Genomic DNA, 57,671 nt, shown 5'->3' with positions numbered 1-57,671 from the left:
TCTAACACATCTGGGTCTTGTTCTAACTTGACATTTTCACCAAATTGTGATTTTGCTTTTTCCCAAGCTTCCGCTTCGGATTTTGCCACCACAAACGGCGTGTTATCAGTAATTTGTCCGTCTGTTTCACTGACGGCGTACCAAGCAGGAATTTGGTGTCCCCACCACAATTGGCGAGAGATGCACCAATCTTTGAGTTTGACTAGCCAATCACGGTAAACCTTAGTCCAGCGTTGGGGGACAAACTGCGGCGAGTTTTGCTGGTCGAGGAATTCTAAAGTTTTGTCAGCCAGGGGGCGAATTTTGACAAACCACTGAGTTGAAAGTAGGGGTTCAATGGGTACTTTACCGCGATCGCTGTAGGGAACGGTATGTTTATAATCCTCAATTTTCACCAAAAAGCCATCTTTTTCTAGGCGAGAAACCACATTTTTTCTGGCAACAAAGCGGTCTTGTCCTTGGAACTCCCCAGCATTGGCATTAAGGGTGCCGTCTTTATTCATAATGTTGATTAACGGCAAATTGTGACGCTTACCCATGTCAAAATCGTTGAGGTCATGGGCGGGAGTCACCTTCACACAGCCTGTGCCGAAAGTGGGGTCAACAAATTCATCGCCAATGATGGGAATTTCTCGTTGTAGAATGGGCAGAGTTACAGTTTTGCCAATGAGATGTTTGTAGCGATCGTCATTGGGATTAACTGCCACTGCTGTATCGCCGAGCATTGTTTCTGGTCGAGTCGTCGCCACTTCCACAAAACCAGAACCATCGGTCAGCGGATAGCGGAAATGCCAGAGATTGCCATTAACCTCTTGATTTTCCACCTCCACATCAGACACAGCGGACTGGGAAGCCGGACACCAGTTAACTAAATATTCACCACGGTAAATTAAACCTTCCTCGTAAAGGCGAGTAAATGCCTCAACAACAGCCTTAGATAAACCTTCATCTAGGGTAAACCTTTCCCGCGACCAGTCAGCCGAAACACCCAAGCGTCGCAATTGATTAACAATGGTTCCTTCAGACTCCGCCTTCCATTGCCAAGCGCGTTCTAAAAATTGGTCGCGCCCCAACTCGTAGCGAGTCTTACCCTCAGTCTTGAGTTGCTTTTCCAGCATAGTATGGACAGCAATGCTGGCGTGGTCGGTTCCGGGTAACCACAGGGTATTACGTCCCTGCATCCGGTGGTAGCGGACGAGGGTATCAATCAAGGCACTTTCAAAGGCGTGACCCATGTGCAAACTGCCGGTGACATTGGGCGGGGGAATGACGATGCAGTAGGGTTTACCGTTTTTGTTGGGGTCGGCTTTGTAAACTTGGTTGTCTTCCCAGAATTTTTGCCACTTGGCTTCAGTGGAAAAGGGTTCGTAGAGACTGGGGAGATTGAGAATGGTTGCGGTCATGCGGGGAAAACTAAGGAAGGACTCTAATAAATTTTGCCACAGGGTTGGAGAGGGATTGATGGAAACGAACCGCAGAGGCGCAGAGAACGCAGAGAAAAGAGAGTTGGGGGAGGAGATGAATCAGCTTACGGGAAAGGTGATTGGGGCTGCAATTGAGGTACATCAGGTGTTGGGGCCAGGGTTTTTAGAGGAGGTGTATAAGGAGGCGTTGATTATAGAATTTTTCAGGCGCGGAATACCTCATGAGTTTGAGAAGTCGGTAACAGTAAATTACAAAGGACATGAAGTAGGCAAGGGTAGATTAGATTTTCTAGTTGCTAATTGTCTAATTTTGGAACTAAAAGCTGTCCAAAATTTAGCCCCAATCCACGAAGCTCAAGTCCTCTCATACCTTAAAATGACTAATCACCCCCTAGCTCTCCTCATTAACTTTAACGTCCCCCTCCTCAAAGACGGCATCAAACGTATTATCCTCTCTTAATCTTCTCTCTGTGCCCTCTGCGCCTCTGCGGTTCGTCATGAAACACCAACCAACCTCCCCCTGGAAATTCATCCCCACCCTATATTTCACCTCTGGCATCCCTTATGTCATCATCAACACAGTTTCCGTCATCTTTTACAAAAAACTCGGAATCGATAACGCTGAAATTGCCCTATGGACAAGCTTTCTCTATCTACCTTGGGTCATCAAAATGTTTTGGGGCCCAATTGTCGATATTTACTTTACCAAACGCCAATGGATTATTTACACTCAATTAACCATGTTCGCCTGTTTAGGTTTGGTAGCCTTTTGTTTACAACTACCCAACTTCTTTTTTATCTCCCTGGCAGCATTAACAATAGGAGCCTTTATTTCTGCAACTTATGACATTGCCACAGATGGTTTTTATTTACTAGCTTTATCTCCCGAACAACAAGCCTTTTTTGTTGGCATTCGCTCGCTATTTTATAGACTTGCTGTGATTTTTGGCTCTGGAATATTAGTATTTATAGCAGGTCAGTTGGAAGTATCTCTAGACAACATTCCTTTAGCTTGGACTTTAGCTCTGAGTTTCTGTGCTTTAATTTTAGCAATTATATTTATTTTTCATCGCTTAGTTTTACCAGAACCTGAATCGGAGAGCCAACGACAGCTAGAAGCTACAAAAAAAATAGATTTTTGGACAATTATTAGTTCGTATTTTGCTCAAGATAAAATTATTAATATTATAGCCTTTATTTTACTCTACAGACTTGGCGAAGCAATGCTGGTGAAGATGGCTTCTTTATTTTTGTTAGACAAACGAGAATTAGGAGGCTTGGGTTTATCAACATCAGATGTGGGGTTAGTTTACGGAACATTTGGTGTTATATCCCTAATTTTTGGAGGCATCTTAGGGGGCTTGGTAATTGCCAAATATGGATTAAAAAAATGTCTTTTGCCTATGGCTTTAGCCTTAAATTTGCCTGATATATTTTATGTTTATATGGCTTACAGCAAACCTACATTAATATTAGTATATCCTTTGGTTTCCTTGGAACAATTTGGATATGGTTTTGGGTTTACAGCTTTTAGTGTTTACTTAATGTACATTTGCCAAGGAGAATACAAAACTTCCCACTTTGCGATTTCAACTGGCATCATGGCTTTAGGGATGATGCTTCCAGGATTAATTAGCGGTTATCTGCAAAAAACACTTGGTTATCCACTATTTTTTATCTTGGTTTGTTTGCTGACGATTCCTGGGATGATTGCTTTATTTTTTATACCTTTAAAGGAAGAATCAAAACTGGCAAATAATTAATTAACTATTTGAAATATTATGCCTTATGTTTTGGGAATAGATGGCGGCGGTAGTAAGACAGTTTGTGTGTTGATGGATGATTCTGGTCAAGTGTTAGGACGTGGTGAAGCTGGTGGTTCTAACTATCAAAGTATAGGTATTGAAGCTACTTTTAAATCAATTGAATTGGCAATTGAAGCTGCCGCTAATGAAGCCAGAAAAATTATCAAGACTATTACTATTGAAGCAATATGCCTGGGTTTGGCAGGTGTGGGGCGTGCATCAGATATTGAAGTAGTAAAAAGTTTAGTGGTTAAGTTGCAAAATAGCAAAAATTTACCTGTAAATTGGGCATTACAGCCAGAAAATATTGTGATTTGCAATGACGCTTTCATTGCTTTAGTTGGCGGAATTGGCCATGATGTGGGAATTGTGGTTGCTGTAGGTACTGGTTCCATAGTTTTTGGACGAAATCAGCAGGGAAACACCAAGCGAGTCGGCGGCTGGGGCTATATTTTAGGAGATGAAGGTAGTGCTTATAAAATTGCCGTTGCGGCGATGAATGCTGCATTAAAATCCTATGATGGACGAGAGATAGCAACTACTTTAGTGGATGCTTTTAAGGAGCATCTTAATTTGGAAAATATAGAAGATTTAATAGAAGTAATATATCGGCGACAATGGGGAGTTAAACAAATAGCAGCTTTAGCACCAATTGTGGATTTAGCCGCAGCATCAGGTGATGAAGTCGCTAATAATATCATTGATGATGCTGTTAAAGAATTGGTAAAAGCTACATCTGTAGTAATTGATGCAATTTTTAGTCCAGACTCAATTTATGAAGTAGTGACAACGGGAAGTGTATGGCTAAGTAGAGCTAAAATATATGAAAGATTTTCAGCATCGATAATTAATAAGTTTCCTTTTATTCAAGTGATTTATCCAAGATTTGAGCCTGCTTATGGTGCTGCTTTGTTAGCATTCCAGAGGTTAGGGAGGGGAGGAGAATGACAAAGCGATCGCATTTTGTTGAAGAAGAATTCAGAAATCAGAATTCAGAAATCAGAATGGGCTAAACGCCCCGCTACCGCTAACAGGAGTCAGAATAAAGACGCGACGTTCGAGTACTCGCTACCGCTTCTCTACGAGACGCTAAAGCCAACGCTATTCACCAGTCATACAGAATACACAACTGAATTCTGACGACTGACGTATGTATTCTGTTTGATAAATTTCTTACTCACCACAAAGTTGCACCAGACACAGCAACACTCTGTGAAGGTATAAAAATTACTGTCTAATTAGTCTTTCTTACAGCAATATTCATTAGGAAAGGGGATAGATGACATTCGCTTTTCGCAAAGCACCAATCCCCGAATAGCTGCCCAGATCGTGAAACCTGGAATCCTATAGTCCGGTATCTAATAATCACAGTATCGGCCGAGATACGTTGATTGTCACCCGGATAGATACTGATTTAAAAGATATCTATCGTGGGGTATAGGGAATTGAGAGTGTTGACTGTTGACTGTTGACTGTTGACTGGGAAATTATTATTCTCCCCTACCCCATCTCCCTTGTCTCCCCATCGCCCCATCCCCTCATCCCCCCATCTCCCATCCCCTCATCTCCCACACTCCTCACATTTGCCACACTCGTCACACTCCCTCGTCCCCGTTTCTCTACCTACTTTTCCCATAGCTAACAATGCTGTACCGTAAGCTGCTTCTGTATATTTTGATGGCATGACGGGTACTTTTAAATACCGCTCACGAATGGCAGTCCAAGTGTCATTTGCTGCGCCACCGCCGGCAGTATAAACGCGAGTCAATTTGCCTGCACCCATTTTTTGTAATAATTCATACCCTTTTGTTTCGATGCGGGCAATACTTTCTAACAATCCATGTAGAAATTCCACTGGATTTTCTGGACGTGGTTCCAATCTTGGGGGTAAATGGGGATCGTTAATGGGAAAGCGATCGCCTGCTTTCAACAATGGATAATAATCTAGTCCGCTGGTTTGTGATGCATCAATTTTATGGCTGAGGCTGACTAGTTCGGAGTTGCTAAAAAATTGCTGTAGCACTGCACCCCCAGTATTAGAAGCACCGCCAGTCAACCACAATTTACCCAAACGATGGCTGTAAATTCCATATCGCGCATCCTCTATACGGGTACGACTCAATAATTTCACTACTAAGGTGGAACCTAAGGAAGTCACGGCTTCACCAGGTAATTTTGCCCCACTGGCAAGAAAAGCGGCAATACTATCAGTTGTACCAGTACATACCAAACAATCACGCCGAAAACCAAAGTTATCTGCAATTTCACAACGTAATTCTGCAACGGGAGTACCAGGTGGCAAAATTCTGGGTAATTGAATGGGTATTTGCAACTTTTCCATCCATTGTGGATATTTCAATTCTTCCACGTCATAACCGAGTTTTAAGGCGTTATGGTAGTCGCTAATGCCTAAATAACCATGCAGCAGAAACCCCAGCCAATCTGCTTGATGTAGGAAATATCTAGCTTGACTAAAAGAAGGTAATTGCTGCATCCAAATGAGTTTGCTCAGGCTAGAGGTGGCGCTTAACACGGTATGATTGGGGGGCGCTACGCTCTTTAAATCATTTAGCACAGACGATCCCCGTGCATCGTTGTACAATAGCGGTGCATCTATTGGTTTGCCAGCAGCATCCACCAGCAAGACAGTGGAAGAAGTACCATTAATGGCGATCGCTTTAATTTCTCGCCGCAATCCCTGGGGTATTTGTTCCAGCAGCGCCAACAAAGCTTGCTGCCAATAATTCGGCATCATAGCCAATGGTAAATCCTCGAAAGGATATCGTACCTCAGCCTGGATGCTAGCTTTCTCATCAATCGCCACAGCACGTGCGCCAGATGTTCCGAAGTCGATACCCAAATACAAATCCATAGATTAATGAATTTTTTTAAAGGATAATAACTAATGACTACTGACTCTTAACTGCTTTTGTTGCATCTTGTAACAAGATCTTCCACGAACCTGGCAAAACAAGGAAAAGTAGTAAACGAACAGTTCAAAATCTATTCAGGTTAGGAGAATTTCAGCCATGCCTATCTTAGATACTCTGTACCTCGCTCAAGTGTCTTCCCTCTCAGATACCCAAGTGTACATCGCTCTAGTTGTGGCACTGATTCCAGGAGTTCTCGCTTGGCGTTTAGCCACAGAACTTTACAAATAAGGTACGATGTGACACAGTTAAAAAGCTAATAATCCTGGCATTACGGGGGTGCAATTTCCAAACGCTTCAGGCTTTACGCCTAAAGTCTTTATGGATTTATGCACTTACGTAAGCCAGGTTATTTTTTAACTTGTACGGCACTTGTAGCTATTTTCCAAAAATGAAGTAAGATGACAGCTAAATCAAGCTTCACAAGTGCTGAGTCAAGTTAAAAGACGTGAATGAGAAGATTCATCAGTACTACTTCTTACTCATTACTTCTTCCTGAACGCTCAACATAGGTAAACGCTTCCCAAAGGAAGCGTCTTGTAGAGAAGAAAGCTAACAGCGCTCTTGATGGTGCTTCACTTCACTCACAGAGGTTATTTTTTAGGATCATGAACGCGATTCAACCCTCCAGACCCCCTTCACAACCGATACAAAAACGCCGCATCATTCCTCGACCAAAGCGGCATCTTCGTCAACGTTCTTACCAAGTGATGGCATTGGAAAGTACTGCCAAAATAGCTGTTAATCTTTTCATTACAGCGGCCGCCGCATCTGCCTTGACACAACTTTTGCCTTATCACTGGTCACAGCAAGAAAAGTTGCGAGAAATCAGTACTGAGGTCAAGCTCATAGAAACACATGTCAACAATTTACAGGCAGAATTTAGCCGTAACTTCGATCCCCAACAAGCTAAAAGTATTATGCAACAACAAGGGTACAGATTCGATCCCCGCCAGCGTCGAGTCGTGCTGATGAATCAAGATGGCAGAGTCATCGAACAAACAGATTTATTACCCTAACATAAATATCGAATTTGGGATTATTCTGTTTCTTGTGATTTTAGCTAAGTATAAACTGGGCGAAAATTTATATTATTGGTAATAACTAATAGCGTCGCAATACTCCAATTTAAAATTCAAAATGAAGAATTTATTTTGAGAGTTTTATAATTTACCAGAATGGTTCATCTACCAATTAGGACGCCCAGGAGATAGCAAATCGTGAAGCCAATTTTCAATCTGTAAACGCAAGCGATAACCAGTAACATCTTTACGGTTGTTTACAGGAGGTAGTTGAGTAAGGGCGCGACGATAATCAGCGATCGCACAATTCCAGTCACCCCAAAGATGGTAAGTTCTGCCACGTTCAGCCCAAATATGACCTTCTAATTGACCGAAAAGCAGTGCTACCTCAAAATTTTCAATCGCCTCTTCGTATTGGCCCAAGTCACGCAAGGTAATGCCTCTGTTAATCCATGCCCGGACGTAACGAGGATTTAAATTAATCGCTTCATCATAGTCAGCAAGTGCTAGTGCTAATTCTCCACAAGCAGCATAATAATTTGCTCGATTGTTATAAGCGCTGGCTAAATAAGGATTCAGTTCCAGGGCAGTATTATAATCACGCAAAGCTTTTTGCATTTCACTACTTTGGAAATAAATTAGCCCCCGGTTGTTGTAATTAATTGCATTGTAGGGATAGCGAAAAATTAGTTGGTTTAAAAGTGCGATCGCCTCAGTATAATTTCCTTCTTGAGCCAACTCCAAAGCATAAGACCGTAAGTCGCTGTCTGCTAATTCACTGCAATGATTTGTTGGCTGATTTTGATGATTATTTATTTTATTGACGATCAGTTTTTTATATTGATTGCTTTGATGGTCGCCGGAAGCTAAAAATGAGTTAGTATTCATCTTTTTAGGCCTAAAATACGTACTATATGGAATAAAATTCTAGTTTTATTTGTGACTAACTTTCCCACTATGTTGATTTTGAGAGTATTTAATATCACCTGAAAGCCATCTCAAGAGAGAACTTAAACTACTCACACAAGTGGAAATTGACGCTTAAATAGACAATTGCTCCTCAAACCTAATCATGGATACTCGATCCCTAAGATGAATTCCAGAAATAGCCAAGAAAAATTTTTCCTGGAGTGAAAAATGGTTGGGGACTGGGGATTGAAAAAATTGTTGTTAGTTCCCACCCAAATCAGGCAAGACCAGTCAAAAATTAAAAATCCTGTATTTCTAAGCTTTTGAAACATTTGCAATGCTATTCTTATTCCCGTCCCTATGTAGAACGTAGTGACAGCGACAAGTTGGTAAAATGCCAACAAGTTGTTTATTCCTTTATTACTAGTCCCCAGTCCCCAATCCCTAAATTTTGAGAAATTTTCTGATGACAACTGCAATTTCTTATCCCAATGCTCCCGATTTAGCAGCCGATGATTACATTGTCATCGGTTTGGCCACCTGCTTTATCAAGGAAGATGGAGAAGTTCATCAAATCGAAGTGATAGAACCAATTCCCTCTGCGGCTTTGGAAGCTTTGTTAAAGGGCATTCCTACCTCTTATAAGCTCGCTTGTGCAACAACTTTGGGATCTGTACTCGATGGCGATTCACAACTCGTACCAGATGGCTTCCCAGACTCAGCCCAGTTCGGTGAAGAATTTATCCCACGTTTGTTTGCCGCAGCTCGTACTTACAAGCGTCGTGAATCTGCAAAATCTTTAATTCCTTTAGGTACGACCTACACGGAATTTAAGTATTCCGTTGACCGCAAGCGGGTATTAAATGCCAATAGAGTTGTGACTAAAGAAGATAACGTTAAGCAGCATTCTCACACTCACAAAGTTCTTTAGGTAATTATGCTAAAACTTTATGGAGGCGCTCGTAGTCGAGCATCGATTGTTCATTGGTATCTAGAGGAATTAGAAATTCCCTATGAATTTGTCAAACTTGATATGCAAGCGGGCGAACACCTACAGCCTGAGTATTTGAAAATTAATGCTTTTGCAAGAGTTCCAGCAATTGTTGATGGAGATTTTCAGCTTTGGGAATCTGGCGCAATTTTGCTTTATTTGGCAGAGAAGTATGAAAAAGTTCCAGTTTCACTAGAAGAACGTGCTGTAATTTACCAGTGGGTGTTATTTGCCAATTCCACCCTCAGTACTGCAATTGTGGTAGAAACAAATCGCGATCGCCAATTATCTCGTTTGTTGAGTACGTTAAATGAAATTTTCAGCAAACAACCTTTTTTGCTGGGTAATGAATTCACAGTTGCCGATGTGGCAGTGGGGTCTATTCTGAACTACATTCCCATGATTTTGAAACTAGACTTCAGCCCTTACCCAGCCGTCTCGAATTACATGAAACAATTAGCTGACCGTCCGGCATTTCAAAGAACAATTGGTGCGAGAACGTAAAAGGGAATGGGGAGATGGGGGAGACAAGGGAGCAAGGGAAGCAGGGGAAAAGGTTAAAGGTTAAAGGGAAAAGGGAAAAGGCAAGGTTTATTACCTTTGCCTTTACCCCATGCCCCATGCCCCATGCCCCATGCCCCATGCCCCATCCCTTTTACCGATAATTTGTAAATTGCAAAGCCACAGGATAGTCTTCTTGTTTTAGTCGCTGGATAACAACTTGCAAGTCATCTTTAGATTTGGCAGAAACCCGCACAGCGTCGCCTTGAATTGAGGCTTGTACTTTTTTGAATTCGTCGCGAATCAATTTAGAAATTTGTTTGGCAATTTCTTGATTAATGCCTTTTTTGAGTTTAATTTCTTGACGCACGCGATTACCGCTTGCTGATTCAATTTTGCCAAAATCAAAGATTTTCTGGGAAAGATTACGCTTAGCGGCTTTTTCCCGCAGGATATTGTGTACAGAATCTAAGGTAAACTCGCTGTCAGTATTAACATTAATGCTTTGATCGGCTAATTCAACAGTGGTTTGAGTATCTTTGAGGTCATAACGGCTTTTGATTTCTCGTACAACTTGATCGACAGCGTTAACCAATTCTTGTTGGTCAAAGTCGCTCACAATGTCAAAGGAAAAAGTAGAAGCCATAAAGTATTTTGGATTTGAGATTTTGAATTTTACATTGTAAATTAGGCAAACAGGGCATGGGAAAAGGGAAAGGGGGAAAGGGAAAAGGGGAAGGGGGAAAGGGAAAAGGGTATGGTTCGACAAGCTCACCAACCAGGGAAAAGGGGAAAGATTAAATTTATTCCTTTTCCCTTGAACCTTTAACCTTTTCCCCTGCTCCCCTGTTCCCATGCTCCCCTGCTCCCTTGTCTCCCTTGTCTTTTCCTCTCCCCCATCTCCCCGATGCCCCATGCCCCATGCCCTATTTGGCCAATTAACTTGCTTGGATGATGCTTAGGACGATCAGAATAGCAGAGCTAAGGGAGCCGATGCCAAACATCAGCGATCGCAAAACGGGTATATTCAAAATATAAAAAATTGAGTAAAGAAAACGTGCAGCCACAAAGGCGATGGCAGCTGTAGCTGCTGTAGAAGAATTTACACCAGTTACGTATGCCATGAATGCGGCTGCGGCAAATACCATAAACGCTTCAAAGGAATTCTGATGTGCCCAAGTGGCTCTTTGAGCATAGGGTGGCAATTTATCAAACATAGCGCGAGGGGCAGACAAATCGTAGCCAACACGCACGCGAGCATAAGCTACTACCAAAAAAGGCACGTAAATCAGAACGGCAGCAGCAGCGATGGAGTACAAAAAAATTATCATTGGTTATTAGTCACTAGTCATTAGTCATTAGTCATTAGTCATTGGTCATTGGTCATTAGTCAAATATATAGACGTGCTTTAAGCTAATGCGCCTATATATTGCACTATTTTCCGTATAAATCGTCATTAGTCATTTGTGTTTCTAAAAACAAAGAACTTTTGACAAAGGACAACTTTCACTAGTTAATGTGCAATTTTGTTTGCGTAACAGCTTAGTTTGATTACCACGAACTAGGACAAAGGACGAAGGACTTTTGACAAATGACTAATCAAAGTAAAAGAGTGTCACCACTTTTCTTTGTTCTTCTGCATCTTGACAAGTTTGCAACAAAGTGCGGCTGTCGTGAAATGCAAAGCAAATTAATTGCTGGCAACGAGAAACAATTTCCTTGTTGCACAAGTAACTAGCTTCAGCCAGAGACAGATTATCATTACTGGGATTTTCCACCAGATGCATTACCTGTTCTAGTTGCTGGCGGGATTCTAAGGGCTGGCGTTCCAAGCTTTGGGGTAGAATCACGGTTAACAAGTTTGGATCGGCCCTAGTTGCTCCCCGGATGGCAGCAGAATTTGTACCTATGGCACCAGAAGTGATGATCCGATTACCCGATAAAACCAGGGCATATGTCATCATTTCAATAAGATTCTGATGTGTAATCGGCACATGACGAGAACCCAGCAAGGCAATTCTTTTAGAACCCGTTTGCTGAATTGTCGCCAGTTCTTGCGCTAATGTATCGACGTTAATAAGGTCTGTTGACTGACTCAAAGATAGACATAATCATATTGAACGACCCAGCTATTCTACCAAAGAGCGTGTAGGTGCGAGGCAAACCCAGTTAGACATCACTACAATTTTTCACTTTTTTTGGTTCAACTTCCTTGGGTAAAGGAAACGGGGCACGAACTTTTGACTTTTTAATGCCCAATGCCCCATACTTCGACTACGCTCAGTACAAGTGCCCAATGCCCCATATCCACTTAATCCCCAAACCCTATTTCCTGTTCTCCGTTCCCTTTTAATAACTCAATGACGCCATCGCACCAAGCTAACCAATGTTTTTCGTAACTAATTCCATTCAAGAGAGTCAAATACTGAAATTGTTCTGGTTGTGACAGTTTTTGAGGATTCCGAAAGTAATGCTGTTTTAAATTCTCGTATGTAGACAATTTTTCTAGGTGGGCTTTTTGATGTTGCTCTATTTCTGCCAAAATCGTCTCTTTAGAAGCAACACGAGCAGCAAAAATCTTTACAAGTAAATCATCTTTTATTGGTGTGGGTTCACAAGGTTGAGCAATCCACTTTTTTAGCTGCTGTTCTCCCAAGTCTGTGACACTGTAAAGCTTTTTGTCTGGGCGTCCTGCTTGCAGAATTGTTTGGCAACTAATCCAACCTTGGTCTTCTAGCTTTGACAGCTCTCGATAAATCTGCTGGTGGCTGGCTGACCAAAAAAAGCCTACAGAGCCATCGAATCGCTTTGCTAAATCATACCCACTACAAGGGGCGTTAATTAGAGCAGCTAATATCGCGTGGGCTAATGCCATGATTTTTAATTCACTACTTGACTTATGCAATTAGTTGCATATAATTATTTTTATGCAACTAATTGCATAATAATCCAAAAGCATAAGGAACGTAACTCATGCCTCAAGTCATGCCAGGAAGATTTACCGCCGAGATTAATGAACCCTTTGTTGTGTTTCTGATTGGGATGAGGATTAACAAATTGTTTGCTTTTTCTAAATGGATTCCCACAGCTAGGGCAATGTCGCCGATGCTACGCAGCCTCCGGCAAAATCCCGAAAAGGGATTTTTAGGGGGAGAAGGTTTCATTTACTCACGGGGAGTAGGGCTGATTCAGTATTGGCGATCGTTTGAGGATTTAGAGGGTTTTGCCAGAAATCCCGCAGATATACATCTAGAAGCTTGGCAAAGGTTTAATCGCTCTGTTGGTGCTGATGGCAGTGTTGGTATTTGGCACGAAACTTATTTAATCGAGCCGGGAAAATATGAGGCAGTCTATGGAAATATGCCTGTATTTGGATTAGCTGCTGCAACTAAGCACGTTCCAGCTAAGGGAAGAAGGGAAACAGCGCGCCGTCGCTTGGGAGGTGACAATGAGCCTGCTGTGCCTTCGCCTGGGGGAGATGGGGAGATGGGGGGATGAGGGGCATAGGAATGGGGAAAGGGAAAGGGGTATGGTTCGACCCTTCGACAAAGCTCAGGACAGGCAAGCTCACCAACCGGGGGAAAGGGAAAGATTAAATTTATTCCTTTACCCTTTACCCTTTACCCTTTTCCCTACCCGAAGGGTTTTGCCCCATGCCCTAAGACAATGCCGTTGCGGGAGTTAAACCGAGTTTAGATAACAAGCGGTCAATGTCAAAATGCTCAACCATCAGTTGGCGAATATACTGAACCTTAATCGGTTCGTGGAGACGGACTTGACCGAAAGTGCGATCGACAATTTCGACTGTGGTAAGGGTGTCTAAGTCAACAGATAAAATGGGAATTTCTAGTTCTTCAGCACGACTGAGAATGAATGGTGGTGGTGGTAGTTGCCCAGTGAGAATTAAACATTGGGTGGAAGTTTCCAAAGCAGCCTGCTGAATTTCGACACGATCGCCTCCTGTTACCACTGCCATATTCCGGCGTTTGCGGAAATACTTCACAGCCGAGTTGACATTCATCGCGCCAATTGCCAGACTTTCTACTAACAAATCCAAGCGATCGTTGCGACACAGAACGTCTGCATTTAATTGCTTAACGAGTTCGCCAACACTCACACTCTTGAGTAAATCGCTGTTTGGTAGCGTTCCCAGCACTGGAATATCCCGCTGTTCTAAAAATGGGCGTAACAGAGTGTCAACCGCTTTTAGTTCTGCCACAGGGATATCATTGATGACCACGCCAATCAAGCGATCGCCCATACGCTGCTTAACAGCTAATAATGCCTCAATGGAAAGCAACGATTTATAACGGGCTACTAACAGGACGCCGGCATCCAATACCTCAGCCACTTGTAGTAAAGATAAGTCAAACAAGTTGCCTTCAGACAAATCACCAGGCCCTTCTAGCAATACCAAATCTCCTGGCGACATTTGCGAATATTGCTGTAATAGCAACTGCTGATAATTTGTTTTGTCCTCCCCACGCAAGCGTTTTTGCACATTTAGTTCATCCAAAGCCAGCATTATAGGTGCAACACGGTTTTCGGGCAGATTCAGGCTATGAGCGATGAACTGAACATCTTCTTCAATCACAGTTCCGCTAGACGAATTCAAACACGTACCGAGCGGTTTACCGTAAGCTATATTCAGCCCTTTTTGCTGTAGCTGATGAGACAAACCCAGAACAGTTGCAGATTTACCGCTGTAAGTCTCGGTTGATCCAATCAGCAAATATTTAGGGGATTTGGGCACACATGCACTCCTAATTTCAAAAGTCAGAAGAACCCACTAGGTGTTTCCTAATTCTAGTTCGTTCTGGCAAAAGCCTCTCGCTCCTAAAAAATAGGATTTTTCAGAATATAGCCCTTGGAGCTTGGATGCTATACACGAGGATACACAATAGAAAATTATGTGAAGGGAATTGGCAAAATGATTATTACAGCTATAGAACTTACGCAACGCCGATATTCTCATCGCGATCGAAACGGTGTGTAGGGAAGCAATCCCAGCGTCAGGGGCAATTAGTTTGCTATTACGCTTAAGAGGGAACTCTTAACGGGCAACAGTTTGATACCCCATAATTAAAATTAGCAGATTTGAATAGTGACGCATTGAAACATCGTGGCTTACGCCATCTTGTTTCACATATTTTTATCTTTTTTCATATATAAATTAAAGCCTCGGCTTCGCTCGGCTTTAACCCTGAGCGAAACCGAAGGCTTAAGGGGCTTTAAACTGTAGCAATCCTATTGAGTTTTGAAAAATATTCAGTAGTAGCTGTTGACTGTGAATAGTGAACAGTCAACACTCGGTGTTTGGCCTATGCCCGATCTAAAAAATTATTAGTCAAGCAATTGGCTGCGGTTAAATACGAGAGTAGCGGAAACGAAGCCTCAGCAGCCGTAGCCAGCGCAACCAAATTTGTGCAGGTTGTTCAAAGAAGGTAAAAATGTCGCCAAAACCCAAATTAGTTTTGTGATGATGTAACCAGTGTCTCTCTGGAGTAGTAATAAATAGAATTTGGCACAAAATATTTACAGGCTTTGGAGTTTGCCAACCCAAGACGCTTATGTGTCTCCACCATACATGAAATTGACCAAGCAGTAGTCCAATAATAACGCCAGTGGGGGAAAAAGGCCAGAGAACTACTGCTATGAGTATATAAGGCAAAGCTCCCAAGATCCCATCTAAAAGAACTTGCGGATTAAAAGTCAATATAGCGTAGTGACGAAAGTCCTTTTTCCAGGAGTGGTGCGTTTTTAAATGAAGGCTACCGAAAACATGCTCTGGTACGTGGTAAAAGAATGTAGATAGGAAATCGCCAAATAATAGTAATAACCAAGCAACACCGATAGCCTCAAGCATTTTTACTCCTCAGGTTTAGTAACGAAACTCCACAGAAAATATGCAAATTTCATGCTGTCTGCGTAGACGGGTGGTTTCCTACTATGCAATAAGCATTTATGTGTCTTATGAGTTTACGGCTCCAGTTAATTTGGTTAACTGAAAGTGTGTGAAATTCAGGATGTTGCAGTTTCATCAATCTACAATCCTGAACGCACTAAAAAATTCATGGTAAGAGCCTTGAATTTGGCTTTTACTTTTGTGTCAATAGATATAATACATCTGCAATCCGATGGGAATACCGTATTTTATCATAGTTACTACACAATCTTCTTACTAAGGCATACAGCTTGAGCAAAGATTGAGTTAAAATTAGTACAAATTTAGGTTAAGGCTTGTTTGGACATTTTTGATTGCAAATTAGTTGTAATTCAGCCTCAATTATGGAACTGACTACAACGATAAAACAGTCTTTGTCCAAGGAGAGTAAGGTTATTGAAATGAGTAAAGCGGATTGACAATCAAATTGTTAGACAACAAGATTGGGGATATGAATAATTAATTAGATACCGCAGCGAGCAGAGTATTTAATACTACTGAAATATTTTAATGATGTAGTAGACAATGGTATCTGGCTTTTGTGTCTGGATTTTTAGAACTAACGCCCCCAGGCTCTAAATCTAAATTCTCTTATCCCCTCTGAACAAGGAGCGTTGTTTTTTACCTAAAAAGCGCTAGTTTCCCAGTGTGTAAGGCAAAAACTTAGGTGATTAAAAATGCGATTGGATGATAAAGTACAACTGCAATACTAGAATATTTACAAATTATCGTAATTTTAGCGGTATCTTACCACTTCCGAGATTTAGGTTACTTCCTAGTCGGAAAGGTAAAATCAGGTTTTGAAGTTATCAATATACAATTTAACTGTTTGAGCATGAACAAAAAATGGGCCGTTAAGCGAATCACTGTGAACTTGGCATCCAATGAAGCCAAGAATCTTGAAAAATATTGCGAACAAACTGGTAGACCAGCAACGGATGTGATTCGAGAACTCATCCGAGCGTTGCCAGTAATGAAGTAGTTGGCAGTTTGTTAGTGATGATGTGAAGTGTAACAGCTTAGCAATGGCGTGCTGCGATCGCTTACACTTGGTGCAGTACGCCTTTATGAAGCTGCTTGTGCATGTGTAAAAAAAATGACATAAAGATCTTTCTGAGATTGCACAATTTAAAGTCAGAGAATACTTTTCAACTTTAACCTTGGCTATTGTTGGATTCTGAATCTTTGAAACTTAGTGTGAAAACTTCAGGTTATGGTAACGAGCGAATGAGTTCCTCAATCACATCCGTTACTGTTTTACCAGTTTGTTCGCAATACTTTTCAAGGTTCTCGGCTTCATCTAATGCCAAGTTTACGGTAATTCGTTTGGCCGTCCTTTTTTTTGTGGATGTTGCTAGACTAGAAAATTTCTCTACAGCAGTATTACTCATTGTATTGATAGACTAAATATTTACAAACTTTCTTTATCAAGATTGCCAATTCACAATGGTCTTTACCAGTGAAAATCGAGATTTTAAGATTGAACTTAAGCTTTGAGTCCAAATCCAATTACTGAAAAGTTCATGTATTAAGCAACTAACATCACACGTAATTAATTTGGCATTACCCAAATGCAAAAAGCTTTTAGTTAAACAGATGATGTCAGCAATACCCCAGACATGAGATTGTCTATAGAGGAATAGATATTGACTTATATAAATCATTGGATTGCCCAATGTAGCTTTGATCGCTGAACATTTTGGCGTTACACTTTTTTTAAATCCTCTACAATACGGGATTATTTATTGGTTATAAATATTACTTAATATCTACAGCAACCTCGTAGATAATTCTTTTTAGTCACAGGTGATTAAGTAAACGGTGAATTAATACATGACTTTACAGAATTGGAGACGCAAGCGTGGTGTTGCACTTACTATTAAAGGTTTGCAAAAAATAAAAGAAGCGAAGCATCAGTCAGAGGCAAAGGAAAATTTTGGAAACAGGTACACTCTAGAAGAAATGAGCGCACGGTCTGGATTATATTCAGGTACGATCTCGAAAGTATTGAATCGTGAAGGAGGGGTTGACAAACAGACTATTGAGAAGCTATTTTCGGCTTTTTCATTAAAAATAGATAAAAGCGATTATTCTAGCTCAAATAGTCGTCTAGATTGGGGAGAAGCTATCTTTACATCAGTTTTTTATGGACGTAGAGAAGAACTGAGTAGCTTAGAGCAATGGATTCTTGATGAAGATTGTCGATTAGTGACACTATTAGGAATAGGAGGTATTGGTAAAACAGCACTGTCCGTCAAGTTTGCTCAACAAATTCAAGAAAACTTTGAGTATGTGATTTGGCGATCGCTACGAGAAGCCCCACCTGTTAAAATTATTATCAGTAACTTAATTCAATTTCTCTCTGACGAACAAGAAACAGAAGCTAATTTACCAGAAAGCTTTAACGAACGGCTATCGCGCCTACTTGATTATTTACAAAATAATCGTTGTTTACTGATACTTGATAATGCAGAATCAATTCTCCGTAGTGGTAGCCGTGCTGGAGTTTATCGAGAAGGATATGAGGAATACGGTGAGCTTTTCAGGCGGGTAGGAGAAGCAACTCACCAAAGCTGTTTAATGCTCACTAGTCGAGAAAAACCTAAAGAAGTAGCATTACTGGAAGGAGAAGCGCTACCTGTTCGCTCTTTAGCATTAAGTGGTTTAAAAGTAGCAGAAGGGCAAGAAATCTTAAAACTCAAAGGACTATCTGCGGCAGAAGATCAATGGAAATTAATGATTGAACGCTATGCTGGTAATCCATTAGCCTTGAAAATAGTTGCCACCACAATTCAAGATATTTTTGATGGCAATGTAACTGAATTTTTACAACAAGACACGGCTGTTTTTGGCGACATTCGTGATGTTTTGGAGCAGCAATTTGAGCGCTTGTCAGATTTAGAAAAGGACATCATGTACTGGCTAGCGATTAATCAGGAGCCGATAACACTAAAAGAATTGCGGGATGATATTATATCACCCATACCACAAGCAAAATTACTAGAGGCTATAGAATCACTGGGGAGGCGATCGCTAATCGAGAAGGCTTCGCCTACGCTCATTGAGAGAGCTAAGCCTGTGGTCGAAAAAACTCGATCGCTGTTTACCCTCCAACCTGTAGTTATGGAGTATGTGACTACTAGCTTGATAGAAAAAGCTTGTGAAGAGATTGTCACTGAAAACATTGATTTATTCAGGCGTCATGCTCTAATGAAGGCCACGGGTAAAGATTATGTTAAGGATACTCAAATTCGCCTGATCGTCAAACCAGTTATAGACGGATTGCTCAAGACTTTAAGAAGTAAAAGAAAAATTGATAATGAATTAACTCGAATTCTAGTAAAACTCCAAGATACATCGCCCCTAGAGCCAGGTTATACAGCTGGCAATATCCTGAATCTACTTTCTTATTTGGAGATGGATTTAAGTGGTTATGATTTTTCTTATTTGACTGTTTGGCAAGCAGATTTGCGGAGTATGAATTTGCATAATGTAAATTTTAGTCATGCGGATCTTAATAAATGTGTTTTTGCTGAAACACTGGGTGGGATTCATTCAGTGGCGTTTAGCCCAGATGGCAAACTATTAGCTACTGGGGATAGTTATGGTGAGCTTTGCCTTTATCAAGTGGCAGATGGAAAGCAATTACTTGTTTGCAATGGACATAAAGATTGGCTCTGGGATGTTGCCTTCAGCCCAAATGGAAATATGCTTGCTAGCAGTAGTAAGGATCAAACGATCAAGTTGTGGGAGGTGAATACAGGGTATTGTCTAGCAACCTTACAGGGACATAGTGGTGGAATTTGGTCTGTTGCCTTCAACGGTGAAGGTAACATTCTTGCCAGTGCAAGTGAAGACCAAACAGTGAAGCTGTGGGATATCAGCACTGGTGAATGCCTCAAAACTTTGCATGGAAATAACACTCGAATTGCATCAATTACTGTTAGCCCAGATGGGCAAACTTTGGCCAGTGGCTGTCACGATCAAACAGTGAAATTGTGGGATATTAACACTGGTGAATGCCTGAAGATTTTACAAGGGCACAAAGGTGGAATTTGGGCAGTTAGCTTCAGCCCAGATGGTCTAACCCTGGCTAGTGGCAGCTACGACCGAACAGTTAAGCTGTGGGATATCAAAACTGGTCAATGTCTCAAAACTTTACAAGAACATACTGACTGTGTGTACTCAGTTTTTTTCAGCCCGGATGGAAATACACTAGCAAGCGGCAGCGATGACAAAACAGTGAAGCTTTGGGACATTACTACTGGCTTTTGTAGGGCAACGCTTTGGGGACATAGTAGCAGAGTATGGTCAGTTGTTTTTAATCCAAACAATTGTATGATTGCAAGCGGTAGTAGTGACCAAACAGTAAGATTATGGGATGCCAGAACTGGCCAATGCCTTAAGACTTTACAGGGTTACAGTAGTGGAATATGGTCAGTAACCTTTAGTGTTGATGGTCACACACTTGTGAGTGGCAGTGGCAATAAAATTGTCAAGCTGTGGGATGCTAATACTGGTCAGTGTGTTAAAACTTTACGCGGGCATAATCATAGAGTCACATCAGTTGCTCTCAGTTCAAATAATTCACTCCTTGCCAGTGGTAGTGAGGATCGAACGATAAAGCTGTGGAATGTCACCACTGGTCAATGTCTTACAACTTTGCGAGGGCATAGCAACTGGGTGACATCAGTTGCTTTCAGTCCAAACTGTCAAATCATTGCCAGTGGTAGTGATGACCATACAGTAAAACTGTGGGATGTCAACACTGGGCAATGCATTCAAACTTTGAAAGGACATCTTGATAAAGTGTGGTCTGTTGCTTTCAATCTCAACGGCCAAATCTTAGCAAGTGGTAGTATTGACCAAACAATAAAGCTGTGGGATGTCAACACTGGGCAATGCATTCAAACCTTGAAAGGACATGATGACTTAGTATGGTCAATAGCGTATAGTGCCGACAGTAGTATGTTAGCAAGTGCCAGTAGTGACCAAACAATAAAGCTGTGGGATGTTACTACCGGGCAATGCATTCAAACCTTGAAAGGACATGGCAGTTCTGTATATTCAGCTACTTTTAGCCCAGATAATTGCATTATTGCAAGTAGTAGTGAGGATCAAACAGTGAAGTTGTGGGATCTCAGCACTGGTAAATGTCTTAAAAGTTTAGAAGGGCATACACAACTAGTTTGGTCTGTTGTCTTCAGTCCGAACGGCCAAACTCTAGCTAGTGGTAGTCAGGATGATACTATAAAAATCTGGGATGTCAAAACTAGTGAATGCATAAAAACTTTGAAGAATCAAAGGCCCTACCAAGGTTTAAACATAACAGGTGTTACAGGCATAACTCAAGCTCAGAAAACTTCTTTGAGAAATTTAGGAGCGATGGTTTGTGACGAAAATTAACTTGACTTGGTAGAGTTTGTTTTTGTATCGCCAACTTTTAAATATTCTTGCTTTCAATCTCAGAGAAAATTTTAAAAAGAAAGGAGGCTGGTGTTTTGGACATCTTTGATTGTTGAATTAATTGCTGTGATAGAGTCAACACCTAGTGCCACTTTGCCCCAACGCATGATGCTTGCAGAAGCCGCACCAGCAGCACCAAATCCATAAATCAGCACCAAATCGTTTTCACGAATTTTTCCCAATTGTGCAGCATGATACATATTGGCTACAGTGATTACTGGGCCAACATTCGCATACTGAGGATACAGGTTGATTGTACGCTCTGGCTCAATACCTAATACACGGGTACAGAAACTTGCAAACCAAGCACTAGTTGTATGAAAAAGAAAAAAGTCAATTTGGTCAAGAGTTACACCAGCAGCAGCGATAGCACCCTGGCAACAGGTACGGAGCAAGTCTACAGATGTTTCACGGAATAATTTATTTGCACTTTTGTCAATCTGCATACGAATCAGAGGATTACCGCGTTCATCCTGTGAGATCTGAGAAAATAAACTGTCACACAATATACTTGTATTGATTGTCTTGGTTCCGAGAACTCCCTGATTAGCTTCAAGGGAGCCAACTACAAAAGCTCCAGCACCGTCACCGATACACCAAGAGAGGGTGTCATTTTCATCAAAAAACCGAGAATAAGTGCACGATACAACTACCAGTACGTTTTTATATTCTCCAGAGCGTACTAGAGCACAAGCTGTTTGCAGTGCAACTGGAGTAACCCCACAGGCTCCATCAACGTTCCAAGCAGCACCTTGTAAACCTAATTTACGAGCAAGGAAGGCAGCATTACCAAATCCGATTTGTTCGGGCCAGACTGAAGCGACGATCATCAATTCAACTCGATCGGGAGAAAGATTTGCTGCTTTAAGGGCGTCTCTTGCTACCTGCTCTTCTAGGGTCAGTGATGACTCATCTAAACTTAAAATCCTTCGCTCAACAGTACCACGAAAAGGGTCTAACAGATATGGCATCATCTCCAAATCAAATTCATTGCTTGGAGCAGACCCCGCAAGCGAAAACAGCTTTGCTAAACTTTTTTGTTCAGCTTGTGCGAACATTTGAGGGTATTTTTCTATGTAATAGTCATTTGTGCGTTTGATACTTGGAAGGCTTAAAGCGATCGCACGAATACCGACTGGAGAATAAACCATATATCATCTACTCTTAATAATTTGTAGCGCCTTGTAAAATCAAACTCTGATTACGGCTTTCAGATGGTGGTATTTGGTTGGGATCGATGATTACGTCTACGACAAATGGGCCTTTTGCAGCGATCGCTTTTTCTAGGGCTGCCTGAACATCGGACTCGCTTTCTACTCGAATACCTTCTGCTCCCATTCCCTGAGCAATCTTCACGAAATCTGCCTGGGGAATGCTTCCATCCGCATCATTGAACCCTAGATATGCCATTCCCTGTTGGCATATATTGTAGCGTCCATCATTGAGTACAATCCACACGGCGGGAACTTGATATTTTACAGCTGTGTTTACCTCACTATTCATCAACATGGCTCCATCTCCCACAATGGCAACAGCCTTGGTATTTCCGGCCAAAGCTGCACCCACTACACCTGTGACAAAATGCCCCATAGACCCAAATCCATTACTGATGCGGTAACGATTTGGCGTACTAAATTGCAGCAGATGAATCACCCAGGCAAACGAATTCCCCGATTCTGCCATCACTAATGCATTACTGCCATCAACAATTACTTGTTGAATTACATTCATGAGGAATTCTGGTCGTACTAAACTGTTAGTATGTGGCTTGATGAGATGGCCCTTAAGTATGGGCACAGACTGAATTTTTGAGATTCCAGAAGTATGAGGAAAATACTTGAGTAAAGCTTTGACAAACACTCCCACATCGGACTGGATGGCAAAAGTCTTGGCAGCTGGATATGCTGTTCCTGGTACCTGGGGATCGATATCAACATGGACAAACCCCTGACAAGGAATCATCGAAGGGTTCCAAAATGAGGTAAATTCACCAAGACGTGTTCCCAGCACTAGCACACGCCTTGGACGTTCCTCGTGCATATATCTCAAAACTGACTCATGCCCACCAAAGCCCGTGACACCTACGAACTGAGGATGGTTTTCTGGAAAGATACCCTTGCCCCGTGGCGAACACATAACAGCAGCACCAGTCCTCTCAGCCAGCTGGCGAATTTCTTTTGCCGCGTTTCGTGCCCCAAAGCCCAACCAAATCGCAAAAGAACCTTCAGATAGCAACTGGGCACATTGGGCGATTGTCTCTTGGGTGACTGTTACCACACCGTGAGACAGATTTACTTGTGGCAAAGATATGTTTAGCGAACTTGTCTGGATGTTTGTAGGAATACTCAAATGGGCTACAAATCCTCCCGGTTGTGCTAGTCCCAGGGCAAGCCTTTGAGAAATCTCTGGAAGTTCGTTGCTAGATTCAAGGGTAGTTGCGTAATTAAATACTGAACCAGAAGTAAAAATACCTGCACTAGGCATAGTATATGTACTGGTTTCCTGAATAGCCCAACGTCCCCGCTGTGGTGCGGAGGTGGAAGCTGAGACCAAAATCACCTTAGCCCCCTCCCAACGAGCAGCTAGCAATCCTGTTAAAGCGTTGGTAATTCCTGGCCCTGTGGTAGTGAACACTACAACTGGGCGATCGCTAGCAAAGTACGCCTCAGTGGCTGCAAAAGCGGCTCCAGCCTCGTGCCGAAAGTGCAACATCTGAATGGAACTTTGGTGTAGTGCAGCCCATAGTGGGGCGATCGCACCTCCAGAAACACCAAAAGCATACTCAACTCCCAGATTTTCTAGAATTTTAACTACTGCTTCTGCTACCAAAAAAGGTCTGGATGGCTTACTATGAGATTGCTGTTCAGTTGAGTCTAGTTTTGTATTAGTATCTGCTTTTATATCCTCAGATTTAGCATCCATAGAAACTATCTTAGGAATATTTTTCTGTGTTTTGTAGCATTATCTCACATATGTAGCCTTAACTAAATATTTATTACCAATATCGTATAGAATGCTTTATTGATAAGGGTTTTCGTATACTTAATTTTTATTTACATACTTTAGTTTTATTGCACCGTTCTACTTAGCGAGCTTTACAGAGTTTGGTATTTTCTAATGTATCTACTTAAACCATACTTATCTAGAAGAGAAATGTTTAGAGACTTTGAAAACGCAAGATATAGGTAAAATTAGATAAATTTATCTGCTTTCTGGCTTTTGAAAACTCAATCCAATTAATCAAAGTCTGGAGTATAAAAAAGTGATTGACTTCAATAAGTACAAAGCTTTAACCTTCGATTGTTATGGAACCTTAATCGATTGGGAGAGTGGTATTTTAGGGGCCCTCAAGCCTGTGCTGCTGTCACACAACCAAAACTTAGATGACAATCAAATTTTGGAACTTTTTGCCCAGTTAGAAGCAGAAATCCAACAAGGAGAATTTATCAAGTATCGAGAAGTTTTGCACAGAGTGGTCGAAAAACTTGGTGAAAAAATTGGATTTGAGCCAACTAATGACCAGATAAATTCACTTCCTGATTCAATTCAGTATTGGCAACCTTTCCCAGATACAGTTGAGGCACTTAAAACTCTCAAGCAAAAGTTCGGGCTGGTAATCATATCAAATATAGATGACGATTTATTCGCTTTTTCAGCAAAGCATTTGGAGGTGGAATTCGATGAAATCATCACGGCACAACAAGTAAAAAGTTACAAACCTTCCTTAAATAACTTCAAAGTTGCTATTGAGAGAATTAATCTACCCTTGGAAGAGATATTACACGTTGCGGCTAGTGTTTATCATGATATTGTTACAGCCAAATCTTTAGGACTATCGACAATCTGGGTGAACCGTCGAGCAGGGCAACAAGGAACAGGTGCTACTGTATCAGCATTGAGTCAACCTGATTTAGAAGTCCCTGATTTGAAGACCCTCGCGGCTTTGAGTTTGGGAGAGTGGGGAGTGGGGAGTGTGGGAGATGAGGGAGAGGGGGAGATGGGGGGATGAGGGAGTGTGGGGAGTGTGGGGAGTGTGGGGGGAAAGAGAATTTATGCTTCCCCCTCCTTCCTCCCACACCTCCCACACCTCCCACACTTCCTAGAAAGCCCCATACCCCATGCCCCATGCCTGTTGTTAAAAAACGAAACAGGGATTGCAACATAGATTGATTCTGCCTTACTCTGGAAAAACTACTATGGCAGTTTGGTGTGACGTTCGGTACTTCTTTTTGGTATTAAATTATACCATATCGTTCGACTAACTGTAACCTAGTTGTTTCTAAATTTGAAGACAGCACATAACTGTCTCACCAAAATCAGCTTCCTGCCGATAAACTTGTTCAAGAAAACACTTTGATAGCCTAAAACGATGAAAGCATCTGCTAATTTCGACTTTGAAGACGATAAATTTAATGCACCGCCTTCTCAAGTCATCCCCTGGTGTCAGATGATTAATCCTCGGTATGGCGCAGATGGTATGCAATCTTACGGTTTGGCGCTGAAGCTTGACAATGCCAATGCTGTGGGCTTTGTACCAGATGAAAATTGGCAGCAAGTAGAGCATGAATTTACCTCTGGTGTGGAAACTGTCTTTATCAGCACGACTCCACGCTTGGTTATAGTGCGACGGGGGCCGTTGTCTGTGAAAGACCGGGAAACGGGTCTCAAACTGGGTACGCTCAAAGATAACTATGATGCTTTTTTAGCAGACAAACTTAAATTTAAAACTTTTACTCGTTATCTAATTTTTATAGTGGGAGAGAATAAAAAGTTTTTACATCAATCACCACTACAGTTAACACTTAATGGCGCTGCTGGAGCGAGTTTCAGCAAAACTTACTGCGAGTTTCAACAAGGGAAAATAGTTAGTGGATTCCTTGCAGAACTGGAAAAGGCTTATGCTGTATATCGCAAGCAACCCTTGTCACCAAAAGGCCCTTTATTCCACGCCCACGGAATTTTTTGCCCGATTATTGAGTGTGAAGAAAGAGGCATTGAACCAAATACCGTTTTAGTAGCTTCAACTGTGGATTACAAACATCCAACGGTAGGAACTTTAACACAATATTTAATTGCTTCGGATTCTGTAGAGTCTGCAATGATTTGCAAAACTTTTGAAGAACACAAAGAATTTGGTAAGGAACCTGTGAAATCAGAAACGCCAAAAATGGCAATGGCAGGGGTTTCTGGTTCTTACGTATATGCTGATGAAGATGATTTTGCTTATCCGCCGTATTAGGGAGAGTTAAAAGTTAGGAGTTAGGAGTGAAGAGTGAGGAGTTGGAAGTGAGGAGTGATCTCATGTTCGGGTGAAGACTTATCGTTAGGACTGACGCGGGGACGCAAAGACGCGGGGACAAGGGAGAAATTTTAACAATAAGTGATTATCCGAACTTGATATGAGGAGTGAAAAATTAGGAGTTATGAATTAATAACTGTAAACTCTAAACTCCAAAATCCTAACTTATAACTTATAACTCTTAACTTCTCACTTTTAACTCCTAACTCCTAACTTTATTCTTTGAGCAATAAATAATATAGTGAACCATTACCGCCTGTGATGCCAGCACGATCGCCTGCTAATTTCCCAGATCCCATAAAGTAATCTACTCGTCCGGGGCCTTTGATGGCGCTTCCTGTATCCTGGTCAAGGACAAAGCGGCTAACAGTACGCCTTTCGAGTTTGCCGCCAGTGGCGGGGTAGGGGAATGAATTGTAAATTAGTGCTAGCGCTCCCGGAGGCATGAGAGACTTATCTGTGGCAATGGAACGTTCTGCTGTGACTGGCACATGAATACTGCCGGTAGCTGGTCTACCTCCTGTTTCTTGGAAGAAAATAAATCTTTCCCAGCGTGGCAGATAATTATTCAACTCCTGGGGTTTTTGCCGGAAGTAACTAATCAAACGTGGCATTGTCAATCCTTCTAAGGGGAGTTTGCCATCTTTAGCTAGTTCTTTGCCAATACTAGTCCAAGGGTAATCAGTTCCGCCGGCATAACCAACAGACGTTGTTTTGCCATTAGTTAATTTAATTTGGGCAGAACCTTGAATATGTATCATATATGCATCTAGGCGATCGCGAAACCAAAGTATTTCTAAACCGCTCAGTTGGCTCTTATTGCCTAATAAACCATCCTTTCCTTCCAAATCAATTCGTTTGGGGTGGGGTTTGGCCCATTGGTTGAAATCAGGTGGTAACCGATAAAGAGGATACTTATATGTTGCAGTCCTGACACGGCTAGCAGTGTAAACAGGCTCGTAGTAGGCAGTGAATTTAACAGTACCCTTGCCATCATTGCCTACAGACTGGTAAAAATCAAACTCCCGCCGGACAGCAGCTTGTAATTGGGCTGGAGACTTAGAACTAACAATTAGTTGGCGAAAACGTAATAAACTGCGGCGGACGCGATCCAGCGTAATTTCCTTGATAGGATAATTTTGATATGCTTTGATCGCCTCGTCCTTTGCTAAGTAACGCAAACTGTTGTCAATAGAAGCCAATAGAGCAAGGCGATCGCCTCCGGTGGGCGAAGCGCCAACGCCTGTTTTACCCGTTTGACCCCAAATTTGGTCATCCCAACCCAAGCAACTCTGCCGCAGCGTACAATCAGTTCCGATGGCAACTGGTTTTAGCGGTGGTGTTACCTCAGGTGTACTTGGCGCTGGCAGAGGTGGCAGTTCGGGAGAAGTCGGTATTGGCAAGGGCTGTAAATTAGGAACCTGAGCAATACCCGACAGCATAGGATTTACAAAGGCGATTCCCAGACTCAAGGAAAGCAAAGCAAGGGTTTTTCTCATCATTTAGTTGAATCTTTCAACGCTGGAACTAAAAACAGGTTCTACTCGGATTGCGACAATCCGAGAAGGGCGTACTACCATATACTCCCCCTGAATATTCTTGATCGGGACGCTAATAAAGTCACTGGAACCAGATTTGGGCACAAGTTCGCCACTATACCACTTTTGAAACTCTTGAATAGTAGGAAAACGTACTTCTTCACGGTGGCCAGTTTCCAGTAGAAGGTATACGGCGTACTCATTTGGAGTTCTAGGCATAAGATTGAATCATTTAAAAAACATTCAACCCATTGTTAACCACGTTACCCCAGAATGCAAAGGGTAGGCATACGGGAGATGGCGAAGGGGGCAGGGGAAGCAAATGCACCATGCCCTATGCCCTATGCCCTATGCCCTATGCCCTATGACTTTTCACTTTAGACGGCTAATGCTTTAACCTGTTCCTGAAAAAGTTTGCATAACTGTCCAATTATCTTCTGATAATTCATCAACATTATTGGATAACATTTATTCAGGAGGCAAAAATTATGAAACTTCACTATCGTGGTTTGAGTTATGAATATAACCCAAGGCAAGTTGGCAGTAAAAAAACACAACAAGCGCTTACGTCTGGTCATAATTTGACATATCGTGGCGTTGGTTATCTTGTTGAGGAAAATTCCACATTCAACGAAGTTCCTCAAGCCCCGCTAGCTTATAAGTTGAGCTTTAGGGGAAGGGGTTACTTTGTAAATAAAACTGCATAAACAGAATTTACTTTAGTTTTGAAACCAATAAGTACTAAAGAATTCTGGATACTAAGAGCTAATTCCTAAAAAATTCTTAAGGATACTCAACTAATTGCTAGGTCTGAGTTTCAGTAAATAAATGTTGTATGGAATTAATTTACTGAAACCGTTATTAGACAAGTACTTTACTTAAGTTTACCCATTAGCTCTTAGGCTCAAAATTCAACATAATTTTTCACAAAAAATATTTAAAAAAATCTGGAAATTTAACAATAATTAAATATAGCAATTCCAAATAATTTGTGAAATATTACGTATTGGAGTTGTTGACTGTCAACAGTCAACACCGATATTCTTCGTAATTGAAATATGATTGCTATAGTTACACCAATTATCTAAAATTTGCCAACATATTTAAAGCCCCAAACTTAGATAAAGTCATAATTGTTGAATTTTGAATTTTTGAATTTGTATTAAGTAATTCAACATAATTAAACGTCAAATTTAATTACGAACTGAACGTAGTGTAGCGAAGGAATCGCAAAGAATCTATCCTACATTTTTTAAGGTTGATTACTTACTTGTTCAAAAAATTTTTCTAGAGCTGGTAGTTGTGCCAAGATAAATTTGAGGACTTAAGCAAGTAACACAATGTTAGGACAGTTATTAGACGGACGTTACCAAGTCCTTCAAGTTTTAGGTGGAGGAGGGTTTGGTCAAACCTACATTGCCCAAGATACCCACAGGCCGGGTTTTCCGAAATGTGTAGTCAAACACCTCAAGCCAGTCACTCCCAGTCTTGAATTTCTCCAAACTGCCAGACGGCTATTTACCAGTGAGGCGGAAACACTAGAACAACTGGGAACCCATGACCAAATCCCTCGGCTTTTAGCGTATTTTGAACACAACCAAGAGTTTTTCTTGGTGCAAGATTTCATTGAAGGGCATACTCTCAAAGCAGAACTACCTCCCAACGGACGTTGGACAGAAGATGGAGTAATTCAACTCCTCAAACAAATATTGGATATTCTGCAATTTATTCACAGCCATAACGTTATTCATCGGGATATCAAGCCAGACAATATAATTAGGCGGCAACAAGATGGTAAGTTAGTGCTGATTGACTTTGGTGCGGTCAAACAAATGCAAACTCAACTCCTGACTGTTTCAGGGCATTCTGGGGCTAGTATTATTATTGGCACTCCAGGTTACATGTCTACAGAACAGGGACAAGGTAAGCCACGCCCCAACAGTGATATTTATTCGTTGGGTATTATTGCTATCCAAGCGTTGACGGGTTTACATCCGACAAACTTTGAGGAAGATTCAGATACAGGAGAAATTTCTTGGCAGCATCAGGCTAATGTCAGTTCTGAGTTGGCTTTGATTATATCTAAGATGGTGCTACACCACTTTAAACAACGCTATCAGTCTGCGGCTGAAGTTCTACGCATACTTGAGCATCTCGATCGCAAAGTAGAAGTGCGATCGCCCCAACCTCCACATTTTACACAACCCCCTCAAACTTCACTTGCTCAACAAAACTCAATTGGCTATTCGGCTGCTGCTATCTTGTCTCCAGAAAATTACAAACGCTTAGAAAAAATTCTTTTGGAATTAGTCGGCCCTGTTGCCCCAAGATTACTGCAACAAGTTACAACTTCAGCAGCCAACTACGAAGAATTAATTAGTCAATTGAAAGTTCATTTGCGAGGTAATCAACTTGTTGATTTTCATAACAAAACAACATTTTTATTCGAGAAACCTACTTTAATCCAAGAATTAACTGTTAAATCTGAATATTCATCCATTAGTTCAAATAATTCACCAAATCAAGAAGAAGTCATCAACGACAAATTTGTGGAAAAATGCGAACGCGAATTAGCTAATTTAATCGGCCCAATCGCAAAATTCCTAGTCCAAAAAACTCTTAAATCTTCTGGACAAGTTTCTCGCACAGAACTAGTAAAAATTTTAGCCTCAAAAATTCCTGAAGCTCAAAAAGCCTTGCAATTTGAGCAACGTTTACTTTCTTAAATCGGGGAATGGGCATTGGGGATTGGGCATTGGGCATTGGAAGAGGATAAGGGGAAAGAATTGTTGCAATTTGTCTCCCTTGTCCCCCTTGTCTCCCTTGTCTACCCCCTCACCCTATGCCCCATGCCCCATACCCATAATTCCTTAACTCTGATTATTCAACATATCCATAGCTATTCTTAAGCTGGATTTCATGCGATTAAATGCTTCTGCTAATCCACCAATTTCATCATTAGATATTTCTTCAAAATCAGCAGTCATGTCACCAGTGCTAACTCTTTGTGCAATTTTTTCGATTCTTTTGATTCGTTGAATTACGGCTTTCTTGATTAAAAAGTTAATCAAGAAAATTATAATTGCAAAAATAGTAATCAAAAGCCCCATAATCAATATCCAAGTACGTTTGGCATTGGCAAAAATTTCTTCTGAAGGCACAGAAATTATTTGAGCAGAGACAATGTCATTGAGTTTCCAGCCAAAACCATTTTCTGAGCCATAAGTTGCCAATTGGCTTTTAGGGGCCTGATCTGGTGTAGAATGACATCGTAAACATTGCTGCTGTGTAATTTTGAGTGGTCGCGCAATGTAAAACACTTCCTGTTCTGATAAAGTGCGAAAGCCAGTAATTTCTAAGGTGTTTGGTTCGTTGCGAAAACGCTCTACAAGTTTAGTTTCAAAGGTATCAGCTTTATCTGCTAAATTTGTGGGATTAAGTGTTGCATCTTTATGAAAAAAGTTTTTATATTCAGCTTTTTTGCGAAAATTCTCAAAAACCTCTTTTGATGAAAAAGTTGGCACTATTTCAGGCATGAATGTAGGATTGGTTTCTAGTCTAGGTGCTAATAAGGGATCTATCCGAACCTGTGTATAGTTTCTAACTGCATTCACCATTTGAATGAGAATCTGCGCTTGGGAAGTAACTTCATTTTGCGCTCTTGCCTGAAGTACACTGGATAAGGCAAGTCCACTTCCCAAAATACTCACGATGAAAACTAATATTAAAAGTAAATTAAATTTCGACCCTATTTTTAAGTTTTTTAACGTAATGTTGTTTAACATAACTTAAGTAACAAAGGTGGGATACAAGATTGTTTAATATTTATTTATACCTATTAAAAAAGTGGCGATCGCCCAATTAATAAATATTAATTTATTGTCGTATTTTCGTCTCTTGAAGCTGGAAATAAGTTTATTTGAATTTAGTTCTCTAACTCAAGTTATTTTCTCAATCATAATTAGTGATGGTTTCGCGATTTTCCCGTCGTTTATTTCTGTTTCATTTGCTAGGTTTGACATTCGCTAGTTGTCAACAAAGACGAAAGTTTGAAGGCCCGTTAACTATTGGTGTTATTAACTATGGTGGAGGCGAACAAATAATTAATCAATATGCTAAATTTAATAATTATTTGGGTGAAAAAACAAGCTCATATATTCAATTAGAGCCTGCTTTTAATGAAAACAAAGCAGTCGAGCGCCTTCAGGCTCGTGCTTGGTCTTTGGTCTTTGCGCCACCAGGTTTAGCAGCTATCAGCATCGCACGCTACCAATATATTCCTTTATTTCCTTTAGTAGGTATTAGTAATTTGCGTTCAATTTTTGTTGTTCGCAAGGACAGTTCAATCTCTGAATTAAAACAACTACAAAATCAAACACTAGCTTTAGGTCAGTTAGGTTCAGCAACTGGATATTATTTTCCCCTTTACAACCTTTATGGTACGATTTTATCTGAAATATTGTTTGCACCTACACCAAAAGCAGGGCTGGAATTAGTAGCTCAAGGTAAAGCCAGCGCTTGTGCAGTATCCGAAGCTGATTTGAGTATTTACGCTCCACAGTTGAGAGGGACAGAATTCCGAGTCCTATTTAAAGATCCCCACTACGTACCACTGGGTGTGGTTTTAATTGGGCCTAATGTAGAGCGTAACCGTCAAGAATTCATCCGCAAAGTAATGAGTGATTTACCTTCAGGTTTAGCTCAAGAAGTTGGCTATGTACCCAACGGACAAGTACCGGATTATAAATATATGATTTCTGTGGTGGATCGAGTGAGTTCAATTGCTTCTAATTTGCAGACTAAACCTGTGCGTTTATTTTAATTAGAAATGTCAATATAGGGAACAGGGAACAGGGAATAGGGAATAGGCAATAGAGCAATAAAGGCTCTGGAACTAGAGGTTTTGCAAGCAGTTTATTTATGTATTAAACTATGCTTCAAATCTTTAAATTTTGTTTGAATTTGTAATCCAAAATCCAAAATTTAAAATCTAAAATGTTGTGAGTTATTTTTAACTAACAATTCCCAAATTGTTATAAACTTCGATTAAATTTCCATCAGGATCGCGAAAATGGGCTGTGCGGATTCCCCAATCTGGACGGTCTGTGGGTGGAGTGACAACGATCGCATTACCATTTTTAACTTGTTCATAGACCTCATCCACGTTATCCACTGCGAAAATCAAGACAATTTTATCTCGATTGACAACGTAGGAAGGTTGATCGATTCTTGGGACTACTTGAGCCATTAATTCCTGTTTGAATAAACCGAGTTTGAGATGTCCGGTGTTCAATTCAGCATATCCGCTATTTTCATCGCCCCAATCGACATCAAACTTTAGCAGATCTCGGTAGAACAAAAAAGAATCTTTGTAGTTGGAGACAAGCAATCTCAAGTGTGTTAGCTGAAGCTTCATAGTGACCTTGGTCTACTAACTGTGAATTCTAGGTTCTGGATGCAAAGTCGCCAGCAGCTCACTTTCAACAATTGCTAATTCATCAAGGCGTTGCATGACAATTTCTTTGTCGAAGTAAGTAGCAGCTAAAACCCAATATATACCGTAGTGGCGCGCTTCGGACGCCATGAGACCGCGATAAAATTTTGCTAATTCTGGCTCTGGACAGTAAGCAGCCAATAATCCCAGACGTTCGTGACTGCGAGCTTCGATTAAGCCAGTGACTAGTAAGGAATCTAAAAATCGTTGGGGTTCTTGAGGACGTACAGCAGCTTTTAAACCGGCTCCATAAGGTGGTGGTGGTAGGGGAGCTAGGGGAATATTCCGCCGTTCTAGCCATTGGTTAACTAGCTCGAAGTGTTCTAATTCTTCGCGGGCGATCGCTGTTAGTTCCCGCACCATTTTAGTATTGGAAGGGTAGCGGAACATAAAGTTCAAGGCCACGCCTGCGGCTTTGCGTTCGCAGTGGGAGTGGTCGAGTAAGATGATATCTAAGTTAGCGATCGCTTGTTCGATCCAAGCAGAACTTGTGGGCTGTTTTAGGGCGTTGATAGTTGGTAACTGACTAAGCACATCACAAAAATCTAAAATTGCAATTTTGCTGAGTACCCCAGCAAACTGATTTTACAGCAGAATTTTCCAAGGGAATAGGGAAATTCCCATAACTAAAATTCGAGAATTGTCAACAGGATGTATTAAAATTTCGCAGTTTGTACTATCTCGTTTCTAATATTTTGATTTTTTTGTGTATCAACTTGGGGCTGGCGGTAGAGCAGCTTTACTATTTTTTAAGTTTTGCAATTCTTAATTTTTCTTGATTTATTTATCCAATAAAGCTATTAAGAACTTATCTAAAAATCATATTTTATTTTGACCAAGCTAGTGGTTTATCGCATTAATTTTGAAGGTAAAAAAAACGTAGACGCGTAGCGGCTTGCCGCAGGCTACCACAAAGGACGCAAAGAGCGCAAAGGAAGAAAATCTTTCTCTTTCTTTGCGTACTTTGCGTACTTTGCGGTTCCTTACTTAAAACTGTCAGAACTAATTAAAAAAGACCACTAAATATTTTCTAAATAAATTTAATCCATTAAATAAACTGTTTTTAACCTCTTATTAAATTCAAATAAACTGCTCATCCCAGATAATTGAGGCGGGCTAAAGCCTCATGGAAAATCTTTAGGAAGCATACATTGAATCTATCAAGACGTAAGTTTTTTACCTTGGCAGGGGCATCAGCTACAGGGGCCGTCCTGCTATCTCCTTTACAAGCCTTTTATGCTAAACCAGCGATCGCAGCAGGCCCCTACGGCAGTTTAGTGCCCGATCCCAACGGAGTATTAGATTTGCCAGCTGGATTCACTTACCGCAGGCTGTCAGAAACAGGCCAAACGATGAATGATGGTTACCAAGTACCTGGTGGTCATGATGGTATGGGTGCTTTTGCCGGAGCTAATGGAAATACGATTTTAATTCGCAACCACGAACTCACTCCTACTTCTAGCAATGGTTTGGGCGCTCCCAATAGCAGGAAGTACAACACAAATGCCAGGGGCGGTTGCACTAAATTGGTTGTTAGTTCTTCCCGCACCTTGATAGAACATCGGGGAGTTCTAGCAGGAACCATTCGCAATTGTGCCGGTGGCCCTACGCCTTCAGGGTCTTGGCTAAGCTGTGAGGAAACCTTTGAAACCAATAACAGCAAGAAGCATGGCTATGTGTTTGAAGTTCCCAGTAGTGCAACTACTTTTGTTATTCCCGTCCCACTCACCGCAATGGGGCGTTTTAATCACGAAGCTGCTGCTGTAGACCCCAACACAGGGTATATCTACATGACTGAAGACCAGGGGAACGGGTTGTTCTACCGCTTCATTCCCAACCAAAGCAACAACTTGAGTGCAGGCGGTTTGCTATACGCCCTAAAGATTACAGGGTCTTCTGGAATTAACACAGCTACAGGTTTTCCAAAAAATACCCCCAGGGCGGTGGAATGGGTACAGATTACCAATCCCGATCCCACCACTGATACTGTCAGAACAGAAGGTTATAACAAAGGTGCTGCCAGGTTTTCAGGTGGGGAAGGCATTTTTTATGGCGGTGGTTATGTCTACTTCACTTGCAAGAGTGGGGGTAGTTCTGGAGATGGGCAGATCTGGCGTTATTCGCCCACTAATAATACTGTTGAACTTTATATTGAACCCAACAATTCTGGTGTGCTAGATAATCCAGATAATATTGTGATTTTCCCTAACCGGGACATCTTTCTTTGCGAAGATGGGGATGGAACAGATTACATTCTCGGCATTACTCCCAATGGTAGCCTTTACAAATTTGCCAGGAATGCCCTCAACACATCAGAATTCGCTGGGGTTTGCTTCTCTCCCGATGGTCAGACAATGTTTGTCAACGTACAAACCCCAGGAATAACCTTTGCTATTTGGGGCCCCTGGTAATACCAATTCAACATAATTCATAGAATACTGTTGACTGTTGACGGTTGACTGTTGACTGTCAACCGTCAAAGAATAGAACCAAAATAATTGATTTTTTAGAGTTCCCTTTATTTAGGAATCTTCTTGTTCTAAAATGCGTTTTGCTTCTAAAAGTTGTTGTTTATGTTCCTCTGTGACTATCGGGTATTTTAGATTTAGTTCTTCTAGTTTTGTGCAGATGATATTGGCAACTATTAAGCGGGTAAACCATTTGCGATCGGCAGGAATAATATACCAAGGTGCCCATTTTGTACTAGTGTGATTAAAAACTTCTTCATAAGCATCCATGTAATCATTCCAAAAAGCTCTTTCTCGAACATCGCTAGCGGAAAATTTCCAATGTTTTTCCGGTGATTCAATTCTTTGCAAAAATCGCTTTTTCTGCTCTGATTTGGAGACATTTAAAAAAAACTTTAAAATAATTACACCGTTATTTACTAGATATTTTTCAAAGTTGTTAATGTCTTGAAAGCGCTGTTTCCATATCTGATTTCCCTCCGGAAATTTCGGTAGTTGTTGCTTTTTGAGCATTTCTGGATGGACGCGAACCACTAAAGCTTCTTCATAATAAGAACGGTTAAATATACCAATTCGGCCTCTTTCTGGCAAAGCTTTCATTGTTCGCCATAGGTAGTCATGGTCTAATTCTTCGGCACTCGGCCCCTTAAAACTAAATACTTGGAATCCTTGGGGGTTAACGCCAGACATCACATGTTTAATTGTGCTGTCTTTTCCAGCAGCATCCATAGCCTGAAAAATAATTAACAAAGCATAAGTATTTTGAGCATAGAGAATATTTTGGTAATTTGCTAATCGCTCAATATCTGCTTTTAATTTAGTTAGAGCATCTACTTTTTGATACAAATCGCTTTTATAAGCTGGGTCATAGTTTTTTTTCAAGGAAATCTTGGAACCTGGTGGAACAATAAAAGCATCATAATTCATGTATAAAGTCTCCTCATTTTCGCCGTTTTGGAATCGGACGCATGGCTTCACGACCCAACATAAACATTCCTGCGATCCCTAAACTAACAAACCAAACATATTCATACCAATATTGTCGAATCTGCTCTATTGCATTCAGTTCTGGATGTAAAGTATTTAAGTACAATAAAAGTACTAATATCATCAACGCACTAAAACCGATAAAGCTTAAGCCAAGAAAAATTCGTGCAGGCCGCAGTTCCAAATCACTAATATTGTCTAGGTCAATTTCTGACAGTTCTTTAAAAGAGTCATCTGCTAAAGACGAAGCTGTTTGCAATCTATCGCTGAGTTTTGGTGGTAAGATTGGTACTAGTGTTGCTACAGTTGGGCGACGAAACAAAGCCTCAGTGTCTCGCAGTAATTCTAGTGACTTACGAGTGGTAGTTGGTTGAGCAAAATCTACATTATTTGTTGTAGTTGAAGTTTTAGCTTTGCTTTCAAAATCCATACCAGGCCTCACAAGGACAAGGGGACAAGAGAACAACCCCATATCTCAAGATAAAGGCTTGTCATCTGGATTACTACATTTTATTCAAATTATTGACCTTGGATATCCAAGTCTGGTTAATTTTAAATTCTGAGTTCTCAAAACAGAATTCACAAGTCAGGAGTCAGAATTCAGTTGGTATTAGAGTCCGACTGGTGAATGAATAATGGACTGACGCGGCGACACGGCGACCCCAAGAGAAGTCTAAGCGGCGCAGAACTTCGATAAGGCAGAGATTTTGATAATAATAGGACTTACGCAACGCCGATATTGTCATTGCGACCGAAACGGAGTGTAGGGAAGCAATCCCAGCGTCAGGGGGGATTACTTCTCTACGAGACGCTCCGCGTAGCTTGCTTCTGGGTAGGAGTACGCTATCGCTCGTAATGACGGAATTACGTTATTTTTGCGTAAGTCCTGAATAAGTGATTATCCGAACTTGGAATAACTGGACTCTTTGAGGGACTTGCAAGTAAAAAAATATTTCACGAAAGAGTGTTAACTGTTGACGGTTGACGGTTGACACTCAGCAGTCAAAGATCGCATCGCAACCGGAATAATTTATTTTTTGGAGTTCCCTTATAACCCTATTTCCTGCTTATACAGTTCAGTTCATTAAGTAGATGGACATAAATAAATATAATATGTTCTGTCATTGCGTTCGCGTAGCGTCTCGTAGAGAGCGAAGCGAAGCAATCCCAGAGACTTTGCGATTGCTTCGCTTCGCTCGCAATGACATCTTAGATTTAATCATGACTATCTACTTAGACCTGTTGCAATCAATTGCTTTTTGGACTCTTGTGGTCAAAGGGGAAAGGGAAAATACCAAACATGCACCCCCTTTTCCCGACTTATGCAAGAAGTCTATTAATCAAATCAGACTGCTATAGTTATTCATCCATCTCTTTTAATGTAGCTAATGCTGAAGGAGATAGGCGACTCAGATACCGGAATATCCAATATTTAAAGATAGTATTTAAAATTACAGGAAATGTAGCAATAAATAAATATATGGCGCTGGTATTGGCTGGCAAACCTAAATGTTCTGCCAATGTTTCTAAAAGAATTTCCCATCCATGCGGTGAGTGGAATCCTACGAATATATCTGTAAACAAAATAATTAAAAAGGCTTTAGCACTATCGCTCAGTCCGTAGACAATATTATCTATAAACGACTTAACAATTACAATTTCTTTTTTACTAAAATTGATAACTAAAGCAAAAGAAATTAAGGATATTAAATCAGCAAAAACATTACTAATACTACTATTACTTTTGACCCGGAATTCTTCAGCTATCTCAGATGCTTTTTCTTTGAGTTTTTTTTGTACCTCTTGGGATGATAATTGTGGCGCTTGATGCAGTAAATATTCAAATCTTAATTCTGCTTGAAAATTACGTAATTCTTGGAGAGCCTCTTCTTCCATGTCAGAATTAATAAAGATTTGATTGATATTCTCACCTCGAATTTTTTCTACTATGGGATTTACTAATAATTCTTTAGATAAATGCTGAGTTACAAGGGGTACAAGAATTAAAATCAGAAAAAATCTGAGGGCAATTCTTGTCCTATTTCTCGATAATCGATAATTTCTGGCAAAATTTTCTTCTGCATGGGGTGAAAAATCTCCTTTAATTACATTGATACTCCTACCAATAGACCCAGGAAAGACTCCAGTCTTCTCAAATGGAGATGTACTTTTAATTTCATTAATATCAACTGATTCTGAAGTATTTTTGGTTTTAGTTTTGTGAATTTCTTGTGATTGAGAATCAATGAGTTGATTTTTAATGGCGTATTTTTCTACAATTTCATCAATTACTTGCAATTTTTCTAACAAGGTAGAATTCGAGATGTCGATAATTGTCCGACTGAGTGTGAATTCTGCTAGTCTAATCTTGATAATAGCTAAATTTTTATCAAGGTATATTTGCCAATAAGACATGACATTTTCAGTGTATTTTCCGGAAGCAGAAGAGATTTTTTTGCCATTAAAATGTTCAAGTTCAATTGTTTTAATTCTCTGAGCAGCTTCGTAAGCATCTATGAGTGCCCTTTCTGGTGTATCTACAAACCAACGGTTGGGCGATCGCCAATATTGTTTCACCTTTTGATAAAGTAATTCTGCTCTGATTGCGAATGACTTTTTCATTATATATGTATCATTAATTTACAAAATTTACCAGATTTAAATAAGCATTAATAATAGGTAAAACTGAAAGAAACACATTATTAAATATTACCCAACACTTAGATGATAAATCTGTTATTTTGATTGTACACCTATTAATGTGTTAGATACAATCAAAGGGCCGTTGACCCGGATTTTTAACTCAACCATATCGGTATGAAAAGTAAAACAATGAAACTCCAGTTATTTAATCAAAGGTTGATAGGTATTGTTACAGCTGCGCTGAGTGCATTTACTACAACTGCAACCATCAATCAGCCTAGCTATGCTAGTGGTACAACATTTTACTGTGCCAAGAGTAATGGTGTACCCATCACATTTGCACGTACCCAAGATGGCAGAAAAGTACCAATGATTAGATGGGTTTCTCAAGATTATTTCCCCAAAGAGTGGACAAATGAACGCCGTTGTCAGGAGGTATCTCGGAGATTTCAAAGGAGCTATGATAATGGTACGCTAAAGTACATCAAAACTGGAACGCTTCGAGGAGAAACAGTTGTATGCGCGGCTCCTAACCAAAATGCTGCTTGTACAAATAGCACTTTGTTATTTACTCTCAAGCGTGGTAGTAATGCTAAACTGACTATGCGAAGGCTATTGAATCGTCGGGGATTGGTAGCTGGAAATGTATTGAATGAAACTAGCGAAGACACCGTAAATATTATTTTTGATGAGTATCTGAACAACGCTACAGATGAGCTAAACAGTGAGTCAAATTAGGATTCAGATAATATTCATGTCTCCAAGGGGCTATGACTACGCCAGCAATTTCATATTACCTGGAGACCGACATGAATTGGCGTAAATTGAGATTGGTTATTTGGATTGGCAGTGTATCGATGGCATTGTCAGCATCGACACCGTTTCTTAGTGTTTCTGCTCAATACCAAAGCCAGAAACTTTACCAAAAAGCCCAATCTATCACTGTGAAAATTTTAGCGGCAGATTTTTTAGGTTCAGGAATTATACTGAAAAAGCAAAATTTTAGTTATACAGTTTTGACCAACGCTCATGTATTAGAAGCAGGCGATCGCCCCTATCGCATTCAAACACCAGATGGTAAAATCTATGCAGCAGATTTACCTAAAGGCTTAAACTTTGGCAACAATGATTTAGCTTTATTGAAATTCCACAGTAAAAGCAAAATCTATGCTGTAGCATCTGTTGGTTCTTCTCCACTAGTGGGCGATGAAGTGTTTAGTGGCGGGTTTCCTGCCACAGAAGACAGCTCTCTAGTAAAAAATTTTGCCTTGACTACAGGTAAAGTTTTATTGGTGCTACCCAAACCTTTAGAAGGAGGCTATCAGTTAGGGTACACGAATAATCTTGAAAAGGGCATGAGTGGAGGGCCGCTGTTGAATCGTCAGGGCAAGGTTGTGGGTGTAAATGGAATGCACGCTTATCCTGTGTGGGATGTCCCTTCTGTTTTTCAGGACGGCTCCAAGACAGATGAGCAATTACATAAAATGATTATTCGCCTGAGTTGGGCTGTGTCAATGGAAAAGATTGTGCAGCTAACACCAAAATCTAAAAAAACTATAGATTTTTCCTTATTAAATAATGCTGATTAGAGGTCAGATAATGAGGCTTGATGGTGGATTAGCAACAGCAATTATAGGGGTGACGATGGCATTTGTGCAACCACAAACCACCATAGCCTTATCCACAGTAGAAGTCGGGAAGCTTGCCAAAGCAATAACGGTGCAGATTTACAAAAAAAGTGGCCCAGGTAGTGGCGTAATTCTCAAAAAAGAGGGCAATACTTACACTGTTCTGACCGCTAGACATGTAATTGAAACTGAAGCCAAATATGAAATTATCACCCCAGATGCTCAACGTTATCCACTCAACTACAACACCGTCAAAAAATTTCCAGATGTAGATTTAGCCATTGTGCAGTTTACCAGCACCCAGAGTTACGCTGTTGCTAAAATCGGCAACTCAGACGAAGCAACAGAAGGTACAGCAGTTTATGTAGCTGGGTTCCCACAAACCACAGCAGCAATTTCTAATTCAAGTTACAGTTTCCTCACCGGGCAAATTTCTTCTAATGCACCCCAGCGCGACGGTTATGCCTTAGTTTACACCAATAATACCTTGCCAGGGATGAGTGGTGGCCCAGTATTAAATGATAAAGGCGAACTAGTGGGAATCCACGGTAGAGCCGATATGACCGAGAACTTTCAAATCTCCGATCGAAATCCCAACATTATTATCAAATCAGGTTTTAATCTAGGAATTCCCATCAAAATCTTGACTAACTCCCAAATAGGCAAGAATTTGGGACTGACAATCCAAAATTCACCAGTTACACGAGTTGCACCAACAAAATTTACAGAACCGTCTACTCCTCCCATTACAGGAAGACCTCCCACAATTAATGGGTCTGCGGGAACTACAGGGTATGGTTGTCCTGGTAAACGTTGTTAAATACACTCAAAATACGCAATTAGTGGAGACGTAGCATTGCTACGTCTCTACATCGGGTGGAATCAGGGGTGTCACCCCTGATTTGCTAGCTGTATCTTGCTAAGGGAGGGGGTTAAGGGGTGCGGTGCAATGGCTGTGGAAAGCATAACTAATTATGCGGACATGATATGAAACAGACCTGAAGGGTGAATCTTTGTGTACTTCACTTTTCGGTAAATATGCTGTATAAAATAAATTATATACTTTGTGTGTAATTACTATGTTTCAAAGAATTTTCAAATCAAGCTTTTTGAGTTTATTGCTGGTTGCGGCATTGCTTAATCTTGGTCAAGAAAGTGTCATTGCCGAAACTTCAATTGGAGAAGATGAACTGAATACTGTGAATGGAATGTCTTGGGCTGGTGATAAATTGCCTTTTGATGCAGTTGTCAATATTCAAGATAGTCTTGTCAATTCGCTTTTAGGAAAAGTAGTAATTGAGCGCCACGGGGAAGATAAATCTGGAGGTATATTTAAAAGTCCCTTTGATAGTCCCCGCCCTGGAAGGTTTGTTGTAGTCTCCTTATGGGGTAGCAAAATTGAAGGGTGCTTTGTGAAAATAATTGTTCAATCAGCTCCTTTTAATGGTCAAGCTGATTTAGAGGAACTTGTTCCCCAACTCATAGAATTAGGAATTGATGGTCAAATTCTCCAACTAACTCCCAGTCCAAATATCAAGCCCAGAGGATTTTCAGGAAAATACACATATAGTGTATACGAAAACAATACAAATTATGAACGTTCCAGCACTTGGTATATGACAGATACTTCATTTGCTATCAATGCTGATGCAGCTAATATGCTCAGGACTGCACCTGCAAAAGAAGTTAAAGGTCGTTTAACTTTTGTGAATGGTGATACTAAAGTATTTCCTATCGGCAAAAAAAATGTTCAACGTTGGCAGGAAGCATATAGTTTTAATAATTCTTGTACTGCACCAAAATAAGTAGGCCGATGTAAATAATTATTGTTGGGATAAGGCAGGGGGCAGGGAGCAGGGAGCAGGGGGGAGAAAGAGTTTGAGCTTTATTTACTTTTCTTTACATAGTTTGGTTTTATTTCAGCGACTTACTTAGATCTGGGTAAAAACAAAAGTTAAAATATTTAACAAATTAAATGATGAAATTTGATTATTTACTTACCCCAGCAATTATCGGAGTCACAATCACCTTTGTGCAACCGCAATTGACAATGGCTTTATCATCAACCGAAGTGGGTAAAATTGCCAAAGGTATTACAGTATTAATTGATAATAAAAATAGTTCTGGCACTGGGATAATTATTCAAAAAGAAGGTAATGTTTACACACTTATTACAGTTAAACATGTAATTGAAACTAAAGCTAAATATGAAATTGTCACCCCAGATAATCAACGCCATCAACTAAATTATGACACTGTGAAAAAACTGCCAGAAGTAGATTTGGCCATTGCCCAATTTACCAGCCCTCAAAGTTATACCGTGGCTAAAATCGGCAACTCAAATACAATCACAGAAGGCACCACTGCTTATGTAGCTGGTTTTCCCCAAGCCACAGCAGCAATTTCCAACACAATTTACAACTTCACTGATGGACGAATTACTGCTAATGCCTCTGAGCCTTTGCGTGATGGTTATGCCCTAGTTTACAACAATGTCACTTTACCAGGGATGAGTGGCGGCCCGGTGTTAAATGACAAAGGTGAATTGATTGGCATTCATGGGAGAGGAGATGAAGCAGATATAGAAACATCGAAGATAAATTCCACAGTTGCTTATGTGAAATCAGGTTTTAATTTAGGCATTCCCATTAATACCTTTTTGAGATTATCAACTCAAGTCGGGATAGATTTAGGTGTTACTCCTCCCAGCATCTCAACACCAAAAACGCCGAAAGCAGACGATTTTTATATTCAAGCTGGCGATAACTACGACAAAGGAGATTTTAAAGGTGCGATCGCCAAATATACTACAGCAATTAAACTCAATCCCAAATATCTCGATGCTTACAATAATCGCGGTCTTGCACGCTATAATTTAGGAGACTTTCAAGGCGCAATTGATGACTTTAACCAAGCCTTGAAAATTAACTCTAAAGATGCCGATGCTTATAATAATCGGGGTTTAGCTCGTTCTGCTTTGGGAGATAAAAAAAGTGCGATCGCCGATTATAATCGAGCCATAGAAATTAATCCTAACTATCTCTTGGCCTACAATAACCGAGGGATTGCTCGTAATAGTTTGGATGATAGCAAAAACGCCATTGCAGATTTTAATCAAGCATTGAAAATTAATCCCAACTACGCCGAAGCCTACGGTGGACGGGGTATTTCTTATTATCAATTGGGAGATAAACAAAAAGCGATCGCAGATTTTAATCAAGCATTAAAAATTAATCCCAACCTGACCCCACCCTACGCCGCACGCGCAATTGCCCGCTTTGAATTGGGAGACAAAAAGGGAGCAATTACTGATTTTACTACAGCTTTGCGACTCAATGCCGACTTTGCTCCAGCCTACAGTGGACGGGGGATTGTCCGTTATCAATTGGGAGATAAACAAGGTGCGATCGCTGATTTACAAAAAGCAGCTAATCTCTTTTTAGAACAGGGAAACACAGAGCAATACCAAAAAATGCTGGAGTTAATTAAACAGCTTCAGCAGTAACAAATAATTCTGAAAGTGCGATGGACAAAGAGGATTGCTATATAATATAAGTCTAAAAATTAATCGTAAAGTTAAACAAATGGCTATTTATGAGCAAATTGGCAAAAGCTATGATTTGACTCGTCGTGCCGATCCTGAAATTGCTAATCGATTAGCTGTTAAACTTCAGATAAAATCAGATTATTCATATCTAGATGTGGCCTGTGGTACTGGAAATTATACGCTGGCTTTAGCAAAACACGGTGGTGTTTGGCATGGAATAGACCAATCAATAAAGATGATTGATGCTGCTAAAAATAAGAGTAATACTATAGCTTGGGAAGTTGGAGAAGTAGAGACTTTACCTTATGTGAATGGCAGTTTCTCTGGTGTATTATGTACTTTAGCAATACATCATTTTACTGCATTAATTCCTGCTTTTAGAGAAATTTACCGTGTCTTGGCAGCTGGTAATTTCGTATTATTTACTGCAACACCAGAGCAAATGAGAAAATATTGGTTAGTGGAATATTTTCCAGAAGCTATGTATAAATCTGCTGAACAAATGCCAAATTTAGAAAATGTTAAATATGCTCTCAAGGAATCAGGTTTTGAATTAACAGATATTGAACCTTATTATATTGGTGAAAACTTGCAAGACTTATTTTTATATAGTGGTAAATATCATCCAGAAATATATTTAGATGAAAATGTGCGTTCTGGAATTTCTACCTTTGCTTTGCTAGCTTCTGCGGCGGAAATCGCTACAGGGTGTGAAAGGCTAGCAGCAGACATTGATACAGGACGTATCACAGAGATTATCAAAAAATATGAAAATAATCGAGGAGATTACTTGTTTATAACAGCTGAAAAATATTAATCATTAATTAGCATGACAGAGAAATGGCTTTCTATTATCGGTATAGGAGAAGATGGGTTGCAGGGATTAAGTGCCATCGCTCTTTCGGTCATCGCCCAAGCTAAAGTAATTGTGGGAGGCGATCGCCATTTAGCAATGCTGCCTTCGGATGACCAACGTGAGAAAATAATCTGGGCATCTCCCATCAGTACTTCTGTAGAAGAAATCAGCAAGCGTCGCGGTGAGTCAATTTGCGTACTTGCAAGTGGCGATCCTATGTGTTACGGCATTGGTGTTACTTTAACGAGGCGAATTCCCATTTCCGAAATCACCATTATCCCCGCACCTTCAGCTTTTAGCCTCGCCTGTGCGAGGTTGGGATGGTCTTTAACGGAAGTGGAAACCTTGAGTTTAAATGGTCGCCCATCTTCCCTGTTGCAATCTTACATTTATCCGGGAGCTAAGCTGTTAATTTTGAGCCAAGGCAAGGACACACCCGCCGTTGTTGCCGAAATTTTGACAAATCGCGGCTATGGTGGCAGCAAAATCACCGTCTTGGAGCGTATGGGCGGCGTTCATGAAAGAATTGTGGAGGGTATGGCTGCATTTTGGAATGAAACTGAAATTGCAGCCTTGAATGCGATGGCAGTAGATTGTATTGCCGATGTTGGGGTTATTCCTTTACCAAGATTACCAGGATTGCCAGATAATGCCTACCACCACGATGGACAATTAACCAAACGTGAAGTTAGGGCAATCACTTTAGCAGCTTTAGCACCGACACCGGGACAATTATTGTGGGATGTGGGGGCGGGTTGCGGTTCCATTTCCATTGAATGGATGCGAACTCATCCACGGTGTCGGGCGGTGGCGATCGAGCAAAACTCATCTAGATTACTATATATTGCTGATAATGCCGCCACTCTCGGTACTCCAAATCTGCAAATCATCGCGGGTAAAGCGCCTGCTGCTTTGAAAGACTTGCCAACACCAGATGCGATTTTTATTGGTGGCGGGGTAACAGCAACGGGACTTTTTGATGTTTGTTGGGAAGCACTGCGGCCGGGTGGGCGTTTGGTGGTCAATGTGGTGACGGTAGAAGGCGAACAAACTTTATTTCAATGGCATCAACGAGTCGGTGGCGATTTAATTCGTATTGCCATCCAGCGCGCCGAACCCATTGGTAAATTTTTGGGCTGGCGAGGAATGGCGGGTGTCACACAATGGGTAGTTATCAAATAACAACATTTATATGGCATTTAAAAACTTGATGATTTAGAATTCTACATTCTTGAAAACATCAACTAATATTTTTGTCAAGATGAATGTAGATGCTTTGGCACTACTTTATCTTTGATTTATAAAAATTCCATTATCATTAAAGTTTTGGCAATTAAGTTGAGATCTCAAATTTTTTAGGGAACTATGAGATACACAGAAAAATGATATTGGATTTATGAACTTACACTTAGGGGCATCAAATAAAACAACTTATTCCAACAATAAGTGGCAGAATGATGATAATGCATCCATGAATTTCAGCTACCAAGCAGCAGTGAATTTAATCGGACAAAAAGCGCTTTCTGGGCTGGAATTATCAGATTTATTCCAAAATACAGTTACTTTAGTAGCTCAAATACTCAATGTCAAATACAGTAGAATTTGGCAAATACTTTCAGATAGTAATGCTTTGCGGAAAGTAGCTAGCATTGGGGATAAAGCTTTAGAAATGGACTCTTGTGAAATTAATATCACAGATATTGAGCAACAACAAAAATGGTTGGAAAATACTCAGCAAATTCTTAATTACAACACATCCGATTGTCAGACAGAAAATTTAATTATTTCTTCTCCTCCCGACAGCGTTACTGGTTTGAGTGTGTTAATTCAAGGTGCGAGTAAACCTTTAGGTTTTCTGGAAGTATATGCTACTGAAACCAGGAATTTTTCTCCAGATGATGTTCATTTTTTACAATCTGTAACTCATATCTTAGCAACAGCGATCGAACGCAAGCGTTCAGAAGCATTAGTTTATACCCAAAGCCAAGTTTTAGAGCAAGTAGCCTTTGGAGTCAATTTATATGAAATTTTTAACAATCTTTGTGTATTGCTAGAGCAACAATTACCTGGGGCGTATTGTTCTATTTTAGTTGTAGACCAAGACAAGCGGCGGTTAAGGGGAGGAGCAGCACCCACTCTTCCAGAAGAATTTGCTAAGGGTGTTGATGGTTTAATGATTGGTGAATGTTCTGGTTCTTGTGGTACTGCTGCTTATAGAGGAGATTCAGTATTTGTAAATGATATTGCTAACGATCCTTTATGGGCTGATTTTCGAGATTTTGCTTTGAGTCACAACATCAAAGCTTGTTGGTCATCACCTTTTGTTTCGCAAACTGGTGAAGTTTTAGGAACATTTGCTATATCTCATAAATTTCCCTGTCATCCTACTAGGCATCATTTAGAAATTCTCAAAACCGCTACCCATATTGCCAGTATTGCTACAGAAACCTACAGAGCCGCAATGGCTTTACAAAAGGCAAACGATGAATTAGAAATAAAAGTTGTAGAACGAACATCAGAATTAAGCAAAGCTCTGCTCGATTTACAAAAAGCACAAGCTCAACTAGTTCATAGTGAAAAAATGTCTGGTCTGGGGCAAATGGTAGCAGGGGTAGCCCATGAAATTAACAATCCTGTTAGTTTTATTGCTGGTAATCTTGAATATGCAAATCAGTATATCGATGATTTATTAGATTTAATTGCAGTTTATCAGGATGAGTATCCTGAATTAACTCCTGCCGTAGCAGCCAAAATAAAATCTATCGATTTAGACTATTTGTGTAACGATTTACCTAAGTTAGTGGGATCTATGAAAGCAGGTGCTGAGCGAATTACAGACATCGTTCTCGGCTTACGTAACTTCTCACGGTTAGATGAAGCAAAAATTAAATCTGTAGATATTCATGAAGGCATAGATAATACATTGATGATTCTAAATCATCAGTTGGCATTACCCAACAAAATACCTGATATCCAGATAATTAAAGAATATGGTCAACTGCCCAAGGTTAGTTGTTATGTCAATCAATTGAATCAGGTTTTTATGAATATTATCAATAATGCGATTTATGCTCTCAAGGAAAATATGGAATGTTGGCAGTCTTCCACGAAGATTCCAACCATTCAAATCAAAACTTCAGTTGTAGATAACCAAAGGATTTTAATTAGTATTAAGGATAATGGCTCTGGTATCAAGCCAGAGGTTCAAGAACAAATTTTTAATCCCTTTTTCACTACAAAACCTGTTGGTCAAGGAACTGGTTTAGGGTTATCAATTAGTTATCAGATTGTTGTGGAAAAGCACCAAGGGAAACTCAATTGTATTTCTGCATTAGGTGAGGGTACTGAATTTCAAATTGAAATTCCTATACAAATGTTAAGCAGTCACCAATAATATCATGTTCCATTGAAGACTTATCATTAAGACTGACGCGGGGACAAGGGGACGCAAAGACATGCCTCATTGCAACGATAAATATTCACACCGACGTACTTAGTTGTAAAATTTAACATCATACCTCTTGCAAAAGTAACTTTTGCTCATAGGGGGGAAAGGGAAAAGGGTTTTTATTTGCCCTTTCCCCTTTACCCCTTACCCTTTTCCCCACTTCTCTTAGAAGTCTATTGTGAAAGAAAGGTTAACACAAGCTTCGATGTCTTCACATGAAGCTTGTGTTAGAATTTGATTGCTTGCAAAGCAAAAGATTGAACAATAGTAGATAGAGAGAAAACATTATCGCAATCCAAAAGCAACAAATTAACTCGCAAATCAAGTCACCTCAAGTGTTCTTGATCGACCATGAAAATAACAATCGTGGTTTGACTGATACCTATGAAGCTCTACAGCTAGCGCAGAGCGTGGAACTTGACTTAGTTGTAGTCTCCGAAGGCAAAGAAGCTCCAGTAGCGAAGATCCTCAACTATGGCAAATTTCAGTATCAAAAGAAAAAGCGTCAGACACAAAGTGCCAGACCAACGGTAAAAGAAGTGCGGCTGCGTCCCAATGTGGGAGTAGCTGATTATAATTTACGCATCGAACAAGCGGTTGGTTGGTTGAAAAAAGGCGATTCAGTGAAGTTTGTTATTCGTTTACGAGGTCGCGAAAATCAATATCGCGAACAAGCTGGAGAAATGCTAGAGCGAATTGTAAATGCTCTCAGCGAAGTAGGTAAAGTTCACACCCTTGATAAACGCTCATTGATTGCTCAAGTGGTTCCAGCCTAAATTAATTTTCTAAATATCTTAAATTCTGTGGTGCGCTTAGGCTTTTGGCTTCAGCGCACCACAGCTTTTTGGGGAGAAGTGATGCTTTATGAGACTCCCGCCCCTTTAAGCGCTGGGATTCATGAAACAATTGTGGAAGGTATCGCTGTATGTTGGGGTAAAACTAAAATTGCAGTGTTGAATGCGATCGCAGTTGATTGTATTGCCAATACTGGGGTTATCTCTTTACCAAGATTACCAGATAACCCCTACCAATGTATTGTGGTGTGGGATGTGGGCGCGGGTTTTTGACTTGTATTGCCATCCAGGAGGCGGAACCGTAAATTTGTAACCTGGTGAGGAATGACACCTGTGACGCAATGGGTAGTTGTAAAATCTGAAATCAAGTGAGTGCTTTTGTAGTTTAGTTATAGCTTGCAAAACGAGATTTCTAACGACAAGCTTTGAGCGCGTCTGTGCAAGTTTATCTAGGCAAAATCTAGAAAGTAGCATAAAATCTCAGTAATATTACCCTTGCGCTCAGTTGAATTTATGGATATACACCCAAGACTAACTTTTTTAGGATTACTGAAAGTTTCCCTTTTGGGAGTTGCGTTTCCCCTGTTGTTGACAAGTCATAATTGGGCGCAAGCAAATACTAAGCAAGACAATAATCTGCTGTACGCTCAAACACGAGCGCAGTCTACACCCCAACCGACTAAATCTGGTGAGGTCAAAAAGACAAATTCACCACCTCAAGAGAAAAAACAGGAAGAAGAGGAAAAATCTGATGAAGAAAAAAACCAGGATTTACCTTGGTTTGTACTACCTATTGGACTTGGGGTTTTGGTAGTTTTGTACGGCGGAGTTCTTTGGTTTCGTCCTCTGTGGCTGCTCTGGTTACCTGCGGAATTGAAGATTCCAAAAATGGGAATGCTCCCAGAGTTCAACCTCCCACTTGGTTTTGTGATTTGGCTCAAGTACCGTCCTAGAGTTCTGGATGCTTGGGTTAAAGACCACATTAAAACTTTTGAGACTGAATTTCTCATATATGAAACCGTTCAGAGACGCCAACATTATGTTTCTCTCCCTGTAGAAGTAGAAGTTATTAAGGAGTCAAATAACGAACGGAGAATATTAACAGCAGACTATTTGAAAACAACTTTTAAAAAAGACAAGCGAGTAGGACTATTAGTTTCGGGAGACGGAGGTACGGGAAAAACGACGATTGCTTGTCAGATTGCTAAATGGGCAATGACAGATGACAAGAAAGAGCGCTTAGCTGAACATTTGATGTTACCAGTTCTAATTGAGCAAGAACTGGAATCGGGATCGGGCGAAGGTATAAAGGCTCTGATGAAAAATTTTGTAGGACAAATTCAGAAGTTGACGGACAGCGAACAAAAGATTGTTGACGAATTACTAGTAGAACAACTTCTACGGCAGCGCCGGATTCTCTTAATTATCGATCGTTTCTCTGAAATGAGTCAGGAAACACGTGACAAGATTAATCCTGACCACCCAGATTTTCCAGCTAATGCTATAGTAGTTACCTCACGTATTGATGTAAAAATTGATGTAATTGATATTAAAATAAAGACGTTACGCCTTGATGGCCCGCAGTTAACTAACTTTATCAAAGAGTACTTGATAAAGCGCAACAAATGGGAACTTTTTACAAAGGATCAGGACAAGTTTTTGAAAGAATGTGCCAAGCTTGCAGGCATAGTTGGTGATAAAGAAAAAATTATAGTTTTGTTGGCTAAGCTTTATGCTGAACGGATGATTAATGCTAAAGAGAACTTACCAGGTACAAAGCGCTCTCCTGATAATATCCCTGACCTGATACTTGAGCATTTAGAAACGCTCAATTCTGATGTTGTCAGGCGCACTGGTGAGGAATATCATACAGTTCAGCAGGATGCCAAGCTGATTGCTTGGCAATGTCTTCAGCAAGAGTATAAGCCAAATTATGTAGATCGTACATCTATAGTTGCTGCCTTGGGGGAAGGAAAAGCAGACAACATCCTTGAGTATTTTGAAAAACAACTTTGTTTAATTAAGTCTGGGAAATCTCACACAATTAAGTTTGCATTGGATACTTTAGCTGAGTATTTAGCAGGATTATATTTGGTAGAGTTTTACAAAGAAAACGAAGACAACTGGCGCGAGTTTATAGCAAAAATAATAGAAAAAATAGACCCTAATTCAGATGAACGAGAAGAAATTAAAGGTTTCCTCCTAGCAGTCAGAGAATGCTGTATTACCAAAGGCGGAAAAAAAGTACCTAGTTTTGTGGCAGACGAACTAGGTAAACTTGCAGGACTGGATCTAGAAGCTATAGAACAGGAAAAACAAAGGCAACGCATTGACAGCTTTATAGATATCCTTTTTCATGCAAACTCAAAACTAGGGTATAAGGAAGATGCTATTCAAGAATTACAGAAGATGGCAGCATTGGGAGATCAATATGCCCTTGAAGGTCTTCTTCTATCCCTGAAAATTGATGATATTAACGTCCGTTATGCTATAGTAGCGGCTTTGGGTAACTTAGGCGATATCTCTGAACCAGTACTCATTGAGCTATTGGCACTCGTGCAAAATAAAAATGAAGAAGATGATGTGCGTCGCAATGCCGTAGTGGCGTTGGGCAAGTTACACCATTTTGGATTGAGTTTGTATATAAAATTGGGAATAGTCTTCTGCGTGCAGATTTTGTCAATTGATCTGTGCCAATCCTTTAGAAAAAAATCGTTATTAGCCAATGCATCCGAACCGTTAATCAATGGGCTATTGGAACTTCTGCTAGATCAAGAGCAGTCTGCTATGCATAATGAAGCAGCAGCGGCGTTGCACAACATACGCAATGTCTCCAGGCTAGTAGATGACAAGCTATTGGAATACCTACAAGATAAAGATGTTGATGTCCGCCGCAACGCCGCAAAAGCCTTGAGCAACTACTTAAGCAATGCCTCTAAGCCAGTTGAGCTAGAAGTACTCAATGGGCTATTAGAACGCCTGCAAGATAGAGGTGATGATGTTGTTGTCCGCCGCAACGTCGCAGAAGCCTTGGGCAACTACTTAAGCAATGCCTCCAAGCCAGTCGAGCTAGAAGTACTCAATAGGCTATTAGAACGCCTGCAAGATAGAGGTGATGATGTTGTTGTACGCCGCAACGCCGCAGAAGCCTTGGGCAACTACTTAAGCAATGCCTTCGAGCCAGTCGAGCTAGAAGTACTCAATGGGCTATTAGAACGCCTGCAAGATAAAGGTGATGATGTTGTTGTCCGTCGCAACGCCGCAGAAGCCTTGGGCAATTTACGCAATACCTCCAAGCAAGTACTTGATGAACTTTTGGCGCGGTCAAAAGATGCGAATGAGCAGCGTGTAGTGCTTAATGCAGCAAGAAAAGCATTCGAGCGTCTGAAGGGTTAATGACAACGCAATCCTCAAAAATCATTAAAAATAGAAAAGTAAGTTCATTGCCAAGTTATGAAACTCAAAGTTGTATTAAAACCCAGTGACGAAGGTGGATACACTATCTATGTTCCTTCACTTCCTGGTTGTAAGCTGTTCCACATTTAACTTGCATATTTTGGATTGTTGCTTAATTGCTCAATTCCTCTCCCATCTCCCAATCTCCCCATCAGCCTTAACATGTAAATTAGATGTTTTACCGCTTATCAGTGAAGGAGAAACTGTGGAAGAAGCATTTTACCAGGATTGCCGGACATGATATAAAAAGTAAGGCTGCTGTAAGATTAAAATTTTGCTTTTTTAGCTGTCAATTTCAAGCCGTAAACAAAATTGTTGACAATATCGTTGCCATAGGGAGTGAGACTGGAAAAATTTCCATTCTGGCACATTTGGCGTTCTGTGCAATTATCTTTACACCAACTCCAGGCAAGCCAGCCAATCTCCTGCTCTTTTAATATGCGTAAAAATGCTTGATAAGTAAAATTATTTTCGGGTGCATGGTTGCGATCGCAACCATCAAGGTCATAATAACAGTATTGAGTTTTTCCCTCAATTTCTTCATTTCAAGGGGCGAAAATCGCCTCTAAACCCAATCTCAATACACACTTTGACCAATCTTGTCACCCCTTGAAATTTATAGCTTTTGCCGCGTCATCAGTTGAGCAAATAGCCCTTGCTGATTGACTAGTCGCTCAAAACTGCCCTGCTGTACAACCCGACCATTCTGAAGCACATAGATACGGTCAGCATTGTGGATTGTACTGAGTCTGTGAGCAATGACTATGCGCGTCACTTTTAGCTGGTCAAGGCTTTCACTTACAATAGCCTGGGTTTTGTTATCTAAGGCACTGGTAGCCTCATCAAATAGTAAAATTCGTGGTTTCAATACTAATGCCCTAGCAATTAACAGCCTTTGCCGTTGTCCGCCAGAGATATTACTACCTCCTTCACTGACAACAGTGTGCATACCCATTGGCATAGCTTGGATATCATCTGCTAAACCTGCCATCCGCGCGGCTTCCCATGCCTCATCAATTGTAACCAAAGCACCACTGGCAATGTTTTCAAAGATAGAAGCTGACATTAATCGGCTATTTTGCAATACAACACCTATCTGTCGGCGCACAGCATGAATATCCAGTCCTGTCAACTCCTGTCCATCATAGTAAATACTGCCAGATTGCGGTGTCTCAAATCCGAGTAATAACCGAAACAAAGTTGATTTCCCACTGCCAGAAGTCCCCACCAGAGCAATAAATTCCCCAGGTTCAGCCTGAATATTCACATTATCTAAGATTAAGGGTCTATCATCGTGGTAACGAAAAACTGCATGGTCTACAACAATTCTGCCCGATAACCTGCCGGGGTCTGCTTTACTATTATTAACTTCTGGTTCGCCTTGCAAAATCGGCTGGGCACGCTTCCACAAAGGTATGACTTTCAGAACATCGACAACGGTTGTACTCAAGCTGGTTGCACCGCTAATAAAGGTACCAAAGGCAGAGTTGAAGGCAAGGAAAGTACCAATGGATAGTGCTTGAGTTCCCGTTTGCTGGCTCTGCTGTAGTAATGTGGCAGTAAACCAGAAAAGCACGCCAGATGTGAATATGGGCAAGACTTTATTGCAGACGTTGAGAACGTCTTCAATTGCTTGGGTACTCAACACTAATTTTATTTGCTGGCTATACTGTTTACCCCAGTAAGCAAAAGCGCGTTCTTCAGCTCCTGCGACTCGCAATTTGGCAACCCCGTTGATTAACTGCACCATCACGCCAAAGATTTGTCCTTGTTGCTCCAATAAGGGACGAACTTTGCGGAGGGTAAGCATACCAGAGAAGAAAGTTAGGGCAATATTTACAACAGCTGCAACAATAGCGATCGCAGTTAACGAACCATTGTAATAAATTAACAATCCCAAGTTTAAAAAGGCAAACACGCCAGAGAAAATAGTTTTGAGAACTGTACCGCTGAGTATGGAGCGAATCTCACCGATGCTAGAAACCCTAGATTCTAAATCGCCAATAGAATACTGATTAAAAAAAGATACACTTAGCTTTAATAGCCTGTCCCACACCGCAGCTTGAGTGGATGAGTCGGCAAAAGTTTCTAGTCTCATGAGGGCAAGCCCTTGAGCTAGTTGAAAAATTGTACCTCCAAAAGCTGTTGCACAAAGACCTAAAGCGATTTGTAACAATAATCCGCGATCGCTATCTGGAACGGCGTTATCTATGAGAATAGCAGTAGCTTGGGGCGTTACCATCCCTAATAAAGAAACAGCTATTGCGCTTAACAGGATGATAACTAAATCTTTATAATGACCTTGTAGTGCAAATAGAAGTATATCCCAGGTTTTGAGGTTTTTATCGGGCAAAGGTCGATAAAATACATAGGCAGTGGTGCAGAGCGTAGCAGCACTTTGCTCGTCTACAAAAGTGCGAGTCTGCTTGAGGGGATGGAAAATTTCATAGCGGTTGCCCCTTGCACCACTCTTCACTGGTAACAGAGCCACCGGGGTCTCGTCTTCTAAAGTGTATCCCAGCATCGGGCCGCAATCACTTTTCCACCAATTCCCGATTAGATGCAAGCGACGCATCCGAATTCGTGAAGCACGGGCGATGGCATCTATTGGGTGTTTCAGGCGTTTGAGGTCTTCTGAGCGAGATGGAGGGCGAATCGTAATGCCTAAAGCACGTCCCACTGCTCCGGCTGCAACTAACAGAGCTTGGTCTGAGGAATTACTGCCATGTATTATCTGTGAAGAAGTGACTGTTTCCTGCGGTTGCAACACAGATGACAGTTCGTCTAACGTTTCATTCATCACCTGACGCTTCAGGTGTTCTCTTTGCCGACACCTTTGGATTTCTTGCTGGATTTCTTCCTCACAGAGCAAGTTAATTATTTGTAGGAAATTCATTTGCAATTGAGCCAGACTAACCATTAAAGTGTCTGCTTCTTGAATCTCTTCGGCAGGAAAAGTTTCTAATTCTAATATGCCCTTTGCCTGCAACCACATATCAGCACTCACAGGTAACAAACCAGACGCAGAATCAAAAATTAGTTCGGCAAATCCCATTAAATTGGCATAGCCTCTTTGGATTCGTACCCAAGATATGCTGCCTTGTTCTGGTCGGAATATCTCGCCATTAGCTAAGGAGAAAAACTGAGTTTCTGGGTTTGAAATTTTGAAGTTACGATTAGGTTCGCAAGCCACAGCCGAACCTAGTTGATATATCCAACGCTCTACCAAATCCACTGCATCAGCTTGTTTGTCTGCGAACATAGACTCAAAATCTTTGCGAGAGATTTTGAGGAGTTCTGTTTCCTCAAGCGACACTGCTAAAATTTGCAGTTGCTTGCTTTGAAACTCAGATGCTATTGAAAACATCGCTTCTGCGGATTTGACATTAAATAGGTAACGCCGTTTTCCTTCTGGATTACCATTGTTAAGCGCAATGGCAAATAGCGACATGGAACCCGATCGCACTATCCAAACTGTCTGCGGGTCATCTAATAGTAAAGGTTGATTGCCTTTAAATCGATAGTATTCTCCTGGCAGCGGAATTTTGTTTTCAATAAGCATCTTTTTAACCTACTAAAAAGTTATGCAAAGATGTTTGTAAACAAATACAAGGCTATCTTGCATTTGTTTTGACTCTTTGATGTTGGTTATATGCTTTATTGGGAAAACCTGGGTTGATTTATGCTTTGGAGCTAGGTGCAAAAATTTACCGGTTAGTACAGCTTTGCATAAGATCGTGGCGAATTGAGGGTTGAAATTTAAACGCAAAGGTTCGCAAAGGTAAACGCAAAGGGGCGCAGAGAATTCGCTACGAATTTATGAAATGTTGTACTTAGCCTCGCTCTCCATAAATACTTTCGCGGCTAATAGCTTCATCGGACAGTGGAGGCAGGTTAAGCCCTCGGTGGCTTTCTACCCAATCACAAAATGCGGCTACCCACTCAGTACGGGTGGCGGTTTCATAGAAAGGACGTTCCTGTGCTGGTTGTACTAACCGCTCAAGCATAGTGGCAAGATGAGGTTTAATTTCCGATGGGCTACGATTGGAAATCTTTGCCAGCAACAGTGTAATTGTTTTAATGTCCTCACTATGAGATTGTTCTAAGTCACTCAGATTGGGTTTTGGTTGATTGTTCATAGTCACTTGATTTACATTGTTGCATCGCCTTGCACCTTTATTGCATTGCCCTGCACCTTTGTTGCATCGTCTTGCACCTTTGTTGCATCGTCTTGCACCTTTGTTGCATCGCTTTACACCTTTGATGGATTGCTTTACACCTTTGTTGCATCGCCTTGCACGTTTGTTGCATTGCCTTGCACGTTTGTTGCATTGCCTTGCACGTTTGTTGCATTGCCTTGCACGTTTGTTGCATCGCCTTGCACCTTTGTTGCATTGCCTTGCACCTTTGATGTATCGAAGAGCAAAAATTAATTTTCTGTGTCTTAGGGAATTCCAAAAAATAAATTATTCCAATTTCTAGACTCAACGCGACTGTTCTTTCCCCCTGCCCCCTGCCCC

General features: G+C 40.7%; 51 protein-coding genes (1 of these 51 running past the window's edge). 28 read left to right on the top strand and 23 right to left on the bottom strand.

The window, feature by feature from the left end; genetic code table 11:
- On the bottom strand, positions 1-1,403 hold the 5' end (the start) of the coding sequence (locus VF06_RS27245) for a valine--tRNA ligase (RefSeq protein ID WP_099072146.1). The gene continues 1,627 nt to the left of window position 1, outside the view; 1,403 of the gene's 3,030 nt are visible here — the first part of the coding sequence; its start codon is at positions 1,401-1,403; its stop codon lies off the left edge, out of view.
- 58 nt (positions 1,404-1,461) lie between these two features.
- On the opposite strand from VF06_RS27245, the gene VF06_RS27240 reads away from it, so the two are divergent.
- The 3 genes from VF06_RS27240 to VF06_RS27230 are packed head-to-tail and all read left to right on the top strand — an operon-like array spanning position 1,462 to position 4,177.
- Positions 1,462-1,884, top strand: a complete 423-nt coding sequence (locus tag VF06_RS27240; protein WP_099072157.1) for a GxxExxY protein — start codon at positions 1,462-1,464, stop codon at positions 1,882-1,884.
- 37 nt (positions 1,885-1,921) lie between these two features.
- The gene (locus VF06_RS27235; RefSeq protein ID WP_099072147.1) at positions 1,922-3,187 is read left to right on the top strand and encodes an MFS transporter; all 1,266 of its coding nucleotides are present in this window, start codon (positions 1,922-1,924) and stop codon (positions 3,185-3,187) included.
- Positions 3,188-3,205: 18 nt separating this feature from the next.
- On the top strand, positions 3,206-4,177 hold the full coding sequence (locus VF06_RS27230; protein WP_099072148.1) for an N-acetylglucosamine kinase: 972 nt from the start codon (positions 3,206-3,208) through the stop codon (positions 4,175-4,177).
- 613 nt (positions 4,178-4,790) lie between these two features.
- Here the strand turns inward: VF06_RS27230 and VF06_RS27225 are convergent.
- The gene (locus tag VF06_RS27225) at positions 4,791-6,101 is read right to left on the bottom strand and encodes an FGGY-family carbohydrate kinase (RefSeq protein WP_099072149.1); all 1,311 of its coding nucleotides are present in this window, start codon (positions 6,099-6,101) and stop codon (positions 4,791-4,793) included.
- A gap of 157 nt (positions 6,102-6,258) precedes the next feature.
- Between VF06_RS27225 and psaM the strand changes: the two genes are divergently transcribed.
- Positions 6,259-6,390 carry a photosystem I reaction center subunit XII gene (gene psaM, locus VF06_RS27220; protein ID WP_099072150.1) on the top strand — a complete coding sequence of 44 codons (132 nt, stop codon included), beginning with the start codon at positions 6,259-6,261 and terminating at the stop codon, positions 6,388-6,390.
- Positions 6,391-6,767: 377 nt separating this feature from the next.
- Positions 6,768-7,178 (top strand): slr1601 family putative cell division protein, encoded by a 411-nt coding sequence (locus VF06_RS27215; protein WP_099072151.1) that lies wholly within the window; start codon positions 6,768-6,770, stop codon positions 7,176-7,178.
- 168 nt (positions 7,179-7,346) lie between these two features.
- Here the strand turns inward: VF06_RS27215 and VF06_RS27210 are convergent, their stop codons facing one another.
- Complete coding sequence (locus tag VF06_RS27210) at positions 7,347-8,069, bottom strand: tetratricopeptide repeat protein (RefSeq protein WP_099072152.1); 723 nt, start codon at positions 8,067-8,069, stop codon at positions 7,347-7,349.
- 487 nt (positions 8,070-8,556) lie between these two features.
- Here VF06_RS27210 and VF06_RS27205 point away from each other — a divergent pair, with 487 nt between their 5' ends.
- From VF06_RS27205 to VF06_RS39595, 3 genes are read left to right on the top strand one after another with little or no spacing between them, the layout of a single operon-like run.
- Positions 8,557-9,021: a hypothetical protein gene (locus tag VF06_RS27205; protein ID WP_099072153.1), complete on the top strand. Its 465-nt coding sequence runs from the start codon at positions 8,557-8,559 to the stop codon at positions 9,019-9,021.
- Between the two features lie 6 nt (positions 9,022-9,027).
- Positions 9,028-9,585 carry a glutathione S-transferase family protein gene (locus VF06_RS27200; RefSeq protein ID WP_099072154.1) on the top strand — a complete coding sequence of 186 codons (558 nt, stop codon included), beginning with the start codon at positions 9,028-9,030 and terminating at the stop codon, positions 9,583-9,585.
- A 14-nt stretch (positions 9,586-9,599) separates the two neighbouring features.
- Positions 9,600-9,746 carry a histidine kinase gene (locus VF06_RS39595; RefSeq protein WP_143861679.1) on the top strand — a complete coding sequence of 49 codons (147 nt, stop codon included), beginning with the start codon at positions 9,600-9,602 and terminating at the stop codon, positions 9,744-9,746.
- On the opposite strand, the gene VF06_RS27195 is transcribed toward VF06_RS39595, so the two are convergent.
- From VF06_RS27195 to VF06_RS27180, 4 genes are all read right to left on the bottom strand, one after another.
- Positions 9,737-10,228 carry a YajQ family cyclic di-GMP-binding protein gene (locus VF06_RS27195; protein ID WP_099072155.1) on the bottom strand — a complete coding sequence of 164 codons (492 nt, stop codon included), beginning with the start codon at positions 10,226-10,228 and terminating at the stop codon, positions 9,737-9,739. The two genes, VF06_RS39595 and VF06_RS27195, sit on opposite strands and share 10 nt — an antisense overlap.
- 292 nt (positions 10,229-10,520) lie before the next feature.
- Positions 10,521-10,913, bottom strand: coding sequence for an MAPEG family protein (locus VF06_RS27190; protein ID WP_099070124.1), 393 nt, complete (start codon positions 10,911-10,913; stop codon positions 10,521-10,523).
- 265 nt (positions 10,914-11,178) lie between these two features.
- Entirely contained in the window at positions 11,179-11,682 is a 504-nt protein-coding gene (locus VF06_RS27185; RefSeq protein WP_073641923.1) for a DNA recombination-mediator protein A, read from the bottom strand.
- A 212-nt stretch (positions 11,683-11,894) separates the two neighbouring features.
- Positions 11,895-12,458, bottom strand: a complete 564-nt coding sequence (locus VF06_RS27180; protein ID WP_099070123.1) for a PadR family transcriptional regulator — start codon at positions 12,456-12,458, stop codon at positions 11,895-11,897.
- A 98-nt stretch (positions 12,459-12,556) separates the two neighbouring features.
- Between VF06_RS27180 and VF06_RS27175 the strand changes: the two genes are divergently transcribed.
- Positions 12,557-13,081 carry a DUF4188 domain-containing protein gene (locus tag VF06_RS27175; protein ID WP_099070122.1) on the top strand — a complete coding sequence of 175 codons (525 nt, stop codon included), beginning with the start codon at positions 12,557-12,559 and terminating at the stop codon, positions 13,079-13,081.
- A gap of 160 nt (positions 13,082-13,241) precedes the next feature.
- Here VF06_RS27175 and VF06_RS27170 read toward each other — a convergent pair whose 3' ends face one another.
- A complete protein-coding gene (locus VF06_RS27170) occupies positions 13,242-14,336 on the bottom strand; it encodes a phosphotransacetylase family protein (protein ID WP_099070121.1) in 1,095 nt (364 codons plus the stop codon).
- 612 nt (positions 14,337-14,948) lie between these two features.
- Positions 14,949-15,449 carry a sterol desaturase family protein gene (locus tag VF06_RS27165; protein ID WP_099070120.1) on the bottom strand — a complete coding sequence of 167 codons (501 nt, stop codon included), beginning with the start codon at positions 15,447-15,449 and terminating at the stop codon, positions 14,949-14,951.
- A gap of 913 nt (positions 15,450-16,362) precedes the next feature.
- On the opposite strand from VF06_RS27165, the gene VF06_RS27160 reads away from it, so the two are divergent.
- Positions 16,363-16,509 carry a ribbon-helix-helix domain-containing protein gene (locus tag VF06_RS27160; protein WP_096538967.1) on the top strand — a complete coding sequence of 49 codons (147 nt, stop codon included), beginning with the start codon at positions 16,363-16,365 and terminating at the stop codon, positions 16,507-16,509.
- Between the two features lie 229 nt (positions 16,510-16,738).
- Here VF06_RS27160 and VF06_RS27155 read toward each other — a convergent pair whose 3' ends face one another.
- The gene (locus tag VF06_RS27155) at positions 16,739-16,918 is read right to left on the bottom strand and encodes a RepB family protein (protein ID WP_099070119.1); all 180 of its coding nucleotides are present in this window, start codon (positions 16,916-16,918) and stop codon (positions 16,739-16,741) included.
- 442 nt (positions 16,919-17,360) lie between these two features.
- On the opposite strand from VF06_RS27155, the gene VF06_RS27150 reads away from it, so the two are divergent.
- On the top strand, positions 17,361-20,933 hold the full coding sequence (locus VF06_RS27150) for a WD40 domain-containing protein (protein ID WP_099070118.1): 3,573 nt from the start codon (positions 17,361-17,363) through the stop codon (positions 20,931-20,933).
- A 71-nt stretch (positions 20,934-21,004) separates the two neighbouring features.
- Here VF06_RS27150 and VF06_RS27145 read toward each other — a convergent pair whose 3' ends face one another.
- Both VF06_RS27145 and VF06_RS27140 read right to left on the bottom strand, forming a co-directional pair.
- Entirely contained in the window at positions 21,005-22,144 is a 1,140-nt protein-coding gene (locus VF06_RS27145; protein WP_099070117.1) for a 3-oxoacyl-ACP synthase III family protein, read from the bottom strand.
- Positions 22,145-22,157: 13 nt separating this feature from the next.
- Positions 22,158-23,915: a ScyA-related TPP-binding enzyme gene (locus VF06_RS27140; protein ID WP_099070116.1), complete on the bottom strand. Its 1,758-nt coding sequence runs from the start codon at positions 23,913-23,915 to the stop codon at positions 22,158-22,160.
- A 340-nt stretch (positions 23,916-24,255) separates the two neighbouring features.
- On the opposite strand from VF06_RS27140, the gene VF06_RS27135 reads away from it, so the two are divergent.
- On the top strand, positions 24,256-25,002 hold the full coding sequence (locus tag VF06_RS27135; protein ID WP_099070115.1) for a haloacid dehalogenase type II: 747 nt from the start codon (positions 24,256-24,258) through the stop codon (positions 25,000-25,002).
- A gap of 360 nt (positions 25,003-25,362) precedes the next feature.
- The gene (locus VF06_RS27130; protein WP_099070114.1) at positions 25,363-26,232 is read left to right on the top strand and encodes a DUF5895 domain-containing protein; all 870 of its coding nucleotides are present in this window, start codon (positions 25,363-25,365) and stop codon (positions 26,230-26,232) included.
- A gap of 275 nt (positions 26,233-26,507) precedes the next feature.
- Here VF06_RS27130 and mltA read toward each other — a convergent pair whose 3' ends face one another.
- Positions 26,508-27,791 carry a murein transglycosylase A gene (mltA, locus tag VF06_RS27125; protein WP_099070126.1) on the bottom strand — a complete coding sequence of 428 codons (1,284 nt, stop codon included), beginning with the start codon at positions 27,789-27,791 and terminating at the stop codon, positions 26,508-26,510.
- A 3-nt stretch (positions 27,792-27,794) separates the two neighbouring features.
- On the bottom strand, positions 27,795-28,049 hold the full coding sequence (locus tag VF06_RS27120) for a hypothetical protein (protein ID WP_099070113.1): 255 nt from the start codon (positions 28,047-28,049) through the stop codon (positions 27,795-27,797).
- Positions 28,050-28,318: 269 nt separating this feature from the next.
- On the opposite strand from VF06_RS27120, the gene VF06_RS27115 reads away from it, so the two are divergent.
- Positions 28,319-28,537, top strand: coding sequence for a DUF4278 domain-containing protein (locus VF06_RS27115; RefSeq protein WP_099070112.1), 219 nt, complete (start codon positions 28,319-28,321; stop codon positions 28,535-28,537).
- Between the two features lie 633 nt (positions 28,538-29,170).
- On the top strand, positions 29,171-30,556 hold the full coding sequence (locus tag VF06_RS27110) for a serine/threonine-protein kinase (protein ID WP_099070111.1): 1,386 nt from the start codon (positions 29,171-29,173) through the stop codon (positions 30,554-30,556).
- Positions 30,557-30,700: 144 nt separating this feature from the next.
- Here the strand turns inward: VF06_RS27110 and VF06_RS27105 are convergent, their stop codons facing one another.
- Positions 30,701-31,615 carry a Tll0287-like and HAMP domain-containing protein gene (locus VF06_RS27105; RefSeq protein WP_099070110.1) on the bottom strand — a complete coding sequence of 305 codons (915 nt, stop codon included), beginning with the start codon at positions 31,613-31,615 and terminating at the stop codon, positions 30,701-30,703.
- A gap of 182 nt (positions 31,616-31,797) precedes the next feature.
- Here VF06_RS27105 and VF06_RS27100 point away from each other — a divergent pair, with 182 nt between their 5' ends.
- Positions 31,798-32,652, top strand: a complete 855-nt coding sequence (locus VF06_RS27100; protein WP_099070109.1) for a phosphate/phosphite/phosphonate ABC transporter substrate-binding protein — start codon at positions 31,798-31,800, stop codon at positions 32,650-32,652.
- Between the two features lie 189 nt (positions 32,653-32,841).
- On the opposite strand, the gene VF06_RS27095 is transcribed toward VF06_RS27100, so the two are convergent.
- Entirely contained in the window at positions 32,842-33,246 is a 405-nt protein-coding gene (locus VF06_RS27095; RefSeq protein WP_099070108.1) for a VOC family protein, read from the bottom strand.
- Positions 33,247-33,261: 15 nt separating this feature from the next.
- Positions 33,262-33,858, bottom strand: a complete 597-nt coding sequence (locus tag VF06_RS27090) for a MiaE family protein (protein ID WP_099070107.1) — start codon at positions 33,856-33,858, stop codon at positions 33,262-33,264.
- A gap of 617 nt (positions 33,859-34,475) precedes the next feature.
- Here VF06_RS27090 and VF06_RS27085 point away from each other — a divergent pair.
- A complete protein-coding gene (locus tag VF06_RS27085) occupies positions 34,476-35,735 on the top strand; it encodes an alkaline phosphatase PhoX (RefSeq protein ID WP_099070106.1) in 1,260 nt (419 codons plus the stop codon).
- 111 nt (positions 35,736-35,846) lie between these two features.
- Here VF06_RS27085 and VF06_RS27080 read toward each other — a convergent pair whose 3' ends face one another.
- The 3 genes from VF06_RS27080 to VF06_RS27065 all read right to left on the bottom strand — a co-directional run bounded on the left by VF06_RS27080 (position 35,847) and on the right by VF06_RS27065 (position 39,401).
- Positions 35,847-36,719, bottom strand: coding sequence for a polyphosphate kinase 2 family protein (locus VF06_RS27080; RefSeq protein WP_099070105.1), 873 nt, complete (start codon positions 36,717-36,719; stop codon positions 35,847-35,849).
- A 13-nt stretch (positions 36,720-36,732) separates the two neighbouring features.
- Entirely contained in the window at positions 36,733-37,209 is a 477-nt protein-coding gene (locus tag VF06_RS27075; RefSeq protein WP_099070104.1) for a hypothetical protein, read from the bottom strand.
- A 929-nt stretch (positions 37,210-38,138) separates the two neighbouring features.
- Entirely contained in the window at positions 38,139-39,401 is a 1,263-nt protein-coding gene (locus tag VF06_RS27065; RefSeq protein ID WP_099070102.1) for a proton extrusion protein PcxA, read from the bottom strand.
- Between the two features lie 210 nt (positions 39,402-39,611).
- Here VF06_RS27065 and VF06_RS27060 point away from each other — a divergent pair, with 210 nt between their 5' ends.
- The 11 genes from VF06_RS27060 to VF06_RS27010 all read left to right on the top strand — a co-directional run bounded on the left by VF06_RS27060 (position 39,612) and on the right by VF06_RS27010 (position 53,091).
- A complete protein-coding gene (locus VF06_RS27060) occupies positions 39,612-40,160 on the top strand; it encodes a COP23 domain-containing protein (protein ID WP_099070101.1) in 549 nt (182 codons plus the stop codon).
- Between the two features lie 71 nt (positions 40,161-40,231).
- Positions 40,232-41,011: a S1 family peptidase gene (locus VF06_RS27055; protein ID WP_099070100.1), complete on the top strand. Its 780-nt coding sequence runs from the start codon at positions 40,232-40,234 to the stop codon at positions 41,009-41,011.
- Positions 41,012-41,021: 10 nt separating this feature from the next.
- Positions 41,022-41,870 (top strand): S1 family peptidase, encoded by an 849-nt coding sequence (locus VF06_RS27050; RefSeq protein WP_099070099.1) that lies wholly within the window; start codon positions 41,022-41,024, stop codon positions 41,868-41,870.
- Positions 41,871-42,129: 259 nt separating this feature from the next.
- Positions 42,130-42,855, top strand: coding sequence for a hypothetical protein (locus VF06_RS27045; RefSeq protein ID WP_099070098.1), 726 nt, complete (start codon positions 42,130-42,132; stop codon positions 42,853-42,855).
- A gap of 170 nt (positions 42,856-43,025) precedes the next feature.
- Positions 43,026-44,555 (top strand): tetratricopeptide repeat-containing S1 family peptidase, encoded by a 1,530-nt coding sequence (locus tag VF06_RS27040; RefSeq protein WP_244918145.1) that lies wholly within the window; start codon positions 43,026-43,028, stop codon positions 44,553-44,555.
- A 79-nt stretch (positions 44,556-44,634) separates the two neighbouring features.
- On the top strand, positions 44,635-45,414 hold the full coding sequence (locus VF06_RS27035; protein ID WP_099070096.1) for a class I SAM-dependent methyltransferase: 780 nt from the start codon (positions 44,635-44,637) through the stop codon (positions 45,412-45,414).
- A 12-nt stretch (positions 45,415-45,426) separates the two neighbouring features.
- The gene (gene cbiE, locus VF06_RS27030; RefSeq protein ID WP_099070095.1) at positions 45,427-46,635 is read left to right on the top strand and encodes a precorrin-6y C5,15-methyltransferase (decarboxylating) subunit CbiE; all 1,209 of its coding nucleotides are present in this window, start codon (positions 45,427-45,429) and stop codon (positions 46,633-46,635) included.
- A gap of 214 nt (positions 46,636-46,849) precedes the next feature.
- Complete coding sequence (locus VF06_RS27025; protein WP_099084328.1) at positions 46,850-48,847, top strand: GAF domain-containing protein; 1,998 nt, start codon at positions 46,850-46,852, stop codon at positions 48,845-48,847.
- Positions 48,848-49,185: 338 nt separating this feature from the next.
- Positions 49,186-49,677, top strand: a complete 492-nt coding sequence (gene infC / locus VF06_RS27020; protein ID WP_099070094.1) for a translation initiation factor IF-3 — start codon at positions 49,186-49,188, stop codon at positions 49,675-49,677.
- Between the two features lie 30 nt (positions 49,678-49,707).
- Complete coding sequence (locus VF06_RS43405) at positions 49,708-49,968, top strand: hypothetical protein (RefSeq protein ID WP_180267385.1); 261 nt, start codon at positions 49,708-49,710, stop codon at positions 49,966-49,968.
- Positions 49,969-50,208: 240 nt separating this feature from the next.
- A complete protein-coding gene (locus VF06_RS27010; protein WP_099070092.1) occupies positions 50,209-53,091 on the top strand; it encodes an NACHT domain-containing protein in 2,883 nt (960 codons plus the stop codon).
- A gap of 676 nt (positions 53,092-53,767) precedes the next feature.
- Here VF06_RS27010 and VF06_RS26995 read toward each other — a convergent pair.
- The 3 genes from VF06_RS26995 to VF06_RS41305 all read right to left on the bottom strand — a co-directional run bounded on the left by VF06_RS26995 (position 53,768) and on the right by VF06_RS41305 (position 57,577).
- Positions 53,768-56,713, bottom strand: coding sequence for an NHLP bacteriocin export ABC transporter permease/ATPase subunit (locus VF06_RS26995; protein ID WP_099070091.1), 2,946 nt, complete (start codon positions 56,711-56,713; stop codon positions 53,768-53,770).
- A gap of 271 nt (positions 56,714-56,984) precedes the next feature.
- The gene (locus VF06_RS26990) at positions 56,985-57,290 is read right to left on the bottom strand and encodes a hypothetical protein (protein ID WP_099070090.1); all 306 of its coding nucleotides are present in this window, start codon (positions 57,288-57,290) and stop codon (positions 56,985-56,987) included.
- Between the two features lie 134 nt (positions 57,291-57,424).
- Complete coding sequence (locus VF06_RS41305) at positions 57,425-57,577, bottom strand: hypothetical protein (RefSeq protein WP_180267384.1); 153 nt, start codon at positions 57,575-57,577, stop codon at positions 57,425-57,427.
- Between the last annotated feature and the right edge of the window lie 94 nt (positions 57,578-57,671).

The organism is Nostoc linckia z4, from assembly GCF_002608075.1.
Lineage (GTDB): Bacteria > Cyanobacteriota > Cyanobacteriia > Cyanobacteriales > Nostocaceae > Nostoc > Nostoc linckia.
Note: the sequence above shows the minus strand (reverse complement) of the source record. Positions and strands in the feature narration are given on the sequence as shown.

Bases quoted from the DNA above. Each gene is read 5' to 3' on its own strand.
- VF06_RS26990 (WP_099070090.1), bottom strand. From the start codon at position 57,290: ATGAACAATCAACCAAAACCCAATCTGAGTGACTTAGAACAATCTCAT.
- VF06_RS27050 (WP_099070099.1), top strand. From the start codon at position 41,022: ATGAGGCTTGATGGTGGATTAGCAACAGCAATTATAGGGGTGACGATG.
- VF06_RS39595 (WP_143861679.1), top strand. From the start codon at position 9,600: ATGGGGGAGACAAGGGAGCAAGGGAAGCAGGGGAAAAGGTTAAAGGTT.
- VF06_RS27035 (WP_099070096.1), top strand. From the start codon at position 44,635: ATGGCTATTTATGAGCAAATTGGCAAAAGCTATGATTTGACTCGTCGT.
- VF06_RS27200 (WP_099072154.1), top strand. From the start codon at position 9,028: ATGCTAAAACTTTATGGAGGCGCTCGTAGTCGAGCATCGATTGTTCAT.
- VF06_RS27175 (WP_099070122.1), top strand. From the start codon at position 12,557: ATGCCTCAAGTCATGCCAGGAAGATTTACCGCCGAGATTAATGAACCC.
- VF06_RS27240 (WP_099072157.1), top strand. From the start codon at position 1,462: ATGGAAACGAACCGCAGAGGCGCAGAGAACGCAGAGAAAAGAGAGTTG.
- VF06_RS27055 (WP_099070100.1), top strand. From the start codon at position 40,232: ATGAATTGGCGTAAATTGAGATTGGTTATTTGGATTGGCAGTGTATCG.
- VF06_RS27150 (WP_099070118.1), top strand. From the start codon at position 17,361: ATGACTTTACAGAATTGGAGACGCAAGCGTGGTGTTGCACTTACTATT.
- mltA (WP_099070126.1), bottom strand. From the start codon at position 27,791: ATGAGAAAAACCCTTGCTTTGCTTTCCTTGAGTCTGGGAATCGCCTTT.
- VF06_RS27230 (WP_099072148.1), top strand. From the start codon at position 3,206: ATGCCTTATGTTTTGGGAATAGATGGCGGCGGTAGTAAGACAGTTTGT.
- VF06_RS27080 (WP_099070105.1), bottom strand. From the start codon at position 36,719: ATGAATTATGATGCTTTTATTGTTCCACCAGGTTCCAAGATTTCCTTG.
- VF06_RS27225 (WP_099072149.1), bottom strand. From the start codon at position 6,101: ATGGATTTGTATTTGGGTATCGACTTCGGAACATCTGGCGCACGTGCT.
- VF06_RS27010 (WP_099070092.1), top strand. From the start codon at position 50,209: ATGGATATACACCCAAGACTAACTTTTTTAGGATTACTGAAAGTTTCC.
- VF06_RS27100 (WP_099070109.1), top strand. From the start codon at position 31,798: ATGGTTTCGCGATTTTCCCGTCGTTTATTTCTGTTTCATTTGCTAGGT.
- VF06_RS27180 (WP_099070123.1), bottom strand. From the start codon at position 12,458: ATGGCATTAGCCCACGCGATATTAGCTGCTCTAATTAACGCCCCTTGT.
- VF06_RS27045 (WP_099070098.1), top strand. From the start codon at position 42,130: ATGTTTCAAAGAATTTTCAAATCAAGCTTTTTGAGTTTATTGCTGGTT.
- VF06_RS27195 (WP_099072155.1), bottom strand. From the start codon at position 10,228: ATGGCTTCTACTTTTTCCTTTGACATTGTGAGCGACTTTGACCAACAA.
- VF06_RS27065 (WP_099070102.1), bottom strand. From the start codon at position 39,401: ATGAAAAAGTCATTCGCAATCAGAGCAGAATTACTTTATCAAAAGGTG.
- VF06_RS27110 (WP_099070111.1), top strand. From the start codon at position 29,171: ATGTTAGGACAGTTATTAGACGGACGTTACCAAGTCCTTCAAGTTTTA.
- VF06_RS27075 (WP_099070104.1), bottom strand. From the start codon at position 37,209: ATGGATTTTGAAAGCAAAGCTAAAACTTCAACTACAACAAATAATGTA.
- VF06_RS27190 (WP_099070124.1), bottom strand. From the start codon at position 10,913: ATGATAATTTTTTTGTACTCCATCGCTGCTGCTGCCGTTCTGATTTAC.
- VF06_RS27130 (WP_099070114.1), top strand. From the start codon at position 25,363: ATGAAAGCATCTGCTAATTTCGACTTTGAAGACGATAAATTTAATGCA.
- VF06_RS27205 (WP_099072153.1), top strand. From the start codon at position 8,557: ATGACAACTGCAATTTCTTATCCCAATGCTCCCGATTTAGCAGCCGAT.
- psaM (WP_099072150.1), top strand. From the start codon at position 6,259: ATGCCTATCTTAGATACTCTGTACCTCGCTCAAGTGTCTTCCCTCTCA.
- VF06_RS27210 (WP_099072152.1), bottom strand. From the start codon at position 8,069: ATGAATACTAACTCATTTTTAGCTTCCGGCGACCATCAAAGCAATCAA.
- VF06_RS27155 (WP_099070119.1), bottom strand. From the start codon at position 16,918: ATGAGTAATACTGCTGTAGAGAAATTTTCTAGTCTAGCAACATCCACA.
- VF06_RS27115 (WP_099070112.1), top strand. From the start codon at position 28,319: ATGAAACTTCACTATCGTGGTTTGAGTTATGAATATAACCCAAGGCAA.
- VF06_RS27025 (WP_099084328.1), top strand. From the start codon at position 46,850: ATGAACTTACACTTAGGGGCATCAAATAAAACAACTTATTCCAACAAT.
- VF06_RS26995 (WP_099070091.1), bottom strand. From the start codon at position 56,713: ATGCTTATTGAAAACAAAATTCCGCTGCCAGGAGAATACTATCGATTT.
- VF06_RS27145 (WP_099070117.1), bottom strand. From the start codon at position 22,144: ATGGTTTATTCTCCAGTCGGTATTCGTGCGATCGCTTTAAGCCTTCCA.
- VF06_RS27215 (WP_099072151.1), top strand. From the start codon at position 6,768: ATGAACGCGATTCAACCCTCCAGACCCCCTTCACAACCGATACAAAAA.
- VF06_RS27095 (WP_099070108.1), bottom strand. From the start codon at position 33,246: ATGAAGCTTCAGCTAACACACTTGAGATTGCTTGTCTCCAACTACAAA.
- VF06_RS27040 (WP_244918145.1), top strand. From the start codon at position 43,026: ATGATGAAATTTGATTATTTACTTACCCCAGCAATTATCGGAGTCACA.
- VF06_RS27165 (WP_099070120.1), bottom strand. From the start codon at position 15,449: ATGCTTGAGGCTATCGGTGTTGCTTGGTTATTACTATTATTTGGCGAT.
- VF06_RS27060 (WP_099070101.1), top strand. From the start codon at position 39,612: ATGAAACTCCAGTTATTTAATCAAAGGTTGATAGGTATTGTTACAGCT.
- VF06_RS27235 (WP_099072147.1), top strand. From the start codon at position 1,922: ATGAAACACCAACCAACCTCCCCCTGGAAATTCATCCCCACCCTATAT.
- VF06_RS27120 (WP_099070113.1), bottom strand. From the start codon at position 28,049: ATGCCTAGAACTCCAAATGAGTACGCCGTATACCTTCTACTGGAAACT.
- VF06_RS27160 (WP_096538967.1), top strand. From the start codon at position 16,363: ATGAACAAAAAATGGGCCGTTAAGCGAATCACTGTGAACTTGGCATCC.
- VF06_RS27140 (WP_099070116.1), bottom strand. From the start codon at position 23,915: ATGGATGCTAAATCTGAGGATATAAAAGCAGATACTAATACAAAACTA.
- VF06_RS27105 (WP_099070110.1), bottom strand. From the start codon at position 31,615: ATGTTAAACAACATTACGTTAAAAAACTTAAAAATAGGGTCGAAATTT.
- cbiE (WP_099070095.1), top strand. From the start codon at position 45,427: ATGACAGAGAAATGGCTTTCTATTATCGGTATAGGAGAAGATGGGTTG.